This is a genomic window from Streptomyces sp. RGM 3693 (genome assembly GCF_050471125.1).
Classification (GTDB): Bacteria; Actinomycetota; Actinomycetes; order Streptomycetales; family Streptomycetaceae; genus Streptomyces.
In genome coordinates this window covers 1080897-1137005 of the sequence record NZ_JBMPPQ010000001.1, presented here as the reverse complement: position 1 = coordinate 1137005, position 56109 = coordinate 1080897, and the positions used below count along the sequence as shown (strand labels likewise).

Genomic DNA, 56109 nt, shown 5'->3' with positions numbered 1-56109 from the left:
ACAGGCCGGAGTGGATGAACTGGGTGAGGAAGGCGGGCGGCTCGGTCAGCAGCACCGCCCGGACGTCCCGTGGCATCGGGTCGTGCTCGGGGAGCGGCTGGGCGCTGGTGTTGACGTCGTCGACGAAGTCCTTCATGGCCAGGCGGGTGGGGACGTCGTCCTCGTCGAAGACGACGATGGCGTTCTCGCCGTGCGGGGAGAAGACCGTGCCGTACTGGTAGAGGAAGTGCAGCAGGGGCGGCAGCAGCGCGGCGAACAGTCGGGCTAGCCAGATCCGCGCGGGCAGGCCGGAGCGGTGCACCAGTTCCGCGGTCAGCGCGCGGCCGGCGGGGTCGGTCTGGAGCAGGGAGGCCAGGGTGCGGGCGCGCTCCCCCGGGTCGAGGTAGCCGGCGAGCGGCTCCCGCCAGATGCAGCCGAGCAGCTCCTTGTACTGGTAGGGGACGCCGGGCAGCCGGTCGTAGAGGGGGTGCTCGACGGTGACGGAGGCGGTCTCGCCGAGCAGGATCACCCGGGTTTCGTCGCGCAGATACGTATCGCCGTCGCGGAGGCCGTGCACCCAGTCGGTGACGGCGGGGGCGGCGAGGGTGCGCTCGGTGGGCAGGCCGCGCCAGACCAGGGTGTTGAGGATGGACAGCGGGAGTTTGACGGTGCGCGACCGGGGGCGGGTGAGGTTGAGGAAGGTGCGGATCGACTGCTGCGGGAGCCGGAGGTCGTCGTCGGTGGGGAGCGGGACGAGGGATCCGTCGGCGAGCTGTGGGGCGAAGAGCGGGGCGATGGTCTCGTCCCACTGCCAGGGGTGGACGGGGAGGTAGAGGTAGTCGGCCGGGTCGTGGCCCGCGTCGGTGAGGGTGGTGGCGAAGGCGTGCCGGGTGGCGGGGTCGAGCTCCTCGTTGTAGAGGCGGTCGGGGGTGGCCAGGGCGGGGACGCCGCGGTAGTGGGCGAGGCGGTGGTGCGCGGCGAGCCAGGGCAGCCGCTGCCGGGTGCGGGCCTCGGGGGCCCAGGTCTCCGCGTCGGCGGCGGAGAAGCCGAGCCGGCCCTTGTTGGCGACGAGCCAGGGGTGGCCGGTCTGGTGGCCTTCGAGGGCGGCGTAGTCCAGGTCGGCGAGTTCCGCGGCGCTGAGCGCGGTGGCGTCCAGGCGGGTGTCGGCGGCGAGGGTGGCGGTCAGTTCGCGGATGAGGTGACCGGTGGTGTCGCCGGACAGGCCGAGGACGGTGTCGTGGGCGTGGGTGAGGAAGCGCAGCGGATCGGCGTGCGGGGTGATCGAGTGGGGGTCGATGCGCCAGTGTCCGTAGGCGCCTCTGCGGGCGGTGAAGCGGTAGGTGAGGTCGTCGGTGATCGGCAGGCGGTAGCGGGGGCTGCCGTCGGGGGCGGTGCCGTCGGGTTCGGGGGTGAGGATTTCCTCGTAGGCGAATTCCGCGAGGGTCTTGGCGAAGAGCCGGCGGGCGGCGTGCTGCCAGGCGTCGGACGACGGGCGCCGGCCGGACGCGGTGGTCGGGCCGGGCCGGCTGGCGGGGGCGGAGGGACGGGGCACGGGAGGCAAGGTGGGACTCCTCGGTACGGGACCGGACCGGCTCGTGCGGGGGACAACCGGGCCGGCGGATGGATGGCGGACCGGACCGGGGCCGTCGATGGACGGCCCCGGTGTCAGAGCTGGTGGCGGTGGGCGCGGTCGCGGACCATCAACGCCGCGCGTTTCTCCGGGAGTTGGATTTCCTCGGCGTAGCGGAAGCCGGCGCCGAGGAACGCCGCGACGGAGGCGGTGTTGCGCAGGTCGGGTTCGGCGATGACGCGCCCGCACCGCGGGCGGTGGTCGAGGACGAGGTCGGCGGTGGCGCGGAGCAGCGCCGTGCCGAGGCCCCGGCCGCGGTGGTGGCCGCCGCCGATGAGCAGGTGGATGCCGGTGTCGTGGGGTCGGGCCCGGTAGTAGCGGGCGACCCGGTCCAGGTCGGCGCGGTAGATCTCCCAGTAGCTCATCGGGACGCCGTCCAGGACGCCCAGGCAGGGCACGCTGCGGCCGTCGCCGGCCAGTTGGGGGCGCAGGTGGGCGGCGGTGATCTCCGGGGAGCCGGCCAGCTCCCAGAAGGCGGCGACGGCGGGGTCGTTCATCCAGGCGGTGATCCGGTCCAGGTCGCGGTCCGGGTCCACGGGGACGAGGGCGAACGGCCCGGCGGGGGTGTCGGCCGGCGGCCAGCCGGCCAGGTCGTCCAGCAGCGGGCCCGCGGCCGGGGTGGGGGCAGCGGGCGGCGCCGCGCCGGGGTCGGGCGCGGGCAGGTCGCCGAGGGTGTCGTCCGGCGCGGGGATGAGGCCGGATTCGGTCGATGACACGTGACGCACTCCTGTGGGACTGGGGACGACAGTGACGACGGCGACGACGGACGGCACGGCCTAGGGCGCGAGCGGGTTGGACAGGGAGACGTAGACGGACTGGGTGTCGACCGGGCCGACGAGTTCGTCCAGGCCGTGCAGCCGGGTCGCGAGGTTGGCCTTGCAGCGCAGGGTGCGGGCGGAGAGCAGCCGCTCCGGCAGCGTCGAGCGGTGGGCGCGGGGGGCCGCCGCGGCATCGGCGAGGAACCGCCGGAAGGCGGCGAGCAGGATCTCCTCGCGGATCAGGCGGGCCGCGCCGAACGCCCCGATGAGGCCGAGGACGTTGTTGATGCCGAGGTAGTAGGCGAAGCGCTCGTCGGTGACGTCGTCGGCGACGAAGGTGTCGCTGGTGGTGCCGATGCCGGGCAGTCGGCGTTCTAGTTCGGCGCGGTGCGAGGTCCGGAAGTAGTAGCCCTGGTTGTCGCGGTAGCGGCCGCCGGCCGGCCAGCCGTCGGCGTCGAGCAGGACGAGGGTGTTCTGCTGGTGGGCCTCCAGGGCGACGCCGGCCGTCCCGTCGAGCCAGAGGACGGGGCGGACGACCGCTTCGAGGTAGCGCAGGAACCATTCGGTGGCCACCGCGCCGGCCGGCCGCCCGGTGCGGGTGCTGAGCGCGCCGACCACGCTCTCCAGGCGGGAGCGCATCGCGCCGTGGCCGGGCCAGGGGCGTGGGGCGGTGAGGCCGGCGATGCAGACGGCGTCGTCGGTAGGGCCGAAGGGCTGGTGGCGGATGACGACGTCGAGGCCCTGGACGGGGGCGCCGTCCAGGCCGTCGACGGCGAGGTAGGCGGGGTCGCGGACGATGTCGAAGCCGGGGGTGCCGGGGAAGGCGGCCCGCCACTGCGCGCCCAGGCCGGTGCGGAGCAGCCGGTGCACCTCGACGCCGCGCACCAGTTCCTTGCGGAGGTTCTCCCGGCGGGAGTTGGTGATGCGCAGGCCGAGGGAGAGCTTGAGCATCGCGGAGGCCCCGGGGCGGCAGACCGTGCGGACGGAGGAGGTGGGGTACCAGCGGGGGCCGTGCGGGCCGAGGTCGTGCAGCAGTCCGGCGTCGCGCAGGGCGGCGGTCTCCGGGCGGGTGGCGAGGTCCCGGGCTTGCCAGGGGTGGAGCGGCAGCGGCACGGTGCCGTCGGGGAGCGGCAGTCCGTCGTCGGCGAGTTCGGTGGCGAGTTGCGCGGCCGGTACGGTGCGGCCGCGCTCGGTCCAGGCGGAGTCGGTGGCGACCACGGAGGGGTGGACGGCCATCCAGTGCAGGGGGAAGGCGCCGCGGAGTTCGGGAGAGTAGGCGCGGGTCTCGGCCTCGGTGAGGCCCTCGCGGCTCTTGGGCGTGGGGTGCAGGGGGTGGCCCAGGAGGAGCGACTGTTCGGCTTCGAGGAAGCGGGAGCCCTGGTCCTCGGCGGGGTGGGCGCGCCGGTCGGCGATGAACAGGGCGGTGGTCCGGACGGAGTTGGCGACCCGGCCGACAAGTTCGGCGCCGTCGCCGTCCGGGGCCTGCGGGGCGTCGTCGGCGGCGGGCGGCTCGTCGCCGTCGGCGACCCGGTGTTCGCCGCCGTCCGAGGCCCGCCGGTCGCCGCCGTGCGCGGCTTCGCGGCGCAGCAGGGCGGCCAGGGTGACGGCGTCCAGCGGGGCGGAGCCGGGCGGGGTGCCTTCGAGGGTGGGGGCGCCCAGGCGGTGCCAGCCGGTGGGTGACCAGTAGCGGACGGGGATGTGCAGGGCGGTGGCGGTGGCGTGCAGCGGGAGGCGCAGCCGGCCGCCGGCCGGGCGGGGGGTGCCGTGCTCGCGGAGCCAGCAGCGGAGCAGGTTCTCGATGCCGGCGGCGTCGGCGGCGACGGCCGGGTCCGGGTGGTCGAGGGGGTCGGCGTCGGGGTGGCGCACGGCGTCGTACCGGCCGGGGTCGCGGCGGCCGGCGGCCGGGGTCTGCTGGTGGCAGGTGTCGTCGCCGGGGCGGCGCTGTTGGCGGGGGACGGACGGTTCGATGAGGCCGGCGCCCGGGTGGTGGGCGGGGAGCCGTTCGGCCGCCTGGGTGCCGTCGGGACCGGGGCGTTCGTTCATGCGGAGGTGCCTCGCAGGGTGGTGGGGGACGAGCCCATGGGCCCGGGGGTGGTGCGGACGGCTGCCGCGATGGCGTCGGCGAGGCGGTCGAGGACCGCGTCCGCCTGTTCGTCGGTGAGGGTCAGGGGTGGCAGCAGGCGGACGACGGCGGAGTGCCGGCCGCCGAGTTCGACGATCAGGCCGCGGTCCAGGCAGGCCCGTTGGACGGCGGCGGCGAGGACCGGGGCGGCGGGGCGGGCGCCCAACGGGTCGGCGGCCGCGTCCCGGTCGACGAGCTCGATGCCGAGCATCAGGCCGCGGCCGCGGACGTCGCCGATGCAGTCGTGGGCGGCGGCGAGTTCGTGGAGCCGGGTGAGCATCCTGGCGCCGAGCTCCGCGGCGCGGGCGGCGAGGCCGTTGCGGCGGACGTAGGCGAGAGTGGCGGTGCCGGCGGCCATGGCGAGTTGGTTGCCGCGGAAGGTGCCGGCGTGCGCGCCGGGGCGCCAGGCGTCGAGTTCCTCGCGGTAGACGATGACGGCGAGCGGGAGGCTGCCGCCGATCGCCTTCGACAGGACGAGGACGTCGGGGACGATGCCGCTCTGCTCGACGGCCCAGAAGGTGCCGGTGCGGCCGACGCCGGTCTGTACCTCGTCGACGATCAGCGGGATGTCGCGGGCCGCGGTGAGCTCCCGCATCCGGCGCAGCCAGCCGGCCGGCGCGGGGATCACGCCGCCCTCGCCCTGGACCGGTTCGAGGATCATCCCGGCGGGCCGGGGCAGCCCGCCCTTGGGGTCGTCGAGGAGGTTCTCGGTCCAGCGCGCGGAGAGTTCGGCGCCGCGCTCGCCGCCGGTTCCGAAGGGGCAGCGGTAGTCGTACGGGTAGGGCAGTCGGGCCACGCCGGGGTGGCGGGCGCCCCCGGAGGCGGCCAGGGCGTCCGCGGTCATGCCGTGGTAGGCGCCGGAGAAGGCCATCAGGCCGTCCCGGCCGGTGGCGGTGCGGACGAGGGTGAAGGCGGCCTCGACGGCGTCGGTGCCGGCCGGGCCGCAGAACTGGATCCGCCCCTTTTTCGCCAACTCGTCGGGCAGGGTGGCGAACAGCTCGGTGGTGAAGGCGTCCTTGACCGGGGTGGCCAGATCGAGGATGTGCAGCGGCGCGCCGGAGTCGAGGACGGCGCGGATGGCTTCCAGGACCACGGGGTGGTTGTGGCCCAGCGCCAGGGTGCCGGCTCCGGAGAGGCAGTCGAGGTAGCGGCGGCCGTCGGCGCCTTCGATGGTCAGCCCGCGGGCGCGCACCGGGACGATCGGGAGGGAGCGCGCATACGTACGGGCGGCGGACTCACGCAGGGCCTGGCGGCGCAGGATCCCCTCGTGGGCCGGCGGCGCGGCCGCCGGCACGGTTTCGGTCAACGCCACGGCAGTTGTGTCCTCCTGCTGGTGAACTGCTGGATTCCGCGCGGGCCCGGTGGGCAGCCCGGCCGTCCCCCGTACGTACCAACGACGGCACCCTCGCGGGAACACGGCCGAGGGCAAGATCCTTGACGGCCGGGAACCGAGGCCCCGAGTACCACCGTCCCTCAGAACACCGGCATAGTGGGGGCTTGCACCCGGATCTTGCGGTTCATGACAAGTGCCGGACCGGGGGCGCCACTCATGAGCCGTACCGGCTCAGTCCGTTTGACACAGGGGGAGAACTCACCCATGCGATCGATACGTCGGCCAGTCCTGGCCGCCGCCGCCCTCACCGCCGTGGTGGCGCTGACCGCGACCGGCTGCGGGCCGTCGGGCGACAACGCGGATGCCAAGCCGACCGCGTCGGCCCAGGACACCACGGGCGGGGGTGCGATCAAGATCCCCAAGGATCTCCAGGACAAGCTCAAGGAACACGGCGTCGACCTGGACAAGTGGAAGAACGGCGAGTGGAAGAACTGGGACAAGGACAAGTGGCTTCGCGAGGCCGGGGAGTTCATCAACCCGGTCATCAAGAACTTCTGGAACCCGGACAAGATCGGTAAGGTCAAGCCCCCGCAGGACCCGAGCAAGTCCTCGGACATCACCGAGGACCAGGGCAAGACCGACCCGGAGCCGGCCGCGGTCACCGCGCAGCCGGTGAAGACGCCCTACACCTCCACCGCGCCGGGCGTCGGGCTGCTGCTGTTCAGCACGCCGGAGGGTGAGTCCCGCTGCTCCGCCACCGTCGTCAAGGACCCGGCGCACCCGGGCAAGTCCAACCTCGTGTGGACCGCTGCGCACTGCGTGCACGCCGGCAAGAACGGCGGCTGGTACCGGAACATGATGTTCGTCCCGAACTTCAACCGGACCGGTGTGTCGGCCGCCCAGATGAAGACCACGCCGTTCGAGGACCGGGTTCCGTCGGGCAAGTGGTGGGCGGACGACATGGCGACGTCCAAGGAATGGATCGCCGGTGGCGGCGCCGTTCCGGGCGTGCCGATGGCTCCGTACGACTTCGCGCTGATGCACGTGAAGCCGGAGGAGAGCGCCGGCGGCAAGTCGCTGGAGGAGATTGCCGGCGGCGCCTACACGGTGGACTTCAACGCCCCGGCGATGGCGAAGATCCCGGGCCTGACGGCACAGGGCTACCCGGCCGAGGCACCGTTCGACGGCGCGGCGCAGCAGTCCTGCACCGACAGGCCGACCCGGCTGACGCAGGACGCCAAGAAGCCGACCATGTACCGGATCGGCTGCACCATGACCGGTGGTTCGTCCGGTGGTCCCTGGTTCATCAAGGGCTCGGACGGCAAGCCGGTGCTGATCTCCAACACCTCGATGGGCCCGCGTCCGGCCCAGTGGCTGGCCGGCCCGCACCTGGGCACCGAGGCCAAGTCGATCTTCGACGCGATGAGCAAGAAGTGGGCGAACCAGCAGTAAGGACGTGAGGGGTGGCGCCGGGCCCCGGCGCCACCCGTCCGTACCGCCCCCGCACACGGCGAAGGCCCGCCCCGGCGAACCGGTGGCGGGCCTTCGTCGTGTCTGTGCTGCGGCGCGGTACCGGGCCGTCAGGCGGCCGGGACGAACGGCCGGAACTCCGCGGCCAGTTCTTCGTGGACCCGGGCCTTGAGGACCGTACCGTCGGCGGTGTGCTCCTCGGAGATGACCTCGCCCTCGGCGTGCGCCCGCGAGACCAGGGCACCCTGGGTGTAGGGCACCAGCACCTCGATCTCGACCTGCGGGCGCGGGAGTTCCGCGTCGATCAGGTCCAGCAGCTCCGTGATGCCGGCGCCCGTGCGGGCGGAGACCACGAGGGCGCGCTTCTCCTGGCGCAGCAGCCGCTGGAGCGTCAGCGGGTCGGCCGCGTCGGCCTTGTTGACGACCACGATCTCGGGCACCTCCGTGGCGCCCACGTCGCGGATCACCTCGCGGACCGCCGCCAGCTGCTCCTCCGGCACCGGGTGCGAACCGTCGACCACGTGCAGGATGAGGTCGGCGTCGGCGACCTCCTCCATGGTGGAGCGGAACGCCTCGACGAGGTGGTGCGGCAGGTGGCGGACGAAGCCGACGGTGTCGGCGAGGGTGTAGAGCCGCCCGCTGGGGGTCTCGGCCCGCCGGACGGTCGGGTCCAGGGTGGCGAACAGGGAGTTCTCCACCAGGACGCCGGCGCCGGTGAGGCGGTTGAGCAGCGAGGACTTGCCGGCGTTGGTGTAGCCGGCGATGGCGACCGAGGGGACCTTGTTGCGTCGGCGCTCCTGGCGCTTGACGTCCCGGCCGGTCTTCATCTCCGCGATCTCCCGGCGCATCTTCGCCATCTTCTCGCGGATCCGCCGCCGGTCCGTCTCGATCTTGGTCTCACCGGGACCACGGGTGGCCATACCGCCGCCCGCCGAACCGGAGCCACCGCCACCCATCTGCCGGGACAGCGACTGACCCCAGCCGCGGAGCCTGGGCAGCATGTACTGCATCTGTGCCAGCGCGACCTGCGCCTTGCCCTCCCGGGACTTGGCGTGCTGGGCGAAGATGTCGAGGATCAGGGCGGTCCGGTCGACCACCTTGACCTTGACGACGTCCTCCAGGTGGATCAGCTGGCCCGGGGAGAGCTCACCATCGCAGACCACGGTGTCGGCCCCGGATTCGAGCACGATGTCGCGCAGCTCCAGGGCCTTGCCGGAGCCGATGTAGGTGGCTGGGTCCGGCTTGTCGCGGCGCTGGATGACGCCGTCGAGCACCAGGGCACCGGCGGTTTCGGCCAGTGCGGCCAGCTCGGCGAGGGAGTTCTCCGAATCCTGCACCGTCCCGGACGTCCAGACGCCGACGAGCACCACGCGCTCCAGGCGCAGCTGTCGGTACTCGACCTCGGTGACGTCCTCGAGCTCGGTGGAGAGCCCGGCGACGCGGCGCAGTGCCGCGCGCTCGGAGCGGTCGTACTGGTCGCCGTCACGCTCCCCGTCGATCTCGTGGCTCCAGGCGACGTCCTCTTCCATCAGGGCGTCGGCCCGAAGGCTCTCGGGGAGGCGCTGCCGGTCCTGCGGAAGGGAAGAAGAGGAGGTCATTTGATCCTTTGCGTCGTAGAGAGCCCCCGGGGACCGGTCGGTCCCGCCGGGACAGGTGGCTGTGCCGTTCGCTCTGCTCAACGTCCGGGTCGTCCCGGAGATTCCCGGGTGCCGGCCGGTGTCGGCCCGTTGATGGTCGCACGGCCGGGAGACGGGCGTCACGCGGGTTTTCCGGTGTTTCCCGGTGTTTCCCGCACGGACCGGTGCCTCCCGTACGGACCGCGTGGCACCCGCTCCCGGCGGCGGTCACCCCTTGTGGAGGTGCGGCGCACCCGGCGTGGTCATCATCTGCCGCTCCGCCGACCGGGGCTTCTTGCCGTTCACCGGGAGCTTCTGGGCTGCCTGGGCCTTCCACTCGGGGTGTCCGGGCATCGGCGGGGTCTTGGCGCCGTAGAGCCAGTCCCAGAAGAAGCCGGAGAGGTTGTGGCCGTAGATGTCGGAGGCCAGCGAGATGAAGTCGGCGGTGCCGGCCACCCCGTCGCGGTGCTTGGTCACCCACTCCCGTTCCAGGCGTTCGAAGCCGGCCTTGCCCATCTTGTGCTGGAGGGCGTAGAGGACCAGGGCGCTGCCGTCGTAGACCATCGGCCGGAAGATGCCGATCTTCCGGCCCTGGTCGGGGAGCTTGGGCAGGGCCGGCGGGCCGCCCTCCGCGCGCCAGCCGTCGGACGCCTGGTACGCCCGCTGCATCCGGGCCTCCAGGGAGGCCCGGATGTCGCCCTTCTCCTGGGCGTAGAGGGCCTCGTACCAGGTGGCATGGGCCTCGTTGAGCCAGACGTCGGACCACCGGCGGGGGCTAACGCTGTCGCCGAACCACTGGTGGGACAGCTCGTGCACCATCACCGACTCCACGTACCAGTCGGGTAGCTGGACGGTGGTGAACAGGCGCTTCTCGAAGAGCGAGAGGGTCTGGGTCTCCAGCTCGAAGCCGGTGCTGGCGTCGGCGATCAGCACCCCGTACGTCTCGAACGGGTACGGCCCGACCTTCCGCTCCATCCAGGCCATCTGCTCCGGCGTCTTGGCGAGCCAGCGGGCGAGCGGGCCGTGACCGGTGGCCGGGACGACGTCGCGGAGCGGCAGTCCGTGCGGTCCGCGGCGCGTCAGCACGCTGGACCGCCCGATGGAGACCTGCGCCAGCTCGGTGGCCATGGGGTGGGCGGTGCGGTACGTCCAGGTGCGGCGCGGGCCGCGGGTGCCCGCGCCGACGGGCAGTCCGTTGGCGACGACCGTCAGGCCCTGGGGCGCGGTGATGTGGAAGGTGAAGTAGGCCTTGTCGGAGGGGTGGTCGTTGCAGGGGAAGACCCGGTGCGCGGCGTCGGCCTGATTGGCCATCGCCAGTCCGTCGTTGGTACGGATCCAGCCGCCGTTGCCCTTGCCGCGCGGGTCGCTGGTGTGGTGGATGACGATCCGCAGGTTCTGCCCGGCGGAGATGTGCCCGGCCGGGGTGAGCACCAGGTCCTCACCGGCCTGCTCGTGCTCGGCGGGCTGCCCGTCGATCTGGACGGAGCGGACGGAGCCGTCGGCGAAGTCGAGGTTGAACCGGTCGAGGTTGGCGGTGGCCCGGGCGTTGATCACGGTGACCGCGTCCATCGGCCGGTCGTTGTGGCCCGAGTAGTCCAGGGAGATGTCGTACGAAGTGACGTGGTAGCCGGGGTTGCCGAGCGTCGGGAAGAGGCGGTCGCCGATGCCCTCCGGGTCGGCGGGCTGCGGCGCGGCCGCGGCAACGGTGGCGGCGATCGCGAGGCCGAGGGCGGCGACCCGGCGGGGCGCCCGGCTGCGGCGGGCGCGGGGGCGCTCCGGGTCGGCTGCGGAACGGGCGGCGGTGGTGCGGTCGAGAACGGGCCCGTCGGGCTCACGGGACGGGCGGCGCAAGGGAAGCGACATGGGCTACCGCTATCAGCGCGGCCCGCCCGCCCGTGGACGGCACGGCAGGACGGCACCCGAATGAGCGGCGGCTCGGCCATCCGGCTTGCGCCCGCACGCCCGATCTGCCGTCGGCCGGGCGCGGGGGTGTCTAGGGCCGCACCGTCGTGGTGGCCCGGACCACGTCGAAGACGCCGGGCACCTGGCGCATCGCGCGCATCAGGGAGGGGAGTCCGGCGGCATTGGGGAGGTGGAGGGTGTAGGTGTGCCGGACCAGTTGCTCGTGCGGGGGTTCGACGGCGGCGGAGACCACGGCGGCGCCCTGGGCGGCGATCGCCTCGGTCAGGTCGGGCAGCAGGTGTGGCCGGCTGAACGCCTCGGCCAGGAGCGTCACCCGGCAACCGGGGCCGCCCGTGCCGGCACCCCGCCAGCGCACCCCGACCGGCTGCCGCCCCATCGCGGCCATCCGGGCCACCGCGGGACACAGCGCGCGGTGCACGGTGACGGTGCCACCGCGGACCACGAAGCCGGTGACGGTGTCCGGCGGCACCGGGGTGCAGCAGCCGGCCAGCCGGACGGTGGCGCCGGGCAGGTCGGCCACCGCGAGGCCGGAGGCGGTGGCGGCGTGGTCCGGGCCGGCGGGGCGGTGGACCGGCACCCGGCGGCGTTCGTTGCGCCGGCCGGCGGGCGCGGCGGGCGGCTCGCCGGCACCCTGGGGCCGCGCCAGCCACCGGGAGATGGCGAGTCGGGCGGCGGGGGTGCGGGCGTGGTCGAGCCACTCCGGTGAGGGGCCGGCGGAGTCCTGGGCCATCAGCAGGTGGAGGCTGTCGCCGTCGTGCAGGACGGTGCCGAGCGTGACGAGGCGGCCGTTGACCCGGGCGCCGATGCAGCCGTGCGCGGCGTCGCCGTGCCGGGTGTACGCCGCGTCCACGCAGCTCGCCCCGGCGGGCAGTCCGATGGTGCCGCCGGGGCCGTCGGCGGCGGCGCCGGCGCAGAAGACGGTGATCTCTCCTTCCTGGGCGAGGTCGTCGCGGAGCGAGGTCCAGAAGGTGTCCGGGTCGGGGGTGGTGCGCTGCCATTCCAGCAGGCGGTCGAGCCAGCCGGGGCGGGTCGGGTCGGCCCGCTCGCCCTCGGGGGCGTCGGTGCCGTCGGTGGGGGCGTACGGGTTGCCCAGGGCGATCACCCCGGCCTCGGCGACCCGGTGCATCCGGTGGGTGCGGATCAGGGTTTCGGCGACCTCGCCGGTCTCGCCGCTGATGGCGGTGTGCAGCGACTGGTAGAGGTTGAACTTGGGCGTCGCGATGAAGTCCTTGAACTCCGAGACCACCGGGGTGAAGCAGGTGTGCAGCTCCCCGAGGACGGCGTAGCAGTCGGCGTCCTCGGTGACCAGGACCAGCAGCCGCCCCAGGTCCGCGTCGGTGAGCCGGCCGCGCGTCAGCAGGACCCGGTGCACGGAGACGAAGTGCCGTGGGCGGACCAGGACTTGGGCGTCGATGCCGGCGTCGGCCAGGATCGTCCGGGCCCGGGCGGCGAGCGCGGCGAGCGGGTCGGCCCGGCCGGCGTACGACGCGACGAGATGTCGGGTCGCGGTGTACTCCTCGGGGTGCAGGACCGCGAAGACGAGGTCCTCCAGCTCGGTCTTGAGCGCCTGAACGCCGAGGCGTTCGGCGAGGGGGATCAGCACGTCGCGGGTGACCCCGGCGATCCGGGCCTGCTTCTCCGGGCGCATCACGCCCAGGGTGCGCATGTTGTGCAGCCGGTCGGCGAGCTTGATGGACATCACCCGGACGTCGTTGCCGGTGGCGACCAGCATCTTGCGGAAGGTCTCCGGCTCGGCCGCGGCGCCGTAGTCGACCTTCTCCAGTTTGGTGACGCCGTCGACCAGGTAGCAGACCTCGGCGCCGAACTCCGCCCGCACCTGATCGAGCGTCACATCGGTGTCCTCGACGGTGTCGTGGAGCAGGGAGGCGGTCAACGTCGTGGTTTCCGCGCCGAGTTCGGCGAGGATCAGGGTGACCGCGAGCGGGTGGGTGATGTACGGCTCGCCGCTCTTGCGCGTCTGGCCGCGGTGCGAGGACTCGGCGAGTTGGTACGCCTTGCTGAGGATGCCCAGGTCGGCTTCGGGATGGTGGTGGCGGTGCACCTTGGCGACGTGCTCCAGGGCGTCCGGGAGGCCGTCACGGGCGGCCGGGCCGAGGAGTGCGGCGCGGCCGATGCGGCGCAGCCCCCGGAGCGCCGGCCGGGGGCGGCCGCGCCTGCGGTCCGCTGCTTCAGGGTTACCAGGATTCGTGGCCTCTGCGCTCATGGGCACCTCCGGCGGCGTCGACCGGCGGTGGGACGCCGTCAGTTCGGGCGCCCGGGCCGGTGCTTGATGCTACCGAGCCCATCACGCAGCGCTGTCCGCCTCTCGCTCAGCGTGAAACGGATCACCCATTCGAGGGAAGTTTCTGGCCGGAACCGTTTCTCCTCGCCGAAACCGCTTCTCCTGGGCGAGGGGCGTGCTCCGGCGCCCCCCGTCCCGGCCCGTCAGCCGGCGAGTGCGCCTGCCAGCCACTCCGGTGCGAAGGTGCCCTCGGCGACGATCACGGCCGGACCGGTCATCTCGACCGTGCCGTCCGGCAGCTCGGCAATGGTCAGGCTGCCGCCGAGCACGTCGACGGTGTACGTCACCGGGGTGCCGGTCACGGCCGGGTCCAGGCCGTCACGGCGGGCGGCGGCGACGGCCACCGCGCAGGCGCCGGTACCGCAGGAGCGGGTCTCGCCGGAGCCCCGCTCGTGCACCCGCATCGCCACGTGGCGCGGGCCACGGTCCACGACGAACTCGATGTTGACGCCGTCCGGGTACACCGCGGCCGGGCTGAACTGCGGCTGCGCGCGCAGCTCACCGGCGTGCGCCAGGTCCTCGACGAAGGCGACCGCGTGCGGATTGCCCATGTTGACGTTGCGGGCCGGCCAGCTGCGCCCGCCGACCTCGACCACCACGCCGTCCTCGGGGAGCTCGGCGCGGCCCATGGAGACCGTGACGTCGCCGGTCTTGGCGAGGTGCACCCGGCGCACTCCGGCGCGGGTGGCGATCGTCACGTCACCGGCCTCGACCAGCCCGGCGTGCAGGAGGTACCGGACGAAGACCCGGACGCCGTTGCCGCACATCTCGGCGATCGAGCCGTCGCCGTTGCGGTAGTCCATGAACCACTCGGCCTCTTCGGCCATCGCGCGCGCCTCCGGGTGCGCGGCGGACCGCACCACGTGCAGCAGGCCGTCGCCGCCCACTCCGGCGCGCCGGTCGCAGATCCGGGCGACGGTGGTCGCGGGCAGGTCGAGCCGGCCGTCCGGATCCGGGACGATCACGAAGTCGTTCTCGGTGCCGTGGCCCTTGAGGAAAGCGATGCGCTGCGTGCTGGTCACTCCTGAATCCTACGGCCAGCACGGCGGATCGGCCGGACGGGGCGGGGCCCCGACACCGGGCCGGGGTGCGGGCCTCAGCGGAGGCGGGCCACCCGCCAGATGGCCAGGGCGGCGAGGACGGCGACCACGACCGCGTACAGGAGCACCACCCGCCAGCTGGCGCGGCGTCCGGAGCCGCGGGCCGGGAGGCCGGGCCAGGTGTGGCCGACCCGGCGGGCGGCCATCATGCCCGTGCCGGCGGCGCAGCAGCACAGCAGCAGGCCGAGCATCGCGATCACCGCGCCGCCGTCGCCGCCGAACTCGAAGGCCAGCGGGAAGGCGAACATCAGCGAGCCGAGGGCGGCCAGGGCGACGATCGGGGCGAGCTGCCACAGCCGGAGCCGCCGGGGCGGGCGCAGGTCGCGGAAGGACTCGCCGCCCTCGGGGGACGGGCCTGGTTCGGCGTCGGGGCCGTCCGAGGCGTCGAGGGTGGCCGGGGGGCCGTCGGGGATGCCGTCGTCGGGTGCGGGGAGGTGGTCGTGGGGTGCCGGGTGGATGTCCTGGGCCGCCACGCCGTCCTGGGTCTGCGGTGTGACCCCGGCGTCGTCCTGGTCCGGTTGTTGGGCTCGGTTGCGAGGGCTGGCCTCCATTGCCACGCGCCCTCCCCACTGCCAGATTGCACGCCTCGATCGAAGGTCGATGATGACACGCCCTCAGCGGCGCGGATGACGGCCGGAGCGTCCCGATGCCAGGACGTGATCAGGCTGTGACCGGTCGTTCGAGCAACGCCAGTGCCAGGGCCGGGAGGTCGGCCCGGCGGTCGGCGGCGCCGCTGAGCCAGTGGACCCGTGGGTCCCGGCGGAACCACGAGTCCTGACGGCGCGCGAAGCGCTTGGTGGCGCGCACCGTCTCGTCGCGCGCCGCCTGCTCGGTGCACTCCCCCGCCAGGTACCCGAGCACCTGCTGGTAGCCGAGCGCCCGTGAGGCGGTCCGGCCCTCGCGCAGCCCCGCGGTCTCCAGCCGGCGGACCTCGTCGACCAGGCCGGCCTCCCACATCCGGTCGACCCGTGAGGCGATCCGCTCGTCGAGTTCGGGGCGCTCGACGTCCACGCCGATCTGCAGGGTGTCGTAGACCGCTTCGTGGCCGGGGAGGTTGGCGGTGAACGGGCGGCCGGTGATCTCGATGACCTCCAGGGCGCGCACGATCCGGCGGCCGTTGCCGGCCAGGATGGCGCGGCCGGCCTCGGGGTCGGCGGCGGCGAGGCGGGCGTGCAGCGCGCCACTGCCCAGTTCGGCGAGTTCGGCCTCCAGGCGGGCTCGGACGGCGGGGTCGGTGCCGGGAAAGTCCAGGGCGTCGAGAGCACCGCGGACGTAAAGGCCGGAGCCGCCGACCAGGACCGGGGTGCGGCCCTCGGCGAGCAGCCGGTCGATCTCGGCGCGGGCGAGCCGCTGGTATTCGGCGACGTTGGCCGCGCGAGTGACGTCCCAGATGTCGAGCAGGTGGTGCGGGACGCCCTGCCGCTCCTCGGGGGTGAGTTTGGCGGTGCCGATGTCCATGCCCCGGTAGAGCTGCATCGAGTCGGCGTTGATCACCTCGCCGCCCAGGTGCTGGGCGAGCGCGACGCCCAGGTCGGACTTTCCGGCCGCGGTGGGGCCGACAACAGCGATGACCCGCGGAGCGGGGGCGACGGTGTTCACCCCGTCAGTCTCGCAAACCTCACGGTGCCCTCTCGAACGAGCGACGTGACGGGGCGCGGATGCCGTCGTTGCCTGAATGCGAGATCCCCGAACGCCGGTGCGCTGCCGGGGCCCGTCGGGCGACGCAAGAGGACGCTCCGGGCGCGGGGGGATTTCGCCCACATGAGGAGCGTAGGAGCAATTATGGGCGTGTTTTCGCGGTTCCGCCGGCGCAAGTCCGACGCGGCGGAGGAGAGTGCCGCGGCGGCCGCGGCGGAGGCTGCGGCGGAGGGGATGCCGGGGACGGACGAGGCCACCGCCCCGGAGCCGGCCGGAACCAGGACCGCGGCGCAGGCGCCGTCGGAGGCGCCGGCCGAAGCGCCGGTGGAGGTGGAGCAGCAGACCGCGGAGTCCGGCGCGGAGTCCGATGCGGAGGGCCCGGCAGGGAGCGCAGCGGAGAGCACCGTGGAGGACCCGGCAAAGGACGCGACGGCCGCGGCGGCGGATACCGGGGCGGACGGCACCGGGGCCACCGCGGACGGGGCGGCGGCGGACGGCGCGGAGCCGGAGTCCGCCGGGACGCCCGCCGCGGAGGGCGGCGCCGCGATCCCGCGGCAGCAGTCGGCGGCCGCCGCGGTCGGCAGCGAGGCCGGCGAGGGCGCGCAGAAGTAGCCGCCCAGGGGCGGACGCGGCGCGGCGGACGACGGGGCTACGGCTCTCCCGGGTCCGCCGCGCCGCTGCGTCTGCGGCGCGCGGGGCGTGCGCGGCGCTCCCGGCCGAACCGGGCTACGTCCAGGCCGCCACGACGTAGCCGACGCCGTAGGGGGCCTCCTCGCGCAGCAGCTGGCCGCGCAGCCCGGCCCCCTCGGCGGCGCCCGCCAGGATCTGCCAGCAGGACCGCCCGGACACCATCAGGTCGGCGGCGAGCCGCTCGTCCAGGGTGGTCAGGGCGGTGGTGTCGGCGGCCCCCAGGGCGCGGGCCGCGCCGGCGTCGAACGCCTCGGCCCGTTCGTCGAAGTAGCCGGGGGCCTTGACCGAGCGGCGGGCGCTGCCGTCGCCGAGCACCAACAGCGCCACCCGGGACGCCGACCCGGCGAGCTCCCGGCCCAGCGGCAGGCAGCGGTCCCCGGGCAGGTTCTCGGGCACCCCCAGTCCCTCAACGGGCGCGTCGGACCACTGCGTACGGGACAGCAGCCAGGCTCCGACCGCCAGCGCGGGCGGCAGCTGCGGCCCGGCCGTAGGCGCCGGCCCGGCCGTTCCCAGGGTCACGTCGAGGTCCACTCCGAAGCCGCGGAACGAGCCGATGGCGCCCTGCGGATACCGTCGCTCACCGGCCTCGTCGGTGGTCGGGCCGAGGACGACCAGCCGGTCGGGGCGGGCCGCGGCGAGCACCCCGAGCGCGTCCAGGCATGCGGTCCGCACCGGGTCCAACTCCGGTGCGGCGCCCGTGGCGACCTCGGGGACGAGCAGCGGCGGACAGGGGCAGATGGCGGCGGCTACGAGCATGCACGCAGCGTAACGCCCGGGCCGTCGCGCCGGTCCGTGGACCGGTCGGGATCAGTCGCAGCCGCAGCCGCTCGTGGCGGCCGGCAGCGGCGCGGGAACGCCGACCTTCGGCAGGCCGAGCAGGACCCCGGCCGGCTTGGCGGCCTCCGCCGCGGTGCGCTTCTCCCAGGCGTCGCCCGCGCGGGTGCGGCGCACGCCGAGGACCGGGCCCTCGGCGAGGAGGTGGTGCGGGGCGGCGTAGGTGATCTCGACGGTGACCACGTCGCCGGGGCGCACCGGCTCGTCCGGCTTGGTGAAGTGGACCAGGCGGTTGTCGGCGGCGCGGCCGGAGAGGCGGTGGGTGGCGTCGTCCTTGCGGCCCTCGCCCTCCGCGACCATCAGCTCCAGGGTGCGGCCGACCTGCTTCTTGTTCTCGTCCCAGGAGATCTCCTCCTGGAGGGCGACCAGGCGCTCGTAGCGGGCCTGCACGACCTCCTTGGGGATCTGGCCGTCCATCTCGGCGGCCGGGGTGCCGGGCCGCTTGGAGTACTGGAAGGTGAACGCCTGGGCGAACCGGGCCTCGCGGACGACGTGCAGGGTCTGCTCGAAGTCCTCCTCGGTCTCGCCCGGGAAGCCGACGATGATGTCGGTGGTGATCGCCGCGTGCGGGATGGCGGCGCGCACCTTCTCGATGATGCCCAGGTAGCGCTCCTGGCGGTACGAGCGGCGCATCGCCTTCAGGACGGTGTCGGAGCCCGACTGAAGCGGCATGTGGAGCTGCGGCATGACGCTGGGCGTCTCGGCCATCGCCGCGATCACGTCGTCGGTGAAGTCGCGCGGGTGCGGGGAGGTGAAGCGGACCCGCTCCAGCCCCTCGATCTTCCCGCAGGCCCGCAGCAGCTTGCTGAACGCCTCGCGGTCGCCGATGTCGGAGCCGTAGGCGTTGACGTTCTGGCCGAGCAGGGTGATCTCGGAGACGCCCTCGGCGACCAGGGCCTCGACCTCGGCGAGGACGTCGCCGGGCCGGCGGTCCTTCTCCTTGCCGCGCAGCGCCGGGACGATGCAGAAGGTGCAGGTGTTGTTGCAGCCGACGGAGATGGAGACCCAGGCCGCGTAGGCGCTCTCCCGGCGGGTGGGCAGCGTCGAGGGGAACGCCTCCAGTGATTCGGCGATCTCGACCTGCGCCTCCTCCTGGACGCGGGCGCGCTCCAGGAGGACCGGCAGCTTGCCGATGTTGTGCGTGCCGAAGACGACGTCCACCCAGGGCGCCTTCTTGACGATGGTGTCGCGGTCCTTCTGAGCCAGGCAGCCGCCGACCGCGATCTGCATGCCGGGGCGTCGGGCCTTGACCGACGCGAGCCGGCCGAGGTTGCCGTACAGCCGGTTGTCGGCGTTCTCGCGCACCGCGCAGGTGTTGAAGACGACGACGTCGGCTTCGGCCTCGCCGGTGCCCTCCGGGGCCCGTACGTAGCCCGCGTCCTCCAAGAGGCCCGAGAGCCGCTCGGAGTCATGGACGTTCATCTGGCACCCGTAGGTGCGCACCTCGTACGTTTTCGCTTCGGCCACTGCTGCACCGGCCACGTCGTTACCGCTCACCCGTCCAGGGTACGGGCTCCCGCCGGAGCGTTTTGCGGCCCTGCGCGCGTGACGGTGTCACAGGGCGGGCCGGGCTCAGGCCGCGGCGAAGCGGGCCTGCGGTTCACCGCGGAGCCGGCCCGCGGGGAGTTTCCGTCCGAAGGCGACCATGAGCAGGTCCTGGGCGGTGCCGCGGAGCGGGGTTCCGGTGCCGTAGGACCAGTCGAGGTCGTCGGCGTGCAGGGCGACGCCGTCGAGGGCGGCGCCGAAGAACTTCAGGCTGCGCGGGGTGATGCCGGCGAGCAGGACGCGCAGTCGGTCCTCGGGGACGCGGCGGTCCAGGCCGAGCGGGACGGCGAGGTCGAGGCCGTGGACGACGTCGTGGCCCAGGGCCGCCGCGAAGCCGCCGACGGGTGGCGTCCAGGGGTGGTGCGCATGGTCCCGTAGGGCCGCGGCGAGGGCGGCGGCGTCCTTGCGGGCGCACCGGTCGGTCATCCGGTGCAGGCTGCCGCGGGCCTTGAGGAGCTCAACGGCGATCTTGGGGAACGGGTAGCGGAAGCCGAGCGACATGTGGGCCGCGACCTCCCGGACCCGCCAGCCGGCGCAGAGCGAGGGGGCGTCCCACTGCTCTGGCGAGAGGGTGTCCAGCAGGTCGGCCAGTTCGCGGCGCTCGGCGGCGATCGCGGCGCGGATGTCCATCGTTGTGCCCCCCCTGTCCAGTCCGGCCCGGTGCGCGGTGGGCCGCTCGACCTCCAGGATCTTGGCGGCGTGACCATAAGTCCAAGAGTTTGATCTTCTCGCAACTAGAATTGTTGGTTATGGAACTTCGGCAGTTGCTGTACTTCGTCGCGGTGGCGGAGGAGGCCAACTTCACCCGGGCCGCGGCGCGGCTGCACCTGGCACAGCCGGGGGTCAGCGCCCAGGTCCGGCAGCTCGAACGGGAGCTGGGGCAGCCTCTGCTGGACCGCTCGGGTCGGTCGGTGACGCTGACCGAGGTGGGCGCGGCCGTGCTGCCGTACGCGCGGGCCGCGCTGGCCGCCGTCGAGGGCGCACGGCAGACCGTGGCGGAGTTCACCGGGCTGCTGCGCGGCCAGGTCACCCTCGGGCTGGTGTCGGGGGCCGACGCGGTGTGGGAGAGCGAGGCGGTGTCCCTGTTGGCGGACTTCCACGACGCCCACCCTCAGGTGGACATCGCGCTCACCGCGGACGGTTCGGAGCGGATGCTCGCCGCGCTGCAGTGCGGCGAACTGGACCTGGCGCTGCTCGGGACCGCCCACGAGGAGCCCCCGGCGGGCCTGTCGTTCCAGATCGTCGTGGACGAACCGCTGGTCGCGGTGGTCGCCCCGGACAGTCCGCTGCTGGCGGCGGAGGACGGGCGGGTCCCGTTGGCCGCGCTGCGCGACGTCCCGTTGATCAGCCTGCCGCGCGGCACCGGGATCCGTGGGGTGCTGGAACGGGTCTGTGCCGACGCCGGGTTCCGGCCGCGGATCGCCTTCGAGGCGGCCGCGCCCAAGCTTCTCGCCGGGCTCGCGGCCCGCGGTCTGGGTGTGGCGGTCGTTCCCGCGCCCGCCGCGGCGAGGGCCGGTGGGCTGCGGACGCTGGAGTTCCGCGGGGTCCGGCCGCGTGGCCGGATCGCGCTGGCCTGGCGGGCCGACGGACCGGCCGGACCGGCGGCCCGGGCGCTGCTGGAACACCTGCGGACGGCCTTGGGAACACCGGGCCGACCCGGTGATCGGACGGCGGCTAAGACGTGACCTTCCGCCCCCTCCCGCCGGCGCCTGCGGACTGGCAGGATCCCGCCCATGGCGATACTCCCCCGCCCCGGCCGCCGCCGGGCGCTGACCGCTGCGACCGCGGCCCTGGCTCTCCTCGGGCTGGTGCTGTGGTTCCTGCAGCCGGTCGGGTCCGCCGCGCCCCGGGGCCAGGTGACGCTGGCCACCGGCGTGCCGACCGGGGTGTACGCGCGCTACGGGGAGTTGCTGAAGGACGATGTCTCACGGGAGCTGCCCGGGGTGGACCTGCGGTTGCAGCAGAGCGAGGGGTCGATCGACAATCTGCGCCAGTTGGTCTCCGGGCGGGCGGCGTTCACCATCGCCACGGCGGACGCGGTGGCGGACTACCAGGCCCGGCACGACGCCGGCGCGGACCGGCTGCGGGCCTGTGCCCGGCTCTACGACGACTACATGCAGCTGGTGGTGCCCCGGGGCTCCACGGTGCGCTCGGCCCGTGATCTGCGGGGGCTGCGGGTGGGGGTCGGCGCGGACGGATCGGGCGTCCAGCTGATCACCCGGCGGCTGATGGAGGCGGCGGGCCTGGACTTCGACACCGACATCACCCCGGTGCGGGTGGGCATCGACCGGATGCCGAGCATGCTGGAACACGATGAGCTGGATGCGTTCTTCTGGTCGGGTGGGCTGCCGACGCTGGCGGTGCAGCGGCTGGCGCAGCAGTTCCCGGTGCGGCTGGTGCAGCTCGGGGACCTGATTCCGGCATTGCACCGACAGGGCGAGCCGACCCGTTACTACCGGGCGGCGGTGATGCCCGCCGACGCGTATCCGCGCGTGCAGAACGGGCAGGCGGTGAAGACGATCGCGGTGGCGAACCTGCTGGTGACCACGGACCGGGAGGACGCGGCCCTGACGTTCGGGATCACCAGGACCGTCATCAACAGCCGGGACGCGATCGGGCACGTGGTGCACGCGGCGCAGAACGTGGACCTGCGGACGGCGGTGTTCACCGATCCGCTGCCGCTGCACGTGGGGGCCCGGAAGTACTACGTCTCGATCAAGCAGTGAGGGCGTTAGGTGAATGCCGTCAGTGCACTGGTCGGATCAATGCGGTGATTGCGTCGCTGCAATGCGGCCGGGCGGTCGGATCGCGCTGCGCGGGACGGAGACGGTGACCTCCAGGCCGTGCGGCGGGTGCGGCGCGTAGGCGATGGTGGCGCCGCCGGCGGCGAGCAGCGTACGGGTGATCGACAGGCCGAGGCCGGAGCCGGAGACGTTCTGGTGGCGGCTGCTGCGCCAGAACCGGTCACCGATCCGCGCCAGTTCGTCGTCGGTGAGCCCGGGGCCGCGGTCGGCGACGGTGATCGTGACGCGTTCGCCGTCGGGGGCCACGGCCACCGTGACCGGCTCCCCGGCCGGGGTGAACTTCAGGGCGTTGTCGACCACCGCGTCCAGGGCGCTGGAGAGGGCCACCGGGTCGACCCAGCCGGTGACCGCGGGGTGGCCCTCGTAGGTGAGGCGGACGCCCTTGTCCTCGGCGAGCGGGCGCCAGGCGTCGACGCGTTCGGCGGCCAGCGCCGCGACGTCGGTGAGATGGAGGTCGGCGGCGGTGTGCTCGGCGAGCGCCAGGTCGAGGAGGTCGTCCAGGACCCGGGCCAGCCGTTTGCCCTCGGTGCGTACCGAGGCGATCTCCTCGTTGCCCTCGGGGAGTTCCAGGGCCAGCAGCTCGATCCGCAGCAGCAGCGCGGAGAGCGGGTTGCGCAGTTGGTGGGAGGCGTCGGCGACGAACGCGCGCTGCTGCTCCAGGACGTCCTCGACGTGGTCGGCCATCTCGTTGAACGAGATGGCCAGCCGGCGGAGTTCGGGCGGTCCGGCGGTGGCGGCGACCCGGGCGTTCATCCGGCCGGTGGCGATGTCGTGGCTGGCCGCGTCGAGCACCCGGACCGGTCGCAGCACCCAGCCGGTGAGCCGGAACGCCGCGGCGACGGCCACCAGCATGGCCGCGCACTCCCCGGCCGCGACCAGCAGCCAGTCGTGCAGGATGCGCGAACGCATCTGTCCGGTGGGCGAATCGGTGACGACCACGGCGACCACGTCACCGTCCCGGATGACGGGCGAGGCGACCGCGATCCGGCCGGTGTCATCCCAGGGCCAGACCTGGTGCGGGTCGTGGCTGCGACGGCCGGCCAGCGCCTCGCTGAACGCCTGGGCGCCCTCGCCGTCGGTGGGCACCGCCAGGTCCTTCGGGGCGGCGGCCATCGGGATGTGGTCGCGGTAGAAGACGCCGGCCCGGATCCCGTAGAGCTCCTGGTAGCGGGTGAGTTCGGCCCGTAGGGTGGCCAGCCGCTCGTCCTCCTCGGGGGTCTTGCTGCCGGCGGCGGCACTGGGGCGGGCGGTGACGAACTGGGCGAGGGAGGCGAACCGGGCGGCGTCGTCGATCCGGTCGACCACCACCTTCTGCTGCTCCACCCCGGCGGTGATCACGCCGAGCGGGATGCCGAGCGCGAGCAGCACGCCGGCCATCAGGACGATGAGGAGCGGGAGGAGTCGGGTGCGCACGGGGCCGGGCAGCCGTCAGGGGGCCGGTGGCCGGGTGGCCGCGGCGGGACCGGCGGCCGGTGCGGCCAGGCGGTAGCCGACGCCGCGGATCGTCTCGATCAGCGCCGGCATCCGGAGTTTGGCGCGGAGCGAGGCGACGTGCACCTCCAGGGTGCGGCCGGTGCCCTCCCAACTCGTCCGCCAGACCTCGCTGATGATCTGCTCCCGGCGGAAGACCACACCGGGGCGCTGCGCGAGCAGGGCGAGCAGGTCGAACTCCTTGCGGGTGAGCGGGACCACCGTGCCGTCCACGGACACTTGGCGGGTGGGGAGTTCGACCGTGAGCGGTCCGAGCCGCAGCGGTTCCCCGGGGCCGCCCTCCTCGTCCGGCTGGTCGCCGGGGACGCCCGTGGCGCCGGTGCGCCGGCTCACCGCGTGGATGCGGGCCAGGAGTTCACCGGTGTCGTAGGGCTTGACCACGTAGTCGTCGGCGCCGAGGTTGAGGCCGTGTATCCGGGAGCGGACGTCGGAGCGCGCGGTGACCATGATGACCGGGGTCGAGGAGACCTTCCGGATCCGGCCGCACACCTCGAAGCCGTCCTGGTCGGGCAGCCCGAGGTCGAGCAGCACCACGGCGAACGGCTCGGCGTCGTCGGGCAGCAGGGCCTGGAGCGCCTCCCCGCCGCTGCGGGCGTGCACGACGGTCAGGCCGTGCCGGGCCAGCACCGCGGACAGGGCCGCGGCGACGTGGTTGTCGTCCTCGACGAGCAGCAGTCTCATCGGGCCCCTCCTCTCGGTGTGCGTACGGGCCACAGGGCATCTACGGCGATGGGGGGGCCACCCGTCAAGAGGCCGCCACCTCCGGGTCGCCATCCGTTACCCAGCCGGTACCCCACGACGACATACCGTCGGTAACCGCGTCACACACCCCGGACCGCGCCTTCACCCTAAGTGTCCGTTTGCGGCCGGATCGTTATGCTCAATTCTCCCTCAGATGTAATGACGCTGGTCGCAGGCCGTTATTAGGGTCCTCCCAACCGAGGAGGACGGAGCTGTACGCCGATGAGCGAAGTACCGGTGACGAAGACCGCCGGGGGTCCTGCGCCCACGGGAGACCAGTTGGTCGTACTGGACAGCGTGAACAAGCACTTCGGCGCGCTGCACGTGCTCCAGGACATCAACCTGACAATCCAGCGCGGCGAGGTGGTCGTGGTGATCGGGCCCTCCGGGTCCGGTAAGTCCACCCTGTGCCGCACGATCAACCGCCTGGAGACCATCGACACCGGCAGCATCAGCATCGACGGCAAGCCGCTGCCCCAGGAGGGGCGCGAACTGGCCCGACTGCGCGCCGACGTCGGCATGGTGTTCCAGTCCTTCAACCTCTTCGCGCACAAGACGGTGCTGGAAAACGTGATGCTGGGCCAGACCAAGGTCCGCAAAACGGACAAGGCGGCCGCGGAGAAGAAGGCCCGTACGCTGCTCGACCGAGTCGGCGTCGGCGCCCAGGCGGAGAAGTACCCCGCACAGCTTTCCGGCGGCCAGCAGCAGCGGGTGGCGATCGCCCGCGCCCTGGCGATGGACCCGAAGGTGATGCTCTTCGACGAGCCGACCTCGGCACTGGACCCGGAGATGATCAACGAGGTGCTGGAGGTCATGCAGCAACTCGCCCGGGACGGGATGACGATGGTCGTGGTCACCCACGAGATGGGGTTCGCGCGCTCCGCGGCGAACCGGGTGGTCTTCATGGCGGACGGCAAGATCATCGAAGAGGCCGAGCCGAACCAGTTCTTCAACAACCCGCGCAGCGACCGGGCGAAGGACTTCCTGTCGAAGATCCTCCACCACTGAGGCCGCGGTTGGGCCACCATGATTGCCAACACCTGTTGAACCAAAGGATGTTCACCATGAGGATGCGTAAAACGGCTGCGGCGGGTGCGGTGGTGCTCGCGCTGGCGGCGACGGCGACGGCTTGCGGGGGCCAGTCCGGCTCGGCGGGCGACAAGCAGCCCGGCAGCGATGTCTACAGCGCCGACTACACGGTCGCCAAGGACGCGAAGATCGACTCGGCGACGCTGAAGAAGGCGCAGGCGGCCGGCAAGATCACCATCGGTGTCAAGGCCGACCAGCCCTTCCTCGGTTTCAAGGACCCGGCGACCAACACCTACTCCGGCTTCGACATCGAGATCGCCAAGATGATCGCCGCCGACCTGGGCTTCTCCGCGAAGCAGATCAACTTCCAGACCGTCGACTCCAACGTCCGTGAGACCGCCATCTCCAAGGGCCAGGTCGACTACTACGTCGGTACGTACACGATCAACGACGAGCGCAAGAAGCAGGTCAGCTTCGCCGGCCCGTACTACACCGCCGGTGCCGACCTCCTGGTGCGCCAGGACGACAAGGCCATCACCGGGCCGGACTCCCTCAAGGGCAAGAAGGTCTGCTCGATCGCCGGCTCCACCCCGCTCCAGGAGATCAAGAAGCCGAAGTACGGCGCGATCACCAACGAGCAGTCGAAGTACTCGGACTGTGTGAAGTACCTGCTGGACGGCACCGTCGACGCGGTCACCACCGACGACGCGATCCTCAAGGGCTACGCCGCCCAGCGCCCGGGGAAGCTCCGGGTCGTTGGGAAGCCCTTCACCAAGGAGCCCTACGGCGTCGGCCTGAACAAGGACGACAAGGCCCTGCGCGACGCCATCACCACCGCGCTGGAGAACCACATCAAGAACGGTGACTACAAGAAGGCGTACGAGGGCACGCTCGGCAAGTCCGGCTCCCCCTACGTCGCCCCGGAGACGCCGCTGCCGCGCTACTAAAGGCCCGCGCACGCACCGGACCGCGCCGCCCCGTACGCCCGCCGCGACGGGTGTACGGGGCGCGCTGTCTTCCGCGCGCCCCGCTGACCTGCGGGCGGTGTCGCGCAGTTCGCCGTAGTACCCGCCGTTTCCCGCCGCCGACCCGACCGCTACCGCGGAGACCCCATGAACGTACTCCTCGATTATTTGCCCGAGTTCCGGGACGGGTTCCTCGGAACCCTGGCGATCACCGCGTCCGCCGCGCTGCTCGCGCTGGTGCTCGGCGTGCTCATAGCCGGTTTCCGGGTCTCTCCGGTCCCGCCGCTGCGCGCCTTCGGCACGGCCTGGGTGACGGTGCTGCGCAACACGCCGCTGACGCTGCTCTTCCTGGTCGCGTTCTTCGTCGTGCCCCAGATCCTCTTCCAGGGCGCCAGCCCGTACATCCTGGCCTCGCTGGCGCTCGGCTTCTACACCTCCTCGTTCGTGTGCGAGGCGGTGCGGTCCGGTATCGGCACCGTGCCGCTGGGGCAGGCGGAGGCGGCCCGCAGCCTGGGCATGACCTTCTCCCAGACGCTCCGGATGGTCGTGCTCCCGCAGGCCACCCGTACCGTGCTGCCCCCGCTGAGCAGCATCATCATTGCGCTCACCAAGAACTCCGCGATCGCCGGCGCGTTCGGCTACGGCGAGCTGTTCAACGTCTCCAAGCTGCTCAACGACAGGGGCTACCCGATCGCCTGGATCTTCCTGTGGACGGCGCTCGCCTACCTCGTCATCACCTTCTCGGTCAGCGGCCTGTTCAAGCTGCTGGAGCGCCGACTGGAGGTCGCCCGATGAGCGGATCCGACGGCTGGAACACCAGGAACGACACCTACGGGCGGGCACCGTCGCCGCACACCGGCGGTACGGGACGAAGCGAGGTAAGGGCATGAGTGGCGCGAGCGTTCTCTACGACGTGCCGGGGCCGAAGGCGAAGGCCCGCAACCGCATCTACAGCGTCATCGGCGCACTGGCGGTGCTGGGGCTGTTCGCCTTCGCGTTCCTGCGGCTGAACTCCAAGGGCCAACTGGACCCGGCGGTCTGGCAGATCTTCAACTACGCCGGGGTGCGGACCAGCATCCGCGACGGCATCCTGACGACCCTTCAGGTCTTCGCGGTGGCGGCGGTGCTGTCGCTGGCACTGGGCCTGCTGCTGACCGTGGCCCGGCTCTCCGACCACAAGCCGATCCGCTGGGTGGCCACCGGCTTCATCGAGCTGTTCCGTGCGGTCCCGCTGCTGATCACCATCTACGCGCTGTGGGTCATCCTCCTCACCAGCCGGGACGCGCTGGGCCTCACCGGCAGCCAGCCGCAGTTCTGGGCGCTGGTCGCGGGCCTGACGGTCTACAACGGCTCGGTGCAGGCCGAGGTGCTGCGGGCCGGCATCAACTCCGTGCCCAAGGGCCAGCGAGAGGCCGCGTACGCGCTCGGCATGAGCAAGACGCAGGTCATGACGACCGTGCTGATCCCGCAGGCGATCCGCGCGATGCTGCCGACGATCATCAGCCAGCTGGTGGTGACCCTGAAGGACACCTCGCTCGGCTACATCATCACCTTCGAAGAGCTCCTCTACACCGCCCGTCTGATGAGCACCAACATCCTCGTCAACGGGAACGACACCTACATCCCGGTGATCACCGTCGTCGGCAGCATCTACGTGGCGATGTGCCTGGCGCTGTCCGCCCTGGCCAACTGGATCGAGCGGCGCGGGCGCCGGGCCCGCACCGGCATCGGAGTGGCCCCCGCCGCCGAGCCGGTAACGGCCACGGATGCCGCGGAGTCCACCGGTCCGGCCACCGACGCACCGGCGGCCACGAAGGACTGACGGGACCTCCGGTCGCACCGCGGCCGGTACCGGCCCGTCTGGAGGCGGTGGCAACGGCGCCACCGCCTCCGTCACTTGACGCCAGCGGCCGCAATGGGTTGCATACGCTGTGTGATCACGCACCGGGCTCCCACCCCCAGTTCCCGCACGTCCCGTACGTACCGCCGGATCCAGGGAGCCGCCCCGTGGAGCCGGTGATCGTCGTCGGGGCCGGCCCGGTCGGTCTCGCCCTCGCCCTCGCCCTGACCCGGCACGACGTGCCCGTCGTCGTCCTCGACGAGACCGCCGGCCAGGAGGAGGCCCGGCCCGCCCGCACCGTCGTACTCCGCCCGGACACCGCGGCATTCACCGCCCGGCTCGGCTGCGCGGACGTCCTGACGAGCGCCGGCACCCGCTGGTCGGCGTGGCGCACCATGCGGCGGCGCCGGCTGCTGGAACGGGTCGCCTTCGCCGACGACGGCACCGACGGAACGGACCGGGACGGGGCCACCGCCTCCCCGGTACACCTCGCGCAGCACGCACTGACCCGCGCGCTGCGCGCCGCGCTGTCCGGCGAACCGCTCGCCCAGCTCGTCTCCGACAGCCGGCTGGCCGCGGTCGAACAGGACGGCAAGGGCGTCAGCGCCCAGACCCGCGGCGACAACGGGACCTGGTGGCGCGGGAGTTACCTCGTCGGCTGCGACGGCCCGCGGTCCACCGTCCGCAAACTGCTGGACATCCGCTTCCCGGGCCGCACCGCCGTCGAACGGCACGCGGTGGCCACGCTGCGCACCGAACTCCCCTGGCCCGGTGAGGCGCTGCTGCACCGCTCGCCGGCCCGGCACGGCGGTGGCCGGGTCAGCGAGGTGTCCGCCCGGCCGCTGTCCGGCGGGGCCTGGCGACTGGACTGGCTGCTGCCCCCGGGACGCGAGCTGGTGACCCCGGACGCGCTGGTGGCCCGGATCCGCGACTCGCTGGCCGGCTGGGCCACGGAGGCCGCGGACGGATCCGCCGGCGAGGGCACCGCGGCGGGCGGACGCGGACACACCGGCCTGGTCCCGCCCTACGAACTCCTCGACACCGGCGTCCACACCGTCCACCACCGGCTGGCCCGGACCTGGCGGCAGGGCCGTGCCTTCCTCGCCGGCGACGCCGCCCACCTGTTGGGCGCGCTGGGCACCCAGGGCCTGGACGAGGGCCTGCGGGACGCCGAGAACCTCGCCTGGAAGCTGGGCCTGGCCTGGCACCACGGCGCCACCGAGACCCTGTTGGACAGCTACCAGGCCGAGCGCCGGGGCGCGGTCGCCGCCCGGTTGCGGGCCGCGGACTCGGCGTTGCCGCTGCTGCGGGACGGCGGCGCGGTGCGCTGGCGGACGGTACTGCCGGGTGCGGCACGCGGGCGCAGCACCCTGCTGACCGACGGTCACCTGGGCCGCGGTCCGCTCGGGGCGGCCCCGGCCTATCTGCGGACGCCGCTGGCCGCGCCCGTCGACCTGCCCGGCGAGGCGGCGGTCGGCACTCTCCCGGGGGCGCCGGTGGTGGACGTGCCGGTGACTGCCTCCGACGGCGCGTCGGTGGGGCTGCGCGACCGGCTCGGGCAGGGGTTGTTGGTGGTGCTGGTGGCGCCCGGAACCGGGGTCTGGGACCGGCGGCACTGGCAGTCGGCGGGGTTGATGCCCCGGCTGACGGACGCGGTCGGCGCGCTGCCGATGCGCGCGGAGATCCTGGTCACCGAGGCGTATCCGGGCGCCGCGGCGCACACCGTGCTGGTGGTGCGGCCCGACGGCCATCTGGTCGCCGCGCTGTCCGGGGTCCGCCCGGACGAACTGGCCGTCTGTGCCGACGCGGTGCGCGGCGGGACGAACGGGGCGAAGGGGGCGGAGAACCGCCGGCCGGCCGCGGACGGGTCCACCCGGGAGCCTGGGGGCGGGCCGGACGGCGCCGCGGCGGAGCCGGCGACGGACGCGGTGCCGGTTGACCCTCCGGGAAAACCCATGCTTCACTCCGAGAGTGACTGATCACAGCTCGCGATTCTGGCGGAGGGTCCATCTGGACCTGGTCCGCTATGCGGGCTGCATGTGTCGTCCGTCCTGTTGATCCCCACCGCCGCGGCCGTCGCCGCGGTGGCCTTCCCCGCGCGGCAGTGCGCCGGCTATCCGGCGGCCGCGCCCCCGATCACTCAGGACGGTCTCCGTGCCCGACGTACAGATTCCTGCGCGCCCGCGTGCCCGCGCCCACGACGGTGGCCCCAGCGCCGCCGAACTCCTCGACTTCGCCCGCCGCACCGCCGCCGATCGCGCGCTGGTCGCGTCCCTGCCGCTCGACCCGGAAGGCCGCACCTGGGTCCGGCTGGACGGTCCGGGCGGCAGCGAAGCCTGGCTGATCGGTTGGCCGCCCGGCACCGGCACCGGCTGGCACGACCACGGCGGCTCGCGCGGCGCCTTCGCGGCGGCCGCCGGGGAGTTGACCGAGCAGTCGCTCGCCGCCGCGCTCCCCACCGAGGGCTGGAAGACCCTGGAACTCGCCGACGACGTCGACCGGGAGCGGCGGCTGAGCGACGGCCGGGGCCGGGCGTTCGGCCCGCACCACGTGCACCAGGTGCTCAACCTCTCCCCCGACACCCATGCCGTGTCGGTGCATGCCTACTACCCGCCGCTGCCGCTGATGCGGCGCTACAGCCGCACCGGACCGGTGCTGCGGCTCGAAGAGGTCGAACGTCCGGAGGAGTGGTGATGAGCGCGGTCGACGAACTGCTGGCACGGGCCCGGCGCGGGCTGACCAGGGTGGGCCCGGCCCAGGCCGCGGCGCTCCAGGAGAGCGGCGGGCTGCTGGTGGACATCCGCTACGCACGGCTGCGGGAACACGACGGCACCATCCCCGGGGCGCTGATCGTCGAGCGCAACGAGCTGGAATGGCGGCTCGATCCGACGGGTGAGCACCGCGCCCCCGAGGCGACCCACCACGACCTGCCGATCGTCGTGATCTGCAACGAGGGCTACGCCTCCAGCCTCGCCGCGGTTTCCCTGCACGAACTCGGCCTCCACCGCGCCACCGACCTGATCGGCGGCTTCCAGGCGTGGCGAGCGGCGGGACTGCCGGTACGGGAGGCGGGACAACCGGTACGGGAGGCGGGACTGCCGGTGGAGGGCTGAGGGCTACCAGTTGGGGGCCAAGGGCTGCCGGTGGAGGGCCAAAGGCTGCCTGCCAGTGGAGGGCTGAGGCCGGTCCGATCCTGATCCACCGGACAGGCCATGGGGGTTGTCGTCGGACCCCCGTCGTCCGTCCAGGGAAGGGGCTGGGCATCGGCCGGCAGGCGGGAGTCTGACGACCGACGACCTCACAGGGCAATACACCTAGGGCAGCTCGGAGGGCGGAGCGAGCGGAGGGCGGGCGAGTCGTTGCCGGCCAGGCCGGTCCGGTTCGGTGTGGGTCCGGTTCGGTTCGGTCCGGGCCGGTTCGGTTCGGTTCGGTTGAGGAGAGGCCGGGGCCGGTCGGTGGCTCAACTGCCGTCGCGAGCATGCTGGTTCAGGCGGCGCCGCGGGGCGACCGGCACGGCTGCCCCTGATCGGGGCGGCCAGGTGTCGCCGACGGGCGCGCGGGCCCGGACCGGTCAGGCGTCCGGCAGGTGGTGGTCGAAGCCTTCCGGGTCCTCGCCCTCCTCCTCCAGGGCCTGGCGGACGACGCGGAGGGCGAGGCCCTCCGGATAGCCCTTGCGGGCCAGCATGCCGGCCAGGCGGCGCAGCCGCTTGGCGCGGTCCAGGCCGCGGGTGGCGCGCAGCTTGCGGTCGACGAGCTCGCGGGCGGTGGACTCCTCCTGCTCGGGGTCGAGCCGGCCGACGGCCTGGTCGATCAGGGCGGAGTCCACGCCTTTGGTGCGCAGCTCGCGGGCGAGGGCGCGGCGGGCCAGGCCCCGGCCGTGGTGCCGGGAGTCCACCCAGGCGTCGGCGAACGCCGCGTCGTCGATCAGCCCGACGTCCTCGAACCGGGCCAGCACCTCCTCCGCGGCCTCGTCGGGGATGCCCCGCTCCCGCAGGGCGTCCGCCAACTGCCGACGGGTACGCGGACTCCCGGTGAGCAGGCGCAGGCAGATCGCCCGCGCCTGCTCCTCGGGCGTACGCGGCGGTCCCGACCCGGCCCTCGACGGGCGGGAACCACCGCCGTCCCTGGGCGCGGCACCGTCCTCGGGGACGGCGCCGCGCGTCCGGCCGCTACGGTTCTCGGCGTCGCCGGCAGCGCTGCTGGAGCCGGCGCTGTCCGGCCATTCCGTTCGCCGTGTCATGGCGCGTCAGCTCTTAGCCGCCGTGGCCTTGGCGCCCTTGGCGGTCTTGGTGGCCGCCGCCGCTGCGACCTTGACCGACGCCTCTTCCGAGCCGGCGGTGTCCGCGCCGGGCTCCGCCGTGTCTTCCTGCGGCTTCACGCCGATGCCCAGCTTCTCCTTGATCTTCCTCTCGACCTCATTGGCGAGATCGGGGTTGTCCTTGAGGAAGTTGCGGGCGTTCTCCTTGCCCTGGCCGAGCTGGTCGCCCTCGTAGGTGTACCAGGCGCCGGACTTGCGGATGAAGCCGTGCTCGACGCCCATGTCGATCAGACCGCCCTCGCGGCTGATGCCCTGGCCGTAGAGGATGTCGAACTCGGCCTGCTTGAAGGGCGGCGCGACCTTGTTCTTCACGACCTTGCAGCGGGTGCGGTTACCGACCGCCTCCGTGCCGTCCTTGAGGGTCTCGATCCGGCGGATGTCGATCCGGACGGAGGCGTAGAACTTCAGCGCACGGCCACCGGTCGTGGTCTCCGGGGAGCCGAACATCACGCCGATCTTCTCGCGGAGCTGGTTGATGAAGATCGCGGTGGTCTTGGACTGGTTGAGCGCGCTGGTGATCTTCCGCAGGGCCTGGCTCATCAGGCGGGCCTGGAGGCCGACGTGGGAGTCGCCCATCTCACCCTCGATCTCGGCTCGCGGCACCAGGGCGGCCACGGAGTCGATCACGATGAGGTCCAGGGCGCCGGAGCGGACCAGCATGTCGACGATCTCCAGGGCCTGCTCGCCGTTGTCCGGCTGGGACAGGATGAGGTTGTCGATGTCGACGCCGAGCTTGCGCGCGTACTCGGGGTCGAGGGCGTGCTCGGCGTCCACGAACGCGACCTGGCCGCCGGCCTTCTGTGCGTTCGCCACCGCGTGCAGGGTCAGGGTGGTCTTACCGGAGGATTCCGGTCCGTAGACCTCCACGACCCGGCCGCGCGGCAGGCCGCCGACGCCGAGCGCGACGTCGAGGGCGGTCGAGCCGGTCGGGATGATCTCGATGGGCTCCCTCGGCCGCTCGCCCATGCGCATGACCGCGCCCTTGCCGAATTGCCGTTCAATCTGTGCGAGTGCGGCGTCCAGCGCCTTCTCGCGGTCGGTGCCTGCCATGGGTTCCACCCGGTTTGCTTGAGTCGATCGCTTCACGTCCATGACGCTAACGCCTGCCACTGACAATGCGCCCGGACCCGGACCCGGCCTGTGGATAACCCGGCGGTCGGCCCGGGATTCCCATGGGCCGGAGCCGCGTCAGGCGGCCGGACACCCCATGAGAATGGATGTTCGATTTTGGTGTCAAGCGCGCCACTCGCCGCACCACCGCACCGCCGGCGTCACTCGCCGTCCCGCCGCGCGCCGCCCGGCACGGTGTCCCGTTGGCCGCCCGGCACACCGGCACCCGACTCCCGGCCCGCCTCCCCGGCGGTCGTCTCCCCGGCCGGCTCCCGGGTCGTCTCCCCGGCCGGCGCCCGGCCCGCTTCCCGCGCCGGGCCCGGCGCGGCGCCGGCAGCACCGTCCGGGGCCCCGCCCCGACGCCTCGCCCAGAGGCGGACCCGCGGATCCGCGGTGACCTCGTACCGCTTGACGTACGCCCCCAGGAACGCCTGGAGCGTCGCGGTGGCCGGGATCGCGATCAGCGCGCCGACCGCGCCCATCAGGGCCGTACCGGCGATCACCGAGCCGAAGGCGACGGCGGGGTGGATATCCACGGTCTTGGCGGTGATCCGGGGCTGGAGGAGGTAGTTCTCGAACTGCTGGTAGACCACGACGAAGCCGAAGACCCACAGCGCGTACCAGGGATTGACGGTGAACGCGATCAGGATGGGCAGCGCACCCGCCATGTACGTGCCGATCGTGGGCACGAACTGCGAGATCAGGCCGACCCACATGCCGAGCGCCGGGGCGTAGGGCACGCCCAGGATCTCCAGCAGGACGTAGTGCGCGACCCCGGATATCAGCGCCATCAGGCCGCGGGAGTAGAGGTACCCGCCGGTCTTGGCGACCGCTATCTCCCAGGCGCGCAGCACCTCGGCCTGCCTACGGGGCGGCAGCACCGAGCACAGCGCCCGCCGCAGCCGGGGGCCGTCGGCGGCGAAGTAGAACGAGAACAGCGCGACGGTGAGGAGGTTGAACAGCCCGCCCAGCACCTGGGCGGAGACCGCCAGGGCGTTGTTGGCGCTGTCCTGGACGTACTTCTGCAGCCAGTCGGAGTTCAGCAGGTTGTTCTGCACCTGGACCCGGGAGAGGTGGGTGTGGAAGGTGCTGTTGCTCCAGCTGATGACGGAGTCCAGGTACTGCGGGAACTCCTCGACCATGGTGGCTATCTGGCCGGCCAGCATGGATCCCAGCAGTGTGAAGAAGCCCACCGTGGCGACCAGGATCGCCAGGAACACCAGGCCGGTGGCGAGCCCGCGCCGCATGCCACGGCCGGCCATCCAGTCGACGGCCGGCTCGATGGCCAGCGCGAGGAAGAACGCGATGAGCACGTTCAGCAGCAGGCCGATCAGCTGGTGGAAGCCCCAGGTGGCCAGCTGGAAACAGGCCACCAGGGCGAGCGCGAGCACCATGGCGCGCGGGAGCCAGCGCGGCATCCGCTCCGCGCGCCGGTCATCGGACCGGTCCTGCGGCGGGTCGCCGGGGCGGGGGCCGTCGTGGCTGCTGATCTCATCTGTCACGGACACGCAGCCAAGTGTCGCGCACCGCGCCGACACCCGGCCGCCGCCCGCTCACCGCTTGTTCTGCGGCACATCCATCGCGGTGCAGACCACCCGCCACACCTCTTTAGCGCTCCACCCCGCCGCCAGTGCCTCATGGACGGTACGGCCACCGAGCCCCGACATCACGTGATCGCGCGCGAAGGAGTCGGCGTAGGCCGTACCGAAGTGGTCCGCCATCCGCTCCCAGAACACCGTCAACCGCATGATTCCCGCCTCACACCCACTCCGGCCTGCACCTTCCCCGGCTTCCCGCCGCTTCGCGCGAGCGCCCGAGGCGGGCGTTCGAGCCCGGCTCCTTCATACCGCCGGAGCCGGGCGGAAGGCCAGCGAGGTCGGGCCGTTCCTGGGTCCGCGGTCCGCGCCACCGGGACGTCGCGGCCCGGTCGCCCGGGTCCCGGCCGGTCGCGGCGCGCCCCGGACGGCTGGTCCGATCACCCCCACACACTTGCTAGATTGCGCAATCGAGCAGTCAAATGTGAAACCGGCTCGGCGCAATCGTCGTCTTCCTGGCCGGAACCGCCCTCTTCTGCCGCCGCGCGGCACGCCCCGCGACCGCCTCGCCGGTCCGGCCGTCCATAAGGATGCCAATGACAGGTCAGCGCACCGAAGCCCCGAACGGGTACGACGACCTGGCGCGAGACCCGGCACAGGTGTCACGCCGGGTGCCGGGCCCCCGTCGCCGCGGGGACCGGTACCAGGGAGCGGACGGCATCGGGCCGGCTCCCGGGCGGGCCGGCGCGCGATCGGGACGGGCCGGCCACGGGCCGCGGTCGGGCCGCGCCGCCCTGGTCGCACTGGTGGTGGCGGCCGCCGGCGCCGCGGTCGACACGGCGCTCGGCGGGCGGCCGGGCTGGGTGTTCGCGGTGACCGCGGCGCTCGGTGCGGCGCTGGTCGCGAAGACCTGCACCCGGGCCGGCGCGTGGTGGCTGATATCTGCACCGCCGCTGGTGGTGGCGGTGGTCACCGTGGCGTGCGAGCAGATGGCGGGCACCACCACCGTCCAGGGCAAGGGCCTGGCGACGGCGGCGGTGCGCTGGGCCGTGGACGGGTTCCCGGCCATGGCGGCGGCCGAGGCGGTGCTGATCGTGGGTCTGGTGGTCCGGGGCATACGGGCCGGCCGGCGCGGCGACCGGAAGCGGAGCAGGAGGAACAGCGGTGCATGACGAGCGGAGCCCCCACGGGCGGAGTCCGTACGGGCCGGATGACCGGGAGTCCGGTGGGGCGGGCGGCCGGGCCGCGCGCCGCCGCGCGCCCAACGGGCAGGGCGGGCGGCGGCGCTCCCCCCTGGTCGTCGTCGGACGGACCGCACTGGCCCTCTCCTCGGCGCTGGTCCTCCTGGCCAGCGGGGTGTCCTGGGCGGCGTACAACTGGGTCAGCAGCGGGCTGAACACCTCCGACGCGCTCAACGCCATCGGCGGCAAGGACGCGCCCAAGCACCTGGACAACTCCGTCAACCTGCTGCTGATCGGCCTGGATTCGCGCAAGGACATGAACGGCAACGACCTGCCGCGGGAGTTCGTCCGGGACCAGTTGCACGCCGGGTCCAGCGACATCGGCTACTACAACACCAACACCCTGATCCTGATGCACATCCCGGCGGACGGCGGGAAGGTCACCGCGTTCTCCGTTCCGCGCGACGACTACGTGCAGACGTTCAACGGGGACGGCACCTCCCAGGGGCACTTCAAGATCAAGGAGGCGTACGGCAACGCCTATACGGTCGCCCACGACAAGCTCTCCGCCCAAGGGGTCAAGGGCGCCGACCTGGAGAGCCGGAGCCGGGAGGCCGGCCGGGAGGCGACGCTGGCGACCGTGCAGAACTTCCTCAAGGTGCCGATCGACCACTTCGCCGAGGTCAATCTGCTGGGCTTCTACGACATCGCCAAGGTCCTCCAGCCGATCGAGGTCTGCCTGAAGCACCCGGTCAAGGACCGCTATTCGGGCGCCGACTTCCCGGCGGGCCACCAGCAGCTCGACCCGAAGCAGGCGCTCGCCTTCGTCCGGCAGCGGCACGGCCTGGAGGGCGGCGACCTGGACCGCACCCACCGTCAGCAGGCGTTCTTGTCGTCGGTGACCCACAAGCTGAAGAGCGATGGGGTCTTCGGTGATCTGGGCAAGCTCCAGGGGCTGTTCGACGTGGTGAAGAAGGACCTGGTCATCGACAGCAAGTTCGACGTGCTCGACTTCGCCCAGCAGGCCACCAACCTGACCGGCGGGAACGTGGTGTTCCACACCCTGCCCATCGCCGGTTTCGGCACCCGCAACCGCGAGTCCGTCAACCTCGTGGACGTCCCCAAGATCCAGTCCATCGTGCAGTCCCTGATCGGCGGGAAGTCCGCGTCCCCGGACGGATCGGGCGGCGGTGCGCCATCGCCGTCCACGAAGGCCGCCCCGGCGACCGTCGACGTCCTCAACGGCGCCGGAAAGGTGAAGCCGGGGGCCGCGGGCGACGAGCTCAAGGCGCTGGCCGCCCTCGGCTACACCGCGGGCCGCGCCGACAACGCCGCCCCCCGGCAGCGGACCACCGTCCTCTACGGCGCCGGCGCCCAGGAGGCCGCCCAGCAGATCGCCGACCGCCTGAGCGCCGCCGCGCCGGTCTCCTCGGCCTCGGTGCCCGCCGGTCGCGTGCAGGTCATCCTCGGTGCCGACTTCACCGCCCCGCCGGCCACCGGGGCCACCACCCCGCCGGCGACGTCGGAGAAGTCCACCGCACCGGGCGCGAAGGACGACGCCCCCGCGCCCGTGCCGTCCGACGCCTTCGCCGGCGACTCCGTCAAGGAGGGCGGCATCCCCTGCGTCAACTGACGCCCGACGGGCCGCCGGTGGCACCGGCGGCCCCCGAGCCCTCGCTCGTATCCATGACACCGTCCGCACCGGCGACCGTACGGGCCGGGGGTGCGCCGCCTAGACTGGGCCGTCCGGGGGCCAGAAACGGGGAGAGCCGCAGTGGTGAAGAGCGTCGAGGGTGCGGGCGGTAGTACGGGCGCGACGGCCGACCCGTCCGCCGAGGTGCTGGCCGAGGCAGCCGCGTTGTTCGGACTGCTGGCCTCTCCCCCGCGGCTGCACATCGTCTGGGCACTGGCCCAGGGCGAGAGTGACGTCAGCGGACTGGCCGAACGGGTCGGCGGCGCGCTGCCCGCGATCAGCCAACACCTGTCCAAGCTGAAACTGGCCGGCCTGGTCCGCTCCCGCCGCGAGGGCCGCCGAGTGGTGTACTTCGTCGACGACCCCGAGACGGTCGCGGTGACGCGGAAGCTCGTCGTCCAGCTCTCCGCCCGTAGTGCGGACGCCTCGCCGGCCCGGCTCCGCCGTCTGGGCGGCTGAAGCCCGGCCGGGCGCGCGGGCCGGGCCCTTCAGGTCGCGTCGGCGTCGAACGGCGGCCGCTCCCCCGGGTGATCGCCGACCACTGACCGCTTGCGGAGGTCCACCGGAACCCGGCTCTCGTGCGGTGCCGCCACCGGCTCCGGGTCGAGTGCGGCGCGGAGTTCCCCGATCCCGTCGCGGAGTTCGGCGATTCCCAGGTCGTCGTTGCCGAGCAGCTGCTTGCGGACGAAGGTCCGCGGATGCAGGTCCTCGAACTCGAAGTCCTTGAATTCCGGGCCCAGTCCGGTGCGCACTTCCTCTTTCGCCTGCTCGGAGAAGTTCCGTACCTTGCGCAGCAGCGCGGTGGCGTTCTGGAGGAACTCCGGCAGTTTGTCCGGCCCGAAGAGCAGCACCGCCAGGATGCCGATGACGAGCAGATCGGGGGTACTCATTCCCAGAAACATCCCGCCACTCCCTGTGGGTCACCGGTGCGCCGTGCACTGCCGTACGCACATCCATCGACATTTTAGATATTGCGCAATCATGGAACCAACATGGGGTTCCCCGCGTTGTCCAGAACGACGACACAGACAGGTTTCAGGACTGCTGGAGGGTTTTTCATGGGTGTGACCCTGTCCAAGGGCGGCAACGTCTCGCTCAGCAAGGAGGCCCCGGGCCTCAGCGCGGTGACCATCGGCCTGGGCTGGGCCGTCCGCACCACCACCGGCGCCGACTACGACCTCGACGCCTCCGCCTTGATGTGCGAGCAGTCCGGGAAGGTCCTCTCCGACCAGCACTTCGTCTTCTTCAACAACCTCACCAGCCCCGACGGTTCCGTGGTGCACTCCGGCGACAACCTCACCGGCGGCAGCCACGGCGACGACGAGCAGATCCAGGTCGACCTGGCCACGGTCCCACCCCAGGTCGGCAAGATCGTCTTCCCGGTCTCCATCTACGAGGCCGAGGAGCGCGGCCAGAGCTTCGGCCAGGTCCGCGACGCCTTCATCCGGGTCGTCAACCAGGCCGACGGCCGGGAGATCGCCCGCTACGACCTCACGGAGGACGCCTCCACCGAGACCGCCATGGTCTTCGGCGAGGTCTACCGGCACGGCGCGGAGTGGAAGTTCCGCGCCATCGGCCAGGGTTACGCCTCGGGACTGCGCGGTATCGCCCAGGACTTCGGCGTCAACGTCGGCTGAGCGGCGCGCCGGACGGGGCGTCCGTACGGCGCTGGTGCGACGTTGGTCCGGCGCTGGTCCGGCGCTGGTCCGGCGCGTAACGGAAGGAGCGGGAGATGGCTGGATCCCGGGTGCGGTGGCGGTGGCTGGTGTTGCCGGGTGCCGCCCTGGCCGTCTGGGCCGTGGCGCACACCGACCACGGCACCGTCCCGGACGCCGCACCGCGTCCGTCCGCCACGTCGTCCGCCGCGCCGGATGCCACCCCGTCCGCGACGCCCGGCGGCGGCGCCACGCCCCCGCGGCCCGACGGGGCGTACGACCCGGCCGACTGCGCCGCCGCGGTGCGCAAGTACGCCACGGCGGCCGGCGTCCACCCCCAGCTGCTGATGGCGATCCTCTACAACGAGGCGTACAAACCGCACGATCCGGCGCTGGAGCGGGCCTGGCAGCGCTACAAACCCGATGCCGCGTTCGGGGTCGCCAACATGCACCGGGCCGCGTTCGACGAGGTCAAGCGCGGGCGGGACTTCGCCGACCGGAAGTGGGAGGAGCTACCGGACGACCGGAACCTCGCCGTCGAGGCGGCCGCCTGGTACCTGCACGACCTGAACCGCCAACTGCCCGCGCGGTGGCCCGCCGGACACACCCGCGACGAGCTGCTGACGCTGGGCTACAACGCCGGCGCCGGCAACATGCTCGCCTTCGCCCGCGGCACCCCACCGGGCGGCCAGGCCCAGTCCTACCTGGACCGACTGCACGAGAACTGGACGCAGGCCGGCCGCGCGGTCGCGCCGTGACAAAACCGTCGCACGGTGACAGAACGGCGACAGGAAGGCGTCAGGACGCGCTGGTGGCGCGCTTGTGACGGCAGCGCAACCGCATACTTCAGGCATTGCGCAAGATAGGGAACCTTGCTGATTTCCTTGGCGTTGTAGCCGACGAACGCCGGATGCCGGGAACGTGATGGAGGAAGCTCATGGGCGTGGCCCTGACCAAGGGCGGCAATGTGTCGCTCAGCAAACAGGCCCCAGGTCTGACCGCCGTCAGGGTGGGGCTGGGCTGGCAGGTGGGAGCCGCCGCGGGGACCGGTCACGACCTGGACGCCAGCGCGCTGTTGTGCGGCGAGTCCGGCACGGTCCTCTCCGACCAGCACTTCGTCTTCTTCAACAACCTCACCAGCCCCGACGGCGCGGTGCGGCACTCCGGCAGCCGCCCCACCGGTGAGGACAAGGAACAGATCGAGGTGGACCTCGCCACGGTCCCGCCCGAGGTCGCCAAGATCGTCTTCCCGGTCTCGCTCTACGAGGCCGAGCAGCGCCGACAGAACTTCGGCCAACTCAGCAGCGCGTACATCCGCGTCGTCGACCAGGCCGGCGGCGCCGAGCTGGCCCGTTTCGACCTCGCCGGCCAGGCCGCCACCGAGACCGCCATGGTCTTCGGTGAGCTGTACCGCCACGGCACGGACTGGAAGTTCCGCGCCATCGGCCAGGGTTACGCCTCCGGGCTCGCCGGCATCGCGCAGGACTACGGCGTCGATGTGCTGCGCGCGGAGCCGGCCCCCGCGGCCGCACCGGCCCAGCCCGGCTCTCCGCAGCCCGCCCCCAAGCCCTCCACTCCGTTCGAGCAGGGGGGACCCTCCACCGGGCCCGCCGCCCCGCCGGCACCGCCCACGCCCACAGCGACGTCCGTGGCCGTGGCGGCAGCCGCCGGAATGGCACCGTCCGGACCGGGTCTCGCCCCTGCCACCTCACCGCAACCGACAGGAAGTTCCGACATGACCTGCTTCTTCGACCCCAACCACGGCCCCGGGATGACGCCCGTGATGTGGTCCCCGCAGTGGGGCGTGCCGCGCCAGGTCCAGACCTGCGGCGGCTGTGCGCAGCGGGTGCAGACCACCGCCCCGCCGTTCTACACCCCGGCCCAGGCCGGCTATCCGCAGCCCGCCCAGCAGGGCTACCCGCAGCAGGCGCAGCCGGGTTACCCCCAGCAGGGCTACGCACAGCAGCCCGACCGCCAGCAGGGCGGCGGCCGGCGCTTCGGCACCGGCGCGCTGATCGGCGCCGGTGCTGCCGGCCTGGTCGGCGGTGCGCTGCTGAACGAGGCGTTCAGCGACGACGAGCCCGAGGTCGTCGTCAACAACTACTACGAGGGCGACGAGTACGAGTGACCCGCCGCACGACATGACCCGCCGGAGCCCGGCCGTGCCCCGTCACGGCCGGGCTCCGGCGCGTCCGGGCAGCGACGTGTGCCGGCATCGGCGCGTCCGGGCTCACTTGGGCGCGATCCGCACCACCCCGGTGAGGGTGCCCTGCCACCACACCCCGCCGGGCGTGGCGTTGCCCGCCATCTGGAGCGTGTCGAAGAGGAACCCGGTCCCCAGGCGGCGACGGCTCGTCACCCGGCCGGTCTCGGCGTCCACGCCCAGGAAGTCGTAACGGTCCAGGATGCCGGTCCGCGCCGGGTCCAGGACGCCGGTGCGCTCCACGGTGTAGAGCGTGCCGTCCGCGACGGACAGCTTGGGCACGGCGGCCGAGCGGATCCGGGTGTCCCAGCGGATCGCGCAGCCGCTGCCATCGCGGTCGATGTCGACCCGGGTGAGTCCACCGGCGAACGGTGCGCTCGCGGGCTGAGCCGGACCCGCGCCGTCCGGCACCGTCGGGTACGGATAGCCGTAGGTGCTGGCCACGTACACGCTGTTGCCCGCCCCGATGGGCGAGTTCTCGGTACCGCTCCCCTGGGGATCGAGGACGGGTATCCGGCACACCGTGCGGTTGTCCTCGGTGGACACCACGATCAGGTGCTCCTGGGGGGCGGCGTTGTCGGTGATCGCGAGGTACTCGGAGCCGGTGCGTGGCCCGAAGAACGTCGGCGTGGCCCCCGTCCCGTGGCTGAGTTGCCCCGGCTTGCGGGCCGGCCCGCGGTCGTAGGCCCGCCGCCACACCACCCGCGGCGCGCCGTCCGCGCCGGCGCGCAGCAGGTACAGCGCGTGGTCGGTGGTCACCGCGGAGCCCTCGGGGGCGGTGGACAGGGAGTTGGCCACCGCCTCGCCGAGGTCCGTCGTCCGCACCGTCTTCGTGGTGGTGTCGACCGTGCCGACGAGGCCGTGCGCGGTCGCGAACCACACCCGCCCCCGCCAGTCCGGGGAGAGCCCGACCACGCTGTCCCCGGACCGGACGGCGCCGGTCAGCGGCGTCCGCTCGACGACCTTCAGCTCCCATCCGCCGTCGGCCTTCCGGGCGTGGGCGATCCGCAGCAGGTCACCGGAGCCGTCGGCGACGACGAGCCGGTCCCGCTCGTCCAGATAGCTGTAGATGCCGCCCAGGACACTGGACTTGGCCAGCGTCAGCTCGGTGAGCGAGGCGCCGGTCGCCGGGTCGAGCAGGTGGACGTGCGGCGCCCGGTCGAAGATGCCGGTGCAGACGGCCACCGGAAGGCCGTCCGACCCGGCCAGCACGGTCGGGCAGGCGGACTGCAGCGCCGTGCGGTGGCTGACGGTCTCGCCCGTCCCGGGGCCGCTGCGGGGCGTGGTGTCCGACGAGGCGGTGTCGCCGTGCATGGCCCCCGCTCCGCCCGCGGCGAGGTACGGGTTGGCGGGCGGGGCCGCGGCCCGCGCCGGCCCCGCCGTACCGAGGACGGCGGCCAGGGCGGCGGCGAGCGCGAGAACGCGAGTGCTGCGAGTGGGCATGAATCGGCTCCAGGATTCGGGAACGGGAACGGCACGCACCGGAGTCGGGCGCGCGGGGAGCGCGAGCGGGACGGCGCACACGCGGGTCGCACGGTCGGGGACGGAAGCGGTGGTACGGGACGGCGCGCCCGGAAATCGGCGCGCCGGGGCAATCGGCCTGCCAGGGCGACCGGTTGACGCCCGCCTCAGGTCGGCCGGTGCGACGACCGTTGGTATCCGGGGCGGCCGGTCCGGCACGGAGCACGCGGAAACGGTCCGACACCGTGACGCGGCCGCCGTCCGGGACGACTGACGCCCGGAACGTAGCCGGACGAAAGGGACGAACGGCGCGGGGTCAGCGGCCCGCCGGACGACACGCCGCGGACGCGAGCCGCGCGAGGTCCAGGAAGAGGCGTCTGTGGAGCGGGAGTTGACCCATCACGCGCGGCATTGCAGCATGCGCACCGCGAACCCGCAATCCCCGTCCCACCCTTGGAGACGCCCCGCGTCCACGGAGGAGGCCGTCAACCGGATGCCTCCAGGATCCCGCCCTCGGAGGGCAGCGGGCCCCGCGCCCGTGCCGCCACGGGGTTTGGCCCCTACGGTCGGGCCATGGCCGAAAACGTAAGCCCCCCAGCGCCCCCTCTGGCGCGCGCCGAGCAGTTCGTCTGGCTGACCGCCCGGTTGCTGGAGCAGCGGCTCTTCGCGTACCACTTCCTCGGCGGCGGCGCGGACCCGGTCGAGACCGCGCTCACCGCGTACCGCAACGACGACGACGGCTACGGCCACGCCCTGGAACCCGACCTGCGCGGCCCGGTCAGCCAGCCGCTGCACACCGCACACGCGCTGAAGGTCCTGGACCGCATCGAGCGGTGCGACGGCCGCCGGGTGGAGCGGATCTGCCGCTACCTGACACGGATCTCGACACCCGACGGGGCACTGCCGGCGGTGCACCCCTCGCTGCGCGGCTATCCGGCCGCGCCCTGGATCCCGGTGGTGGACGACCCACCGAGCTCCCTCCTGGCCACCGGCCCGGTGGTGGGACTGCTGCACCGCAATCAGGTGTGGCACGCCTGGCTGTTCCGGGCCACCGACTACTGCTGGTCGGTCGTGGAGTCCCTGGAGAAGACCCACCCCTACGAGGCCGCGGCGGCGGTGGCCTTCCTCAACGGCGCCCCGGACCGGCCGCGGGCGGCCGCCGCCGCGCAGCGCCTGGGCCGGCTGGTCCGCGAACAGGGCCTGGTCGTACTGGATCCGGCGCGGGCGGCCGAGGCCCCGGTGCCGGAGGGGTACGCCCCCGGGGAGCACCACTTCGCCTACCACTTCGCCGCCGCGCCCGGTTCGCTGGCCCGCGGCTGGTTCACCGACCAGGAGATGGACCGGTCCCTGGACCACCTGGCCGCGCTCCAGGGGGCGGACGGCGGATGGCCCGTCACCTGGCGCCTCTGGGCGCCCGGTACGGAGCTGGAGAGCCGCCCGATGGTGACGCTGGAGGCGCTGCTCACGCTCCGGGCGTACGGGCGGCCACTGGGCTGACAGGGACGGCCGGTCGGCCGCCCGCCGGGCCCCGCTGGCGGCGCGGCGGGCGGTCACCCGCCCAGTGCCCGCACCCCCGCGGTGACGGCCACCGCGACCGCGACGATCAGCAGGAACGGGGCCCGCAGCAACCGCGCGATGGCCGCGGCGGCGACGCCGGCGGCCTTGGCGTCGAGCATCAGGTGCTGGCCGTCGCTGAAGGTGTGCTGCGCGGTCAGCGCGGCCAGCAGCGCCACCGGGAGAAGCGCGGCCAGCCGCTTGACCAGCGGGCGTTCCAGGACGCCGGCGGGCGCCGACAGGCCGAGGAACTTGACCAGGTAGCAGCCGACGGCGGTGGCGCCGATCGCGATCCAGAGGGTCATACCCGGTCCTCCCCGGTGGTGCCGTGGTCCTTACCGGCCCGCTCCTGTGGGGCCGGTGTCGCGGATGCTGCCTCCTGTGGGGCGGGCGACCGCCGCCACCTCCCTTGGACGGCGAGGACGACCGGTGCGGCGAGCGCCGCCAGCAGCACCGGTACGCCGGCGGGCAGCACCGGCAGCGTCACCAGGAGCAGCAGGACCGCGAGGCCGGCCGTACAGCGCTCCGTGGTGGACCGCAGCATCGGCGCCAGCAGCGCCACGAAGACCGCGGGGCCGGCCGCGTCCAGGCCCCAGGCGTCGGTGTTGCCGAGCGCCCGGGCCCCCAGGGCACCGCCGAGGGTGGTGAGGTTCCACAGGACGTACAGCGACAGTCCGGTGACGGTGAAGCCCAGTCGGGCGCTGCGCCGGTCGGGTTGGGCCAGGGTGACGGCTGCGGTCTCGTCGATGACCCAATGGGCGGCCAGCGGCCGGACCGCGCCCCGGTAGCCGAGGACGGCGGAGAGCCGCAGCCCGTAGAAGGCGTTGCGGACGCCCAGGAAGAAGGCGCCGGCCACGGCGGTCAACGGGTTGCCACCCGCGGCGAGCGCGCCCACCAGGGCGAACTGCGAGGCCCCGGTGAAAACCAGGAGGCTCAGCGCGCACGTCTGCCAGAGGCTGAGCCCGGCGCCGGCGGAGGTCACGCCGAAGGCGAAGCCGGAGAGCCCGACGGCAACGCCGACGCCCAACGCGTCCCTGATGACGGCGGAGTCGGGCCGCGCCGGTACGGGCGGCGGCCCGTCGTGCGCCCCGAGCTCCCCCGGGGCGCGGCCCCGGGCGGTGGGTATCTCCGTCCCCGCGGCGCGGTCCGGCACTGTCCGTACTGCCTGATCTACTTGATCTACCTGTTCTGCTGCTGCCTCTTCTGTCACGCCCAGGACCCTAGGAGGACGCCTCCTGAACGGTCTTGTACGTTCTTGCGCCCGGTCGGCCGGGGTTCTGGAGCGCCGGCTACCGTTTCCCGCTGCCGCGGACCGACGTCCCTGCGCGCCCGGCGTCCACACCCGCCCCGCCGTCCGCCGCCGCGCGCTCCCGGCGGTACGCGCCCGGCGGCACCCCGACGATCCGGGTGAAGTGCCGGTTCAGATGCGGCTGGTCGGTGAAACCGACCGCCACCGCCGTCTCCGCCGGCGGGGTGCCGGCCTCCAGGAGCCGGCGGGCGCGCCGCACCCGGGCGTCGGTGAGCCAGGTGTGCGGCGGCATGCCGTACGCGGCCCGGAAGGCCCGCAGCAGCGCGAACGGGCTGGTTTCCCACTCCCGGGCGAGTTCCTCCAGGGTGGGCGGGTCGGCCATCCGCTCCTCCAGGACGGCGCGGGCCAGGGCGGCGGTGCGGGTGCCCGCCGAACGGGGCGTGCGGGACGGCAGCGGGCCTCCGTGGCCGCGCAGCAGCCGGGCCAGCGCGATCCGCAGCAGACTGTCGGCGGCGAGCGCGTTGCCGGCCTCCGCGGCCCGGTGGATACCGGCGATCAGGCGGCCGATATCGGGCTCGTCGGCGACGGTCCGGACGAAGCCCGCGGTGCCGCGCAACCCGGTGGTCTCGCCGGCCACCTGGGCGACGAGTTCCGCCGACGGGTAGAGCGTGGCGTAGGTCCAGCCCTCGGGGGCGCCGGCCCGCGCGGTGTGCGGCACCTCCGGATTGATCATCACGATGCCGCCGCGGCCGGCCTGGACCACGCCGTCCCGCAGGCCGATCGCCTCGACCCCGGAGGTGACCACGCAGATCACGTAGCCGTCGTGGGCGTGGCGGGGGAAGGAGTGCCGGACGTAGCGGGCGCGCAGCAGGTCGAGTCCGGGCAACCCGGGATGGCTCCAGTGGCGCGCCCACTCGCCGCGGTCCTGTGGCACGGCCTGCGCACCATCCGCGCTGATCATGACCATGCCCTTCATTGTGCGTCCGGCCGGCGGGCGGGAGGCGGGGCGTCCGCACCGTGGACGGCCGCGGTCCGGCCGGGGCGGGCGCGGCCCGCGGTCAGCTCAGGACCGGCCCTCGGTCAACTCGGGACCGGCTCAGGACCGGCTCGGCATCGGCTCAGGACCGGATTGTCAGTGGTCCGGTGCACGATGGGGGACATGACCCAGGCAGCGCTCGCATCGTTCTCGCCCGCGACCCGCGGATGGTTCGCCGGGGCGTTTCGCGCGCCCACCGCCGCGCAGGACGGCGCCTGGCGAGCCATCGCCGAAGGGTCCGACGTCCTGGTGGTGGCCCCGACGGGCTCCGGCAAGACGCTGGCCGCGTTCCTGGCGTCGCTGGACGCGCTGGCGAGCGCCCCGCCGCCCGCGGAGCCGAAGAAGCGCTGCCGGGTGCTGTACGTCTCGCCCCTGAAGGCCCTCGCCGTCGACGTGGAGCGGAATCTGCGCAGTCCGCTGACGGGGATCCGTCAGGAGTCGGTCCGCCTCGGACTGCCGGAGCCGGACATCCGGGTCGGCATCCGCTCCGGGGACACCCCGGCCGCCGAGCGCCGCTCGCTGGCCACCCGCCCGCCGGACATCCTCATCACCACGCCGGAGTCGCTGTTCCTGATGTTGACGTCCTCGGCCCGGGAGGCCCTGGCCGGCGTCGAAACGGTCATCCTCGACGAGGTGCACGCGGTCGCCGGCACCAAGCGCGGCGCCCATCTGGCGCTGTCCCTGGAGCGGCTGGACGAGCTGTTGGACCGCCCGGCGCGCCGGATCGGGCTGTCCGCGACGGTCCGCCCGGTGGAGGAAGTGGCCCGCTATCTGTCACCGCGGCGCCGGGTGGAGATCGTCCAGCCGCCGTCCGGCAAGCGCTTCGACCTCTCGGTGGTCGTCCCGGTGGAAGACATGGGCGAACTCGGCAGCGCCCCCGTCCAGGAGGGCGAGACGGGCGAGAAGCCCTCCATCTGGCCGCAGGTCGAGGAGCGGATCGCCGATCTCGTCCAGGCCCACCGCTCCACGATCGTCTTCGCCAATTCCCGCCGCCTCGCGGAGCGGCTGTGCAACCGCCTCAACGAGATCGCCTACGAGCGCACCGTGGGCGCTGTGCCCGATGCGGGCGACTCCGCCACGACGCTGCCCGAGCACCACTCCCCCGCCGAGCTGATGGGCCAGTCAGGTGCCGCCCAGGGCGCACCACCACTGCTGGCCCGCGCCCACCACGGTTCGGTCTCCAAGGAGCAGCGCGCCCAGGTGGAGGAGGACCTCAAGGCCGGACGGCTGCCGGCGGTGGTCGCCACGTCCAGTCTGGAGTTGGGCATCGACATGGGCGCGGTCGATCTGGTCGTCCAGGTGGAGTCACCGCCGTCGGTGGCCTCCGGGCTCCAGCGGGTGGGCCGGGCCGGCCACCAGGTCGGCGCGGTGTCCAAGGGCATCGTCTTCCCCAAGTACCGCGGCGATCTGGTGCAGGCCGCGGTGGTCACCGAGCGGATGCGCTCCGGCGCCATCGAGGCGCTGCGGGTGCCCGCCAATCCGCTGGACGTGCTGGCCCAGCAGGTGGTCGCGATGACCGCGATGGACACCTGGGACGTCGAGGAGCTGCTGACCGTGGTCCGCCGGGCGGCTCCGTTCGCCGCGCTCCCGGAGTCCGCGTTCACCGCCGTACTGGACATGCTCGCCGGCCGCTATCCGTCCGACGCCTTCGCCGAGTTGCGCCCGCGCCTGGTCTGGGACCGCGTCGCACAGACCGTCACCGGCCGCCCCGGCGCCCAGCGGCTGGCCGTGACGTCCGGCGGCACGATCCCGGACCGCGGCCTGTTCGGCGTCTTCCTGGCCGGCGAGAGCTCCGGCAAGGGCGGGGGCAGGCGGGTGGGCGAGCTGGACGAGGAGATGGTCTACGAGTCCCGCGTCGGCGACGTCTTCACGCTCGGCACGACGTCCTGGCGCATCGAGGACATCACCCGCGACCGGGTGCTGGTCACCCCCGCTCCCGGGGTGCCCGGCCGGCTGCCGTTCTGGAAGGGCGACCAGCTCGGCCGCCCGCTCGAACTAGGCCGTGCGCTGGGCGCGTTCCTCCGTGAGATCGGCTCGCTCTCCCCGGAGGACGCCGGCGCCCGGCTGTCCGCCGCCGGGCTCGACACCTGGGCGGTCGCCAACGTCCTGGACTATCTCGCCGAACAGCGCCGGTCCTGCGGCCACGTCCCGGACGACCGCACCATCGTCGTCGAGCGTTTCCGGGACGAGCTGGGCGACTGGCGGGTCGTCATCCACTCCCCCTTCGGGGCACAGGTGCACGCCCCTTGGGCGCTGGCCCTGGGCGCCCGGCTCGCCGAGCGCTACGGCCTGGACGCCCAGGTGATGCACGCCGACGACGGCATCGTGCTGCGCCTGCCGGACGCCGACCTGATGGGCCTGGACTTCCTCGACGGCGACGGCAGCGGCAGCGGCAGCGGCTTCGCTGCCGCGGACCGTGCGGAGTACGACCCCGAACAGTCCCCGGTCGGCGCCGCCGACGTGCTCTTCGACCAGGGCGAGGTCGACCAGCTCGTCACCGACCAGGTCGGCGGTTCCGCGCTGTTCGCCTCCCGCTTCCGGGAGTGCGCGGCGCGCGCCCTGCTGCTGCCCCGCCGCAGCCCCGGCAAGCGCACCCCACTGTGGCAGCAGCGCCAGCGCGCCGCCCAACTCCTCCAGGTGGCGAGCGAGTTCGGGTCGTTCCCGATCGTCCTGGAGGCGGTCCGCGAATGCCTCCAGGACGTCTTCGACGTCCCCGGTCTGACGGAGCTGATGGCCGACGTCGAGGCCCGCCGGGTCCGCCTGGTGGAGGTCACCACGCCCGAGCCGTCCCCGTTCGCCCGCTCGCTGCTCTTCGGCTACGTCGCCCAGTTCCTCTACGAGGGCGACTCTCCGCTCGCCGAGCGCCGCGCCGCCGCGCTGTCCCTGGACTCCCGGCTGCTGGCCGAGCTGCTGGGTCAGGCCGAGCTGCGCGAACTGCTGGACGCGGAGGTGCTGGCGGAGCTGGAGCGCGAGCTCCAGTGGCGCACCGACGACCGTCGCGTCAAGGACGTCGAGGGTGTCGCCGACCTGCTGCGGCTGCTGGGGCCGCTGACCGACGCCGAGTTGGCCGAGCGCGGCGCCGAGCCGACCTGGCCCGCGGAGCTGGCCGCGACCCGCCGCGCCATCCGGGTGCGGATCGCCGGCGCCGAGCACTGGGCCGCCGTCGAGGACGCCGGCCGGCTCCGGGACGCCCTGGGCACCGCGCTCCCGGTGGGCGTCCCCGAGTCGTTCACCGAACCGGTCAAGGACCCGCTGGGCGATCTGCTCTCCCGTTATGCCCGCACCCACGGCCCGTTCACCTCCGAGCAGGCGGCCACCCGCTTCGGCCTCGGCACCGCCGTCACCGACGGCGCCCTACAGCGCCTGGCCGCCGCCGGCCGCATCGTCCAGGGGGAGTTCCACCCGGAGGGGATCGGCCAGGAGTGGTGCGACGCCCAGGTGTTGCGCCGGCTGCGCCGCCGCTCGCTGGCCGCGCTGCGCGAGGAGTTGGAGCCGGTGCCGCCCGCCGCGCTGGCCGCCTTCCTCCCCCAGTGGCAGCATGTCGGGCTCCCGCGCCCGGCCCCTGCCTCCGGCGCGCCCGCCCCGCCGGCCGCCACGGCCGCCTCTGCGTACGCGCTGCGCGGCATCGACGGCCTGGTCCGCGCCGTGGAGCAGCTCCAGGGCGCGCCGGTGCCGGCCTCCGCCCTGGAGAAGCTGATCCTGCCGTCCCGGGTCAGCGGCTACACCCCGGCCCTGTTGGACGAGCTCACCGCCACCGGTGAGGTGCTGTGGGCCGGCGCGGGCGCCCTGCCCGGCAAGGACGGCTGGCTCTCCCTCCATCTCGCCGACACCGCGCCCCTGCTGCTCCAGCCCCCGCTGCCCCTGGAGTTGTCCGCACTGCACGACTCCGTGCTGTCCGCCCTCGCCCCCGGTTACGGCCTGTTCTTCCGTCAGATCGCCGACCAGGTCCGCGCCACCACGCATCCGGACGCCACCGATCCGCAGCTCGCCGACGCCCTATGGGACCTGGCCTGGTCCGGGCGGCTCACCAACGACACCCTCGCCCCACTGCGCGCCCTGCTCGGCTCGGGCCGCACGGCGGGCTCCACGGCCCACCGCGCCCGCCGCACCGTCCCCCGGGGCAGGTACGGCACGCTGACCGCGGCCGCGCGCCCCACCGCCTCCCGCTCCGGCCCGCCGACCGTCGGCGGCCGCTGGTCCCTGCTGCCCGCGCCCGCACCGGACCCGACCCACCGCGCCCACGCCCTGGCCCGTACGCTCCTCGACCGGCACGGCATCGTCACCCGCGGCGCGGTCGCCGCCGAGGGCGTCACCGGCGGTTTCTCCGCCGCGTACCGCGTCCTGTCCGCCTTCGAGGAGTCCGGGCAGGCGCGCCGCGGCTACGTCGTCGAGGGGCTGGGCGCCGCCCAGTTCGCGATGGACGGCGCGGTGGACCGCCTGCGGGCGATCAGCACCCAGCGGGAGCGCGGCACCGACGCCCCGTTCCCGGACGGCGGCCCGGCGCAGCCCCGCCGCGGCGGACTTCCCCCGGACTCCGTCCCGGGGTACCCCCGCCGCGCCCTGGTCCTCGCCGCCGCCGACCCGGCCAATGCGTACGGCGCCGCGCTGCCCTGGCCCGAGCCGCCCCAGGGGGCCACCCACAAACCGGGCCGCAAGGCGGGCTCCCTGGTCGTCCTGGTCGACGGTGAGCTGGCGCTCTATCTGGAGCGCGGCGGCAAGACCCTGCTGATATGGCCGCTGGGCTCCGATCCGGCCGAGGCCGCCGCCGACCCCCGCCTGCGGACCGCCGTCGAAACCCTCACCGACGCGGCCCGCGCCGGCGCCGTCGGCACCCTCACCACCGAGCGCATCAACGGCACCGCCGCCCTCACCTCCCCCTACGCGCCCGTCCTGGAGGCCGCCGGCTTCCACCCGACGCCGCGGGGGCTGCGGCTGCGCGGCTGACCCCGACGGCGGCGCGACCGGGACCGTACGCGGGCCGCCCGGTCCGCCGCCCGGCGGTGCATGATGGCCCCATGCCCGAAGGCGACACCGTCTGGCGGCTGGCGCACCGTCTCCACCAGGCACTGGCCGGCAGCCCGCTGACCCGCTGCGACCTGCGCGTCCCCCGCCTCGCGACGGTCGACCTGACCGGCCGCGAGGTGTTGGCGGTGGTACCCCGCGGCAAGCACCTGCTGACCCGCTTCGAGGGCGACCTCACCCTCCACTCCACTCTGCGGATGGACGGCGCCTGGAAGATCTACGCCCCGGCCGAGCGGTGGCGCGGCGGCCCCGCGCACCAGATCCGGGCGGTCCTCGGCACCGCCGCCCACACCGCCGTCGGCTACCGCCTCCCCGTCCTGGAACTCCTCCGCACCGCCGACGAATCCCAGGTCACCGGCCACCTCGGCCCCGATCTGCTGGGCCCGGACTGGGACCCGGCCAAGGCCCTGCGCCGACTGCTCGCCGCCCCCGACCGCCCGCTGGGTGAGGCCCTGCTGGACCAGCGCAACCTCGCCGGCATCGGCAATGTCTACAAGTCCGAGCTGTGCTTCCTCCTCGGCGCCTCCCCCTGGCTCCCGGTCGGCCGCCTCACCACCCCCGAACGCGCCCCGGCCCTCGCCAAGAAGCTCCTGGAGGCCAACAAGCTCCGCCCGGCCCGGGTCACCACTCCGTGGGGGTACCGCCCACGCCCGTCCGAGGGCCGTGGAGCAACCCGCGCCGACCGCCGACTGTGGGTCTACGGCCGCGCCGGCCTCCCCTGCCTGCGCTGCGGCACCCCCGTCCGCACCGCCGACCAGGACCTCACCACCGGGGAACGCGTCACCTACTGGTGCCCCACCTGCCAGCCACCCCCACCCGCACATTGACGCCCCATCAGACCCGTCGGACCCACCAGACACATCGGGCCCATCAGACCCATCAGATCTGCCTGCCTGTCAGCCCCACGGGCCCGTCAACCTCGCCAGACACCCCATCCGGCCCCGTCCCACCCCACCCCTCACCGACCCCGGACGCCCCACCCGTCACCGCCGGTCATCCCCGCCCCCCGAGCAACGCCGCCACCACGCTCCGACGAACCGCCCCACTCCGGTACGCCGCCACACCTCGATGAGCCGCGCCTCCACGGCCGCCGCCGCGCCCTCGCGCCCGGCCCGCCCCCGCGCCCCCGCACGCCGTCCGCTCCACGGAACGCAGTGCACCGGCAGCAGACTGAGCCCCCAGCCGGCGGTCGCCACCGCCCCTTCCACCGGCCCCGCCGAGCCCGGCCACAGGGCCAGCCGGCACACCGCCCACCACCACAGCCCGCCGACGAGCGCCGCGGATATCCACCGTCCCGGTAGGGACCTCGCGCGCCTCGCCATGCCTGCCTCCTCGGGCCGACGCTAGACCGGGCCCGCCGCCCGGCGGCAGGGGCGCACCGACGCACGCCCGGCGCGTGCGGTGCGCTCCGGAATCCCCCGGCTGCGCCCCCGGTCGGCAGCCGGTCACCGGGCCGTCGTCAGCCGGCCGCGGTCACCGGGACTCGGCCTGGAACATCCAGTGGTGCTTCTCCAGGTCGGCGGTGAGGCCGATGAGAATGTCCTGGCTGACCGGATCGGGCTCGTCGGTGGCGGCGATCCGCTCCCGCATCCGCCCGATGATCACGCCGAGCCCGTCCACCATCGTCCGAACGACGTCGCCGTCCTTGACCCAACCGTCCGGCGCCTCGTGGATACCGCTGGTCTTGGCGACCGTCGCGGACCGACCGTCCGGCGTGACCCCGATCGCCGCGGCCCGCTCGGCCACCGTGTCGGCGTGCTGTCGTGCGGTGGCGACGACCTCGTCGAGTTGGAGGTGGACGGAGCGGAAGCGCGGACCGACGACGTTCCAGTGCACCTGCTTGGCGACCAGGGAGAGATCCACCAGGTCCACCAGGGCGCCTTGGAGGGCGTCGCCGACGACGGTGCGGGCTGCTTCGGACAGCGTGCTTGTGACCACAGACATCCAGATACCCCTTTTCGGGCGCACTGAGGATATTCGGGCGAATATTCCGATTAGCCCCATGCTACGGGCCGAGGCTCCGCTCCGAGCAGCCCAGCCGGTCCGCCCGGGGACCCGCCGGGACGGGGCGCGGGCAGCAAGAAGCCCCGGCGGGCTGCTGCCCGCCGGGGCTCCGGCCATGCCTGGTCTGTGGTGTCAGGCCGCGACGACATCCACGACGTCGGCCGGGGACTTGATGGTCACGCGCTCCTCCGGCACACCGGCCAGGGACGTGACGGACACCGAATTGAGCTTCGGCCGGACCGGTGCCGGCACCGTGTCCGTCGCGGCCGCGGACGCGGCCAGCTCGGCGAGTGCCAGCTCGTCACTGACCTCTCGCATCAGCTCGGACATGCGCACATCCAGCGCGTCACAGATCGCCGAAAGCAGCTCGGAGGACGCCTCCTTCTGACCCCTCTCGACCTCGGACAAGTAGCCGAGCGACACCCGGGCGGAGGACGAGACCTCGCGCAGGGTGCGGCCTTGGCGCTGACGCTGTCGGCGCAGCACGTCACCCAGCAGGCGACGAAGCAGAATCATCGCTGGCTCCCTCCTCGGACCTCGGATCCGGATCCTTCTCGCCCCACCGTACCGCCTCGGGCCGCAGGCGTGCCGGGAGCGAGTACGTGTTCACTCAGGGCTGCAAACATCCATTCCCCCCGTGTTGTTCCGTATCCTGTGCCCGCGCATTTTCCGTGAGTTCGCAGAGCAGCAGCGCGAGCACGGCTTGGACACTGTCCCGACGGATCCGGTCACGATCCCCCGTCAGCCCCAGCCGCCGCACCACGTCCTCGCCGTCCGGGCCCTGGACGGCGACGTAGACGGTGCCCACCGGTTGCCCGTCCTGGGGCTCGGGCCCGGCGACGCCCGTGGTCGCGATGCCCCAGTCGGCACCGAGGACCCGGCGCACCCCGCCGGCCATCTGTCGGGCGACCTCGCCGTCCACCGCCCCGCGGGCGGCCAGCAGCGCGCCGTCCACCCCCAGCAGCTCCCGCTTGACGTCGGTGGCGTACGCCGTGACCGCCCCGCGCACCACCCGTGAGGCGCCGGGGACGGCGGTCAGCTCGCCCGCGACCAGCCCGCCGGTGAGCGACTCGGCCACCGCCAGGCTCTGCCGCCGCCCGGCGAGCACCTCCAGTGCCCCGGCCGCCGCAGAACCCGGCGCGCTCACCGGACGTCGTCCTTCGCGGGACTCTCGGCGAGCTCGGCGCGTTCCCAGGCCAGTCCGGCCCGGCGCAGCACCACGGCCTGCCGCACGTAGTCGAGCCCGGTCGCCACGGTCAGCACCACCGCCACCGCCATCACCCACCAGCGGAAGGTGGCCAGCGGCCCGGTCAGCACCAGCACGTACATGCCCACGGCGGTGCCCTGTGCCAGTGTCTTGATCTTGCCGCCGCGGCTGGCCGGAATCACTCCGTGCTTGATCACCCAGAACCGCATCAGCGTGATGCCCAACTCCCGGAAGAGGATCAGACCCGTCACCCACCAGGGCAGATCCCCCAGCACCGACAGACAGATCAGCGCGGCGCCCATGATCGCCTTGTCCGCGATCGGGTCGGCGATCTTGCCGAAGTCGGTGACCAGGTTGTACGTGCGCGCCAGATGCCCGTCGAAGACATCGGTGATCATGGCGACGGCGAAGGCCGCCCAGGCGAACGACCGCCAGGCCGGGCTCGTCCCACCGTCGTGCATCAGCAGCAGCACGAACGCCGGGACCAGCAGCAGCCGCAGCATCGTCAGGACGTTGGCGATGTTCCACAGCCCGGCCTGCCGGACGGCCGGCGTCGTGCGCGGCCTCCCGGCGGCGGAAGCCGAGGCTCCGCTCATCTGCCCGCCTCCTCGGTACATCCCGTACCGTCCACCGACAGCACCTCCGCCACGAGGTCCACGCCCTCGCTCGCGACCACCTTTGCTTCGACCATACGACCGGGCCGCAGGTCCTGGCCGGTCGTGAGCAGCGTGACCCCGTCGGTCTCCGGCGCCTGGTGCGCGGCCCGACCGACGATCCCGTCGTCCTCGTCGTCGATCCGGTCCACCATCACCCGGACCGTCTCCCCGACCCGCTCGGCCGCCCGCTGCGCGGTCAGCTCCTCGGCCAGCCGGGACACCCGCGCCAGTCGCTCGGCGACCACCTCGGGGTCGAGCTTGTTCTCGTAGCCGGCGGCCTCGGTGCCGTCCTCGTCGGAGTAGCCGAAGACGCCGATGGCATCCAGCCGGGCCTCGCTGAGGAACCGCTCCAGCTCCGCCAGGTCGCTCTCCGACTCGCCGGGGAAACCGACGATGAAGTTGGAGCGGGCCCCGG

Annotated in this window: 50 protein-coding genes and 1 pseudogene (2 of these 51 running past the window's edge); 21 read left to right on the top strand and 30 right to left on the bottom strand. The window is 73.3% G+C overall.

What is annotated here, in order from left to right; translation table 11 throughout:
* The 4 genes from ACO0M4_RS04815 to ACO0M4_RS04800 all read right to left on the bottom strand — a co-directional run.
* On the bottom strand, nucleotides 1–1531 hold the 5' portion of the coding sequence (locus ACO0M4_RS04815) for an IucA/IucC family protein (RefSeq protein ID WP_430368350.1). 278 nt of this gene lie to the left of the window's left edge; only the first 1531 of its 1809 coding nucleotides appear in the window; it begins with the start codon at nucleotides 1529–1531; its stop codon lies beyond the left edge, outside the window.
* Between the two features lie 113 nt (nucleotides 1532–1644).
* Complete coding sequence (locus ACO0M4_RS04810; protein ID WP_430368349.1) at nucleotides 1645–2325, bottom strand: GNAT family N-acetyltransferase; 681 nt, start codon at nucleotides 2323–2325, stop codon at nucleotides 1645–1647.
* A 60-nt stretch (nucleotides 2326–2385) separates the two neighbouring features.
* The gene (locus ACO0M4_RS04805) at nucleotides 2386–4410 is read right to left on the bottom strand and encodes an IucA/IucC family protein (protein WP_430368348.1); all 2025 of its coding nucleotides are present in this window, start codon (nucleotides 4408–4410) and stop codon (nucleotides 2386–2388) included.
* Complete coding sequence (locus tag ACO0M4_RS04800) at nucleotides 4407–5801, bottom strand: diaminobutyrate--2-oxoglutarate transaminase family protein (protein WP_430368347.1); 1395 nt, start codon at nucleotides 5799–5801, stop codon at nucleotides 4407–4409. Before ACO0M4_RS04800 ends, ACO0M4_RS04805 begins: the two co-directional genes overlap by 4 nt.
* 285 nt (nucleotides 5802–6086) lie before the next feature.
* Here ACO0M4_RS04800 and ACO0M4_RS04795 point away from each other — a divergent pair, with 285 nt between their 5' ends.
* Nucleotides 6087–7274, top strand: a complete 1188-nt coding sequence (locus tag ACO0M4_RS04795) for a trypsin-like serine peptidase (protein WP_430368346.1) — start codon at nucleotides 6087–6089, stop codon at nucleotides 7272–7274.
* A 128-nt stretch (nucleotides 7275–7402) separates the two neighbouring features.
* On the opposite strand, the gene hflX is transcribed toward ACO0M4_RS04795, so the two are convergent.
* From hflX to miaA, 6 genes are all read right to left on the bottom strand, one after another.
* Nucleotides 7403–8890 (bottom strand): GTPase HflX, encoded by a 1488-nt coding sequence (gene hflX, locus ACO0M4_RS04790; RefSeq protein ID WP_430368345.1) that lies wholly within the window; start codon nucleotides 8888–8890, stop codon nucleotides 7403–7405.
* A gap of 246 nt (nucleotides 8891–9136) precedes the next feature.
* Nucleotides 9137–10771 (bottom strand): M1 family metallopeptidase, encoded by a 1635-nt coding sequence (locus ACO0M4_RS04785; RefSeq protein WP_430368344.1) that lies wholly within the window; start codon nucleotides 10769–10771, stop codon nucleotides 9137–9139.
* Nucleotides 10772–10901: 130 nt separating this feature from the next.
* Nucleotides 10902–13055: a RelA/SpoT family protein gene (locus ACO0M4_RS04780; RefSeq protein WP_430368343.1), complete on the bottom strand. Its 2154-nt coding sequence runs from the start codon at nucleotides 13053–13055 to the stop codon at nucleotides 10902–10904.
* A 221-nt stretch (nucleotides 13056–13276) separates the two neighbouring features.
* Nucleotides 13277–14155 (bottom strand): diaminopimelate epimerase, encoded by an 879-nt coding sequence (gene dapF, locus ACO0M4_RS04775; RefSeq protein ID WP_430368342.1) that lies wholly within the window; start codon nucleotides 14153–14155, stop codon nucleotides 13277–13279.
* A gap of 74 nt (nucleotides 14156–14229) precedes the next feature.
* Nucleotides 14230–14784, bottom strand: coding sequence for a hypothetical protein (locus ACO0M4_RS04770; RefSeq protein ID WP_430368341.1), 555 nt, complete (start codon nucleotides 14782–14784; stop codon nucleotides 14230–14232).
* Nucleotides 14785–14893: 109 nt separating this feature from the next.
* On the bottom strand, nucleotides 14894–15832 hold the full coding sequence (gene miaA / locus ACO0M4_RS04765; protein WP_430368340.1) for a tRNA (adenosine(37)-N6)-dimethylallyltransferase MiaA: 939 nt from the start codon (nucleotides 15830–15832) through the stop codon (nucleotides 14894–14896).
* A gap of 183 nt (nucleotides 15833–16015) precedes the next feature.
* Here miaA and ACO0M4_RS04760 point away from each other — a divergent pair, with 183 nt between their 5' ends.
* Complete coding sequence (locus ACO0M4_RS04760) at nucleotides 16016–16483, top strand: hypothetical protein (protein WP_430368339.1); 468 nt, start codon at nucleotides 16016–16018, stop codon at nucleotides 16481–16483.
* A 114-nt stretch (nucleotides 16484–16597) separates the two neighbouring features.
* Here the strand turns inward: ACO0M4_RS04760 and ACO0M4_RS04755 are convergent, their stop codons facing one another.
* From ACO0M4_RS04755 to ACO0M4_RS04745, 3 genes are all read right to left on the bottom strand, one after another.
* Nucleotides 16598–17317: a class III extradiol dioxygenase subunit B-like domain-containing protein gene (locus tag ACO0M4_RS04755; RefSeq protein ID WP_430368338.1), complete on the bottom strand. Its 720-nt coding sequence runs from the start codon at nucleotides 17315–17317 to the stop codon at nucleotides 16598–16600.
* 51 nt (nucleotides 17318–17368) lie between these two features.
* Nucleotides 17369–18892, bottom strand: a complete 1524-nt coding sequence (miaB, locus tag ACO0M4_RS04750; protein ID WP_430368337.1) for a tRNA (N6-isopentenyl adenosine(37)-C2)-methylthiotransferase MiaB — start codon at nucleotides 18890–18892, stop codon at nucleotides 17369–17371.
* Nucleotides 18893–18967: 75 nt separating this feature from the next.
* Nucleotides 18968–19570: a maleylpyruvate isomerase family mycothiol-dependent enzyme gene (locus ACO0M4_RS04745; RefSeq protein ID WP_430368336.1), complete on the bottom strand. Its 603-nt coding sequence runs from the start codon at nucleotides 19568–19570 to the stop codon at nucleotides 18968–18970.
* 119 nt (nucleotides 19571–19689) lie between these two features.
* On the opposite strand from ACO0M4_RS04745, the gene ACO0M4_RS04740 reads away from it, so the two are divergent.
* Together ACO0M4_RS04740 and ACO0M4_RS04735 are read left to right on the top strand one after the other, a co-directional pair.
* Nucleotides 19690–20625 (top strand): LysR family transcriptional regulator, encoded by a 936-nt coding sequence (locus ACO0M4_RS04740; protein WP_430368335.1) that lies wholly within the window; start codon nucleotides 19690–19692, stop codon nucleotides 20623–20625.
* 48 nt (nucleotides 20626–20673) lie between these two features.
* A complete protein-coding gene (locus tag ACO0M4_RS04735; RefSeq protein ID WP_430368334.1) occupies nucleotides 20674–21666 on the top strand; it encodes a TAXI family TRAP transporter solute-binding subunit in 993 nt (330 codons plus the stop codon).
* Nucleotides 21667–21702: 36 nt separating this feature from the next.
* Here the strand turns inward: ACO0M4_RS04735 and ACO0M4_RS04730 are convergent, their stop codons facing one another.
* A complete protein-coding gene (locus ACO0M4_RS04730) occupies nucleotides 21703–23157 on the bottom strand; it encodes an ATP-binding protein (protein WP_430368333.1) in 1455 nt (484 codons plus the stop codon).
* A gap of 15 nt (nucleotides 23158–23172) precedes the next feature.
* Entirely contained in the window at nucleotides 23173–23916 is a 744-nt protein-coding gene (locus ACO0M4_RS04725; RefSeq protein ID WP_430368332.1) for a response regulator transcription factor, read from the bottom strand.
* A 282-nt stretch (nucleotides 23917–24198) separates the two neighbouring features.
* Between ACO0M4_RS04725 and ACO0M4_RS04720 the strand changes: the two genes are divergently transcribed.
* The 8 genes from ACO0M4_RS04720 (at nucleotide 24199) to ACO0M4_RS04685 (ending at nucleotide 30923) form a co-directional block, all read left to right on the top strand.
* Nucleotides 24199–24984 (top strand): amino acid ABC transporter ATP-binding protein, encoded by a 786-nt coding sequence (locus ACO0M4_RS04720; RefSeq protein WP_430368331.1) that lies wholly within the window; start codon nucleotides 24199–24201, stop codon nucleotides 24982–24984.
* Nucleotides 24985–25040: 56 nt separating this feature from the next.
* The gene (locus ACO0M4_RS04715) at nucleotides 25041–25952 is read left to right on the top strand and encodes a glutamate ABC transporter substrate-binding protein (RefSeq protein WP_430368330.1); all 912 of its coding nucleotides are present in this window, start codon (nucleotides 25041–25043) and stop codon (nucleotides 25950–25952) included.
* Nucleotides 25953–26117: 165 nt separating this feature from the next.
* Nucleotides 26118–26765 (top strand): amino acid ABC transporter permease, encoded by a 648-nt coding sequence (locus tag ACO0M4_RS04710; RefSeq protein WP_430368329.1) that lies wholly within the window; start codon nucleotides 26118–26120, stop codon nucleotides 26763–26765.
* A gap of 91 nt (nucleotides 26766–26856) precedes the next feature.
* Nucleotides 26857–27792, top strand: a complete 936-nt coding sequence (locus ACO0M4_RS04705) for an amino acid ABC transporter permease (protein WP_430368328.1) — start codon at nucleotides 26857–26859, stop codon at nucleotides 27790–27792.
* A 185-nt stretch (nucleotides 27793–27977) separates the two neighbouring features.
* Nucleotides 27978–29789 (top strand): FAD-dependent monooxygenase, encoded by a 1812-nt coding sequence (locus tag ACO0M4_RS04700; RefSeq protein WP_430368327.1) that lies wholly within the window; start codon nucleotides 27978–27980, stop codon nucleotides 29787–29789.
* Complete coding sequence (locus tag ACO0M4_RS04695) at nucleotides 29782–29868, top strand: putative leader peptide (protein ID WP_311044721.1); 87 nt, start codon at nucleotides 29782–29784, stop codon at nucleotides 29866–29868. The genes ACO0M4_RS04700 and ACO0M4_RS04695 overlap by 8 nt, the downstream gene beginning before the upstream one ends.
* A gap of 96 nt (nucleotides 29869–29964) precedes the next feature.
* Nucleotides 29965–30504, top strand: a complete 540-nt coding sequence (locus ACO0M4_RS04690; protein WP_430368326.1) for a cysteine dioxygenase — start codon at nucleotides 29965–29967, stop codon at nucleotides 30502–30504.
* Complete coding sequence (locus tag ACO0M4_RS04685) at nucleotides 30504–30923, top strand: rhodanese-like domain-containing protein (RefSeq protein ID WP_430368325.1); 420 nt, start codon at nucleotides 30504–30506, stop codon at nucleotides 30921–30923. Before ACO0M4_RS04690 ends, ACO0M4_RS04685 begins: the two co-directional genes overlap by 1 nt.
* 458 nt (nucleotides 30924–31381) lie before the next feature.
* On the opposite strand, the gene recX is transcribed toward ACO0M4_RS04685, so the two are convergent.
* The 4 genes from recX to ACO0M4_RS04665 form a co-directional block, all read right to left on the bottom strand.
* Nucleotides 31382–32050: a recombination regulator RecX gene (gene recX / locus ACO0M4_RS04680; RefSeq protein ID WP_430368324.1), complete on the bottom strand. Its 669-nt coding sequence runs from the start codon at nucleotides 32048–32050 to the stop codon at nucleotides 31382–31384.
* A 6-nt stretch (nucleotides 32051–32056) separates the two neighbouring features.
* Nucleotides 32057–33178, bottom strand: coding sequence for a recombinase RecA (gene recA / locus ACO0M4_RS04675; protein WP_430368323.1), 1122 nt, complete (start codon nucleotides 33176–33178; stop codon nucleotides 32057–32059).
* Nucleotides 33179–33399: 221 nt separating this feature from the next.
* Nucleotides 33400–34746, bottom strand: coding sequence for an AI-2E family transporter (locus tag ACO0M4_RS04670; RefSeq protein WP_430368322.1), 1347 nt, complete (start codon nucleotides 34744–34746; stop codon nucleotides 33400–33402).
* A 45-nt stretch (nucleotides 34747–34791) separates the two neighbouring features.
* Nucleotides 34792–34986 (bottom strand): DUF3046 domain-containing protein, encoded by a 195-nt coding sequence (locus tag ACO0M4_RS04665; RefSeq protein WP_390025793.1) that lies wholly within the window; start codon nucleotides 34984–34986, stop codon nucleotides 34792–34794.
* Nucleotides 34987–35369: 383 nt separating this feature from the next.
* Here ACO0M4_RS04665 and ACO0M4_RS04660 point away from each other — a divergent pair, with 383 nt between their 5' ends.
* From ACO0M4_RS04660 to ACO0M4_RS04650, 3 genes are all read left to right on the top strand, one after another.
* Nucleotides 35370–35945: a DUF6542 domain-containing protein gene (locus ACO0M4_RS04660; protein ID WP_430368321.1), complete on the top strand. Its 576-nt coding sequence runs from the start codon at nucleotides 35370–35372 to the stop codon at nucleotides 35943–35945.
* The gene (locus ACO0M4_RS04655; protein WP_430368320.1) at nucleotides 35938–37587 is read left to right on the top strand and encodes an LCP family protein; all 1650 of its coding nucleotides are present in this window, start codon (nucleotides 35938–35940) and stop codon (nucleotides 37585–37587) included. The genes ACO0M4_RS04660 and ACO0M4_RS04655 overlap by 8 nt, the downstream gene beginning before the upstream one ends.
* A gap of 141 nt (nucleotides 37588–37728) precedes the next feature.
* The gene (locus tag ACO0M4_RS04650) at nucleotides 37729–38106 is read left to right on the top strand and encodes an ArsR/SmtB family transcription factor (RefSeq protein WP_430368319.1); all 378 of its coding nucleotides are present in this window, start codon (nucleotides 37729–37731) and stop codon (nucleotides 38104–38106) included.
* Between the two features lie 29 nt (nucleotides 38107–38135).
* Here the strand turns inward: ACO0M4_RS04650 and ACO0M4_RS04645 are convergent, their stop codons facing one another.
* Nucleotides 38136–38549: a sec-independent translocase gene (locus tag ACO0M4_RS04645; protein WP_430368318.1), complete on the bottom strand. Its 414-nt coding sequence runs from the start codon at nucleotides 38547–38549 to the stop codon at nucleotides 38136–38138.
* A 156-nt stretch (nucleotides 38550–38705) separates the two neighbouring features.
* Between ACO0M4_RS04645 and ACO0M4_RS04640 the strand changes: the two genes are divergently transcribed.
* The 3 genes from ACO0M4_RS04640 to ACO0M4_RS04630 all read left to right on the top strand — a co-directional run bounded on the left by ACO0M4_RS04640 (nucleotide 38706) and on the right by ACO0M4_RS04630 (nucleotide 41430).
* Nucleotides 38706–39284, top strand: a complete 579-nt coding sequence (locus tag ACO0M4_RS04640) for a TerD family protein (RefSeq protein ID WP_430368317.1) — start codon at nucleotides 38706–38708, stop codon at nucleotides 39282–39284.
* Between the two features lie 95 nt (nucleotides 39285–39379).
* Nucleotides 39380–40060: a transglycosylase SLT domain-containing protein gene (locus tag ACO0M4_RS04635; RefSeq protein WP_430368316.1), complete on the top strand. Its 681-nt coding sequence runs from the start codon at nucleotides 39380–39382 to the stop codon at nucleotides 40058–40060.
* A 179-nt stretch (nucleotides 40061–40239) separates the two neighbouring features.
* Nucleotides 40240–41430 carry a TerD family protein gene (locus ACO0M4_RS04630; protein WP_430368315.1) on the top strand — a complete coding sequence of 397 codons (1191 nt, stop codon included), beginning with the start codon at nucleotides 40240–40242 and terminating at the stop codon, nucleotides 41428–41430.
* A 102-nt stretch (nucleotides 41431–41532) separates the two neighbouring features.
* Here the strand turns inward: ACO0M4_RS04630 and ACO0M4_RS04625 are convergent, their stop codons facing one another.
* Complete coding sequence (locus ACO0M4_RS04625; RefSeq protein WP_430368314.1) at nucleotides 41533–42948, bottom strand: hypothetical protein; 1416 nt, start codon at nucleotides 42946–42948, stop codon at nucleotides 41533–41535.
* Between the two features lie 591 nt (nucleotides 42949–43539).
* Between ACO0M4_RS04625 and ACO0M4_RS04620 the strand changes: the two genes are divergently transcribed.
* Nucleotides 43540–44463 carry a hypothetical protein gene (locus tag ACO0M4_RS04620; RefSeq protein WP_430368313.1) on the top strand — a complete coding sequence of 308 codons (924 nt, stop codon included), beginning with the start codon at nucleotides 43540–43542 and terminating at the stop codon, nucleotides 44461–44463.
* Nucleotides 44464–44516: 53 nt separating this feature from the next.
* On the opposite strand, the gene ACO0M4_RS04615 is transcribed toward ACO0M4_RS04620, so the two are convergent.
* From ACO0M4_RS04615 to ACO0M4_RS04605, 3 genes are all read right to left on the bottom strand, one after another.
* Nucleotides 44517–44825, bottom strand: coding sequence for an AzlD domain-containing protein (locus ACO0M4_RS04615; protein ID WP_430368312.1), 309 nt, complete (start codon nucleotides 44823–44825; stop codon nucleotides 44517–44519).
* Nucleotides 44822–45646: an AzlC family ABC transporter permease gene (locus ACO0M4_RS04610; RefSeq protein WP_430371240.1), complete on the bottom strand. Its 825-nt coding sequence runs from the start codon at nucleotides 45644–45646 to the stop codon at nucleotides 44822–44824. The genes ACO0M4_RS04615 and ACO0M4_RS04610 overlap by 4 nt, the downstream gene beginning before the upstream one ends.
* A 163-nt stretch (nucleotides 45647–45809) precedes the next feature.
* On the bottom strand, nucleotides 45810–46736 hold the full coding sequence (locus ACO0M4_RS04605; protein ID WP_430368311.1) for an AraC family transcriptional regulator: 927 nt from the start codon (nucleotides 46734–46736) through the stop codon (nucleotides 45810–45812).
* Between the two features lie 192 nt (nucleotides 46737–46928).
* Here ACO0M4_RS04605 and ACO0M4_RS04600 point away from each other — a divergent pair.
* Nucleotides 46929–51273 (top strand): annotated as a pseudogene (locus ACO0M4_RS04600) (Lhr family helicase); the annotation flags it as partial.
* Nucleotides 51274–51820: 547 nt separating this feature from the next.
* A complete protein-coding gene (locus tag ACO0M4_RS04595) occupies nucleotides 51821–52654 on the top strand; it encodes an Fpg/Nei family DNA glycosylase (protein WP_430368310.1) in 834 nt (277 codons plus the stop codon).
* A gap of 156 nt (nucleotides 52655–52810) precedes the next feature.
* On the opposite strand, the gene ACO0M4_RS04590 is transcribed toward ACO0M4_RS04595, so the two are convergent.
* The 6 genes from ACO0M4_RS04590 to rimO form a co-directional block, all read right to left on the bottom strand.
* Nucleotides 52811–53149, bottom strand: a complete 339-nt coding sequence (locus ACO0M4_RS04590; RefSeq protein WP_430368309.1) for a hypothetical protein — start codon at nucleotides 53147–53149, stop codon at nucleotides 52811–52813.
* Between the two features lie 151 nt (nucleotides 53150–53300).
* Nucleotides 53301–53771, bottom strand: a complete 471-nt coding sequence (locus ACO0M4_RS04585) for a Dps family protein (RefSeq protein WP_430368308.1) — start codon at nucleotides 53769–53771, stop codon at nucleotides 53301–53303.
* 192 nt (nucleotides 53772–53963) lie between these two features.
* On the bottom strand, nucleotides 53964–54347 hold the full coding sequence (locus ACO0M4_RS04580) for a helix-turn-helix domain-containing protein (protein WP_016571084.1): 384 nt from the start codon (nucleotides 54345–54347) through the stop codon (nucleotides 53964–53966).
* 94 nt (nucleotides 54348–54441) lie between these two features.
* Complete coding sequence (locus ACO0M4_RS04575; protein WP_430368307.1) at nucleotides 54442–54978, bottom strand: CinA family protein; 537 nt, start codon at nucleotides 54976–54978, stop codon at nucleotides 54442–54444.
* A complete protein-coding gene (gene pgsA, locus ACO0M4_RS04570; protein WP_430368306.1) occupies nucleotides 54975–55634 on the bottom strand; it encodes a CDP-diacylglycerol--glycerol-3-phosphate 3-phosphatidyltransferase in 660 nt (219 codons plus the stop codon). The genes ACO0M4_RS04575 and pgsA overlap by 4 nt, the downstream gene beginning before the upstream one ends.
* A protein-coding gene (gene rimO / locus ACO0M4_RS04565; RefSeq protein ID WP_430368305.1) for a 30S ribosomal protein S12 methylthiotransferase RimO crosses the window boundary here: on the bottom strand, nucleotides 55631–56109 show its 3' portion. The gene runs 1027 nt beyond the window's last position; 479 of the gene's 1506 nt are visible here — the last part of the coding sequence; its start codon lies off the right edge, out of view — the gene reads right to left on this strand; the stop codon is at nucleotides 55631–55633. Before rimO ends, pgsA begins: the two co-directional genes overlap by 4 nt.

Coding starts and splice junctions, on each gene's coding strand:
- ACO0M4_RS04745 (WP_430368336.1), bottom strand. CDS start 19,570: ATGGACATCCGCGCCGCGATCGCCGCCGAGCGCCGCGAACTGGCCGAC.
- ACO0M4_RS04725 (WP_430368332.1), bottom strand. CDS start 23,916: ATGAGACTGCTGCTCGTCGAGGACGACAACCACGTCGCCGCGGCCCTG.
- ACO0M4_RS04785 (WP_430368344.1), bottom strand. CDS start 10,771: ATGTCGCTTCCCTTGCGCCGCCCGTCCCGTGAGCCCGACGGGCCCGTT.
- ACO0M4_RS04645 (WP_430368318.1), bottom strand. CDS start 38,549: ATGTTTCTGGGAATGAGTACCCCCGATCTGCTCGTCATCGGCATCCTG.
- ACO0M4_RS04760 (WP_430368339.1), top strand. CDS start 16,016: ATGGGCGTGTTTTCGCGGTTCCGCCGGCGCAAGTCCGACGCGGCGGAG.
- ACO0M4_RS04710 (WP_430368329.1), top strand. CDS start 26,118: ATGAACGTACTCCTCGATTATTTGCCCGAGTTCCGGGACGGGTTCCTC.
- ACO0M4_RS04580 (WP_016571084.1), bottom strand. CDS start 54,347: ATGATTCTGCTTCGTCGCCTGCTGGGTGACGTGCTGCGCCGACAGCGT.
- ACO0M4_RS04625 (WP_430368314.1), bottom strand. CDS start 42,948: ATGCCCACTCGCAGCACTCGCGTTCTCGCGCTCGCCGCCGCCCTGGCC.
- ACO0M4_RS04705 (WP_430368328.1), top strand. CDS start 26,857: ATGAGTGGCGCGAGCGTTCTCTACGACGTGCCGGGGCCGAAGGCGAAG.
- ACO0M4_RS04630 (WP_430368315.1), top strand. CDS start 40,240: ATGGGCGTGGCCCTGACCAAGGGCGGCAATGTGTCGCTCAGCAAACAG.
- hflX (WP_430368345.1), bottom strand. CDS start 8,890: ATGACCTCCTCTTCTTCCCTTCCGCAGGACCGGCAGCGCCTCCCCGAG.
- recX (WP_430368324.1), bottom strand. CDS start 32,050: ATGACACGGCGAACGGAATGGCCGGACAGCGCCGGCTCCAGCAGCGCT.
- ACO0M4_RS04665 (WP_390025793.1), bottom strand. CDS start 34,986: ATGCGGTTGACGGTGTTCTGGGAGCGGATGGCGGACCACTTCGGTACG.
- ACO0M4_RS04615 (WP_430368312.1), bottom strand. CDS start 44,825: ATGACCCTCTGGATCGCGATCGGCGCCACCGCCGTCGGCTGCTACCTG.
- ACO0M4_RS04605 (WP_430368311.1), bottom strand. CDS start 46,736: ATGGTCATGATCAGCGCGGATGGTGCGCAGGCCGTGCCACAGGACCGC.
- ACO0M4_RS04585 (WP_430368308.1), bottom strand. CDS start 53,771: ATGTCTGTGGTCACAAGCACGCTGTCCGAAGCAGCCCGCACCGTCGTC.
- ACO0M4_RS04735 (WP_430368334.1), top strand. CDS start 20,674: ATGGCGATACTCCCCCGCCCCGGCCGCCGCCGGGCGCTGACCGCTGCG.
- ACO0M4_RS04755 (WP_430368338.1), bottom strand. CDS start 17,317: ATGCTCGTAGCCGCCGCCATCTGCCCCTGTCCGCCGCTGCTCGTCCCC.
- ACO0M4_RS04635 (WP_430368316.1), top strand. CDS start 39,380: ATGGCTGGATCCCGGGTGCGGTGGCGGTGGCTGGTGTTGCCGGGTGCC.
- ACO0M4_RS04660 (WP_430368321.1), top strand. CDS start 35,370: ATGACAGGTCAGCGCACCGAAGCCCCGAACGGGTACGACGACCTGGCG.
- ACO0M4_RS04770 (WP_430368341.1), bottom strand. CDS start 14,784: ATGGAGGCCAGCCCTCGCAACCGAGCCCAACAACCGGACCAGGACGAC.
- ACO0M4_RS04805 (WP_430368348.1), bottom strand. CDS start 4,410: ATGAACGAACGCCCCGGTCCCGACGGCACCCAGGCGGCCGAACGGCTC.
- pgsA (WP_430368306.1), bottom strand. CDS start 55,634: ATGAGCGGAGCCTCGGCTTCCGCCGCCGGGAGGCCGCGCACGACGCCG.
- ACO0M4_RS04795 (WP_430368346.1), top strand. CDS start 6,087: ATGCGATCGATACGTCGGCCAGTCCTGGCCGCCGCCGCCCTCACCGCC.
- ACO0M4_RS04595 (WP_430368310.1), top strand. CDS start 51,821: ATGCCCGAAGGCGACACCGTCTGGCGGCTGGCGCACCGTCTCCACCAG.
- ACO0M4_RS04740 (WP_430368335.1), top strand. CDS start 19,690: ATGGAACTTCGGCAGTTGCTGTACTTCGTCGCGGTGGCGGAGGAGGCC.
- ACO0M4_RS04620 (WP_430368313.1), top strand. CDS start 43,540: ATGGCCGAAAACGTAAGCCCCCCAGCGCCCCCTCTGGCGCGCGCCGAG.
- ACO0M4_RS04685 (WP_430368325.1), top strand. CDS start 30,504: ATGAGCGCGGTCGACGAACTGCTGGCACGGGCCCGGCGCGGGCTGACC.
- ACO0M4_RS04640 (WP_430368317.1), top strand. CDS start 38,706: ATGGGTGTGACCCTGTCCAAGGGCGGCAACGTCTCGCTCAGCAAGGAG.
- ACO0M4_RS04590 (WP_430368309.1), bottom strand. CDS start 53,149: ATGGCGAGGCGCGCGAGGTCCCTACCGGGACGGTGGATATCCGCGGCG.
- ACO0M4_RS04720 (WP_430368331.1), top strand. CDS start 24,199: ATGAGCGAAGTACCGGTGACGAAGACCGCCGGGGGTCCTGCGCCCACG.
- ACO0M4_RS04780 (WP_430368343.1), bottom strand. CDS start 13,055: ATGAGCGCAGAGGCCACGAATCCTGGTAACCCTGAAGCAGCGGACCGC.
- recA (WP_430368323.1), bottom strand. CDS start 33,178: ATGGCAGGCACCGACCGCGAGAAGGCGCTGGACGCCGCACTCGCACAG.
- ACO0M4_RS04715 (WP_430368330.1), top strand. CDS start 25,041: ATGAGGATGCGTAAAACGGCTGCGGCGGGTGCGGTGGTGCTCGCGCTG.